The 57,671-nt window shown below is 45.2% G+C and carries 43 protein-coding genes (2 of these 43 only partly in view); 27 read left to right on the top strand and 16 right to left on the bottom strand.

The features are described from left to right. From serS to UL82_RS09790, 4 genes are all read left to right on the top strand, one after another. Positions 1-280, top strand: partial view of a serine--tRNA ligase gene (gene serS, locus UL82_RS09805; protein ID WP_046440742.1) — the final stretch only. The gene continues 980 nt to the left of window position 1, outside the view; only the last 280 of its 1,260 coding nucleotides appear in the window; the start codon falls outside the window, past its left edge; its stop codon occupies positions 278-280. Positions 281-438: 158 nt separating this feature from the next. Continuing rightward, positions 439-1,353 (top strand): lysophospholipid acyltransferase family protein, encoded by a 915-nt coding sequence (locus UL82_RS09800; protein WP_046440741.1) that lies wholly within the window; start codon positions 439-441, stop codon positions 1,351-1,353. Between the two features lie 24 nt (positions 1,354-1,377). Beyond that, positions 1,378-2,895 carry a glycerol kinase GlpK gene (gene glpK / locus UL82_RS09795; protein WP_046440737.1) on the top strand — a complete coding sequence of 506 codons (1,518 nt, stop codon included), beginning with the start codon at positions 1,378-1,380 and terminating at the stop codon, positions 2,893-2,895. Beyond that, positions 2,895-3,725, top strand: a complete 831-nt coding sequence (locus UL82_RS09790; protein WP_046440736.1) for a Cof-type HAD-IIB family hydrolase — start codon at positions 2,895-2,897, stop codon at positions 3,723-3,725. Before glpK ends, UL82_RS09790 begins: the two co-directional genes overlap by 1 nt. An 87-nt stretch (positions 3,726-3,812) precedes the next feature. On the opposite strand, the gene UL82_RS09785 is transcribed toward UL82_RS09790, so the two are convergent. Next, positions 3,813-5,906, bottom strand: a complete 2,094-nt coding sequence (locus UL82_RS09785) for an N-acetylmuramoyl-L-alanine amidase (RefSeq protein WP_046440735.1) — start codon at positions 5,904-5,906, stop codon at positions 3,813-3,815. Positions 5,907-6,305: 399 nt separating this feature from the next. Here UL82_RS09785 and glf point away from each other — a divergent pair, with 399 nt between their 5' ends. The 10 genes from glf (at position 6,306) to UL82_RS09735 (ending at position 15,760) form a co-directional block, all read left to right on the top strand. Beyond that, positions 6,306-7,469 carry a UDP-galactopyranose mutase gene (glf, locus tag UL82_RS09780; protein ID WP_046440734.1) on the top strand — a complete coding sequence of 388 codons (1,164 nt, stop codon included), beginning with the start codon at positions 6,306-6,308 and terminating at the stop codon, positions 7,467-7,469. Between the two features lie 186 nt (positions 7,470-7,655). Beyond that, a complete protein-coding gene (locus tag UL82_RS09775; RefSeq protein ID WP_158407837.1) occupies positions 7,656-8,060 on the top strand; it encodes a phosphatase PAP2 family protein in 405 nt (134 codons plus the stop codon). A gap of 150 nt (positions 8,061-8,210) precedes the next feature. Then, the gene (locus UL82_RS09770; protein WP_046440733.1) at positions 8,211-9,239 is read left to right on the top strand and encodes a metal ABC transporter substrate-binding protein; all 1,029 of its coding nucleotides are present in this window, start codon (positions 8,211-8,213) and stop codon (positions 9,237-9,239) included. Next, the gene (locus UL82_RS09765; RefSeq protein ID WP_046440731.1) at positions 9,239-9,853 is read left to right on the top strand and encodes a metal ABC transporter ATP-binding protein; all 615 of its coding nucleotides are present in this window, start codon (positions 9,239-9,241) and stop codon (positions 9,851-9,853) included. Before UL82_RS09770 ends, UL82_RS09765 begins: the two co-directional genes overlap by 1 nt. Beyond that, positions 9,840-10,661 carry a metal ABC transporter permease gene (locus UL82_RS09760; protein ID WP_046440729.1) on the top strand — a complete coding sequence of 274 codons (822 nt, stop codon included), beginning with the start codon at positions 9,840-9,842 and terminating at the stop codon, positions 10,659-10,661. Before UL82_RS09765 ends, UL82_RS09760 begins: the two co-directional genes overlap by 14 nt. Next, positions 10,658-11,455 (top strand): metal ABC transporter permease, encoded by a 798-nt coding sequence (locus tag UL82_RS09755; RefSeq protein WP_046440728.1) that lies wholly within the window; start codon positions 10,658-10,660, stop codon positions 11,453-11,455. Before UL82_RS09760 ends, UL82_RS09755 begins: the two co-directional genes overlap by 4 nt. Further along, a complete protein-coding gene (locus UL82_RS09750) occupies positions 11,442-12,113 on the top strand; it encodes a metal-dependent transcriptional regulator (RefSeq protein WP_046440725.1) in 672 nt (223 codons plus the stop codon). The genes UL82_RS09755 and UL82_RS09750 overlap by 14 nt, the downstream gene beginning before the upstream one ends. A 185-nt stretch (positions 12,114-12,298) precedes the next feature. Beyond that, entirely contained in the window at positions 12,299-14,278 is a 1,980-nt protein-coding gene (locus UL82_RS09745) for a glycosyltransferase (protein WP_046440723.1), read from the top strand. After that, complete coding sequence (locus tag UL82_RS09740) at positions 14,271-14,792, top strand: phosphatase PAP2 family protein (protein WP_046440721.1); 522 nt, start codon at positions 14,271-14,273, stop codon at positions 14,790-14,792. The genes UL82_RS09745 and UL82_RS09740 overlap by 8 nt, the downstream gene beginning before the upstream one ends. Further along, entirely contained in the window at positions 14,789-15,760 is a 972-nt protein-coding gene (locus UL82_RS09735) for a decaprenyl-phosphate phosphoribosyltransferase (RefSeq protein WP_046440719.1), read from the top strand. The genes UL82_RS09740 and UL82_RS09735 overlap by 4 nt, the downstream gene beginning before the upstream one ends. A 59-nt stretch (positions 15,761-15,819) precedes the next feature. Here the strand turns inward: UL82_RS09735 and UL82_RS09730 are convergent, their stop codons facing one another. Beyond that, on the bottom strand, positions 15,820-16,620 hold the full coding sequence (locus UL82_RS09730; protein ID WP_046440716.1) for a hypothetical protein: 801 nt from the start codon (positions 16,618-16,620) through the stop codon (positions 15,820-15,822). A gap of 244 nt (positions 16,621-16,864) precedes the next feature. Between UL82_RS09730 and zomB the strand changes: the two genes are divergently transcribed. The 9 genes from zomB (at position 16,865) to UL82_RS09685 (ending at position 33,247) form a co-directional block, all read left to right on the top strand. Further along, a complete protein-coding gene (zomB, locus tag UL82_RS09725) occupies positions 16,865-18,754 on the top strand; it encodes a flagellar motor control protein ZomB (RefSeq protein WP_046440714.1) in 1,890 nt (629 codons plus the stop codon). Positions 18,755-18,992: 238 nt separating this feature from the next. Next, entirely contained in the window at positions 18,993-20,018 is a 1,026-nt protein-coding gene (locus UL82_RS09720) for an alpha/beta hydrolase (protein ID WP_046440713.1), read from the top strand. 356 nt (positions 20,019-20,374) lie between these two features. Then, positions 20,375-22,306 carry an alpha/beta hydrolase-fold protein gene (locus UL82_RS09715; protein WP_046440711.1) on the top strand — a complete coding sequence of 644 codons (1,932 nt, stop codon included), beginning with the start codon at positions 20,375-20,377 and terminating at the stop codon, positions 22,304-22,306. Continuing rightward, positions 22,303-22,818: a DUF732 domain-containing protein gene (locus UL82_RS09710; protein ID WP_126316572.1), complete on the top strand. Its 516-nt coding sequence runs from the start codon at positions 22,303-22,305 to the stop codon at positions 22,816-22,818. Before UL82_RS09715 ends, UL82_RS09710 begins: the two co-directional genes overlap by 4 nt. 5 nt (positions 22,819-22,823) lie before the next feature. Beyond that, positions 22,824-23,738: a cutinase family protein gene (locus tag UL82_RS09705; RefSeq protein WP_046440707.1), complete on the top strand. Its 915-nt coding sequence runs from the start codon at positions 22,824-22,826 to the stop codon at positions 23,736-23,738. A 226-nt stretch (positions 23,739-23,964) separates the two neighbouring features. Continuing rightward, positions 23,965-25,809 carry a FadD32-like long-chain-fatty-acid--AMP ligase gene (locus tag UL82_RS09700; RefSeq protein ID WP_046440705.1) on the top strand — a complete coding sequence of 615 codons (1,845 nt, stop codon included), beginning with the start codon at positions 23,965-23,967 and terminating at the stop codon, positions 25,807-25,809. A gap of 297 nt (positions 25,810-26,106) precedes the next feature. Next, positions 26,107-30,951 carry a polyketide synthase Pks13 gene (gene pks13, locus UL82_RS09695; RefSeq protein ID WP_046440704.1) on the top strand — a complete coding sequence of 1,615 codons (4,845 nt, stop codon included), beginning with the start codon at positions 26,107-26,109 and terminating at the stop codon, positions 30,949-30,951. 29 nt (positions 30,952-30,980) lie between these two features. Further along, positions 30,981-32,534, top strand: a complete 1,554-nt coding sequence (locus UL82_RS09690; protein ID WP_046440702.1) for an acyl-CoA carboxylase subunit beta — start codon at positions 30,981-30,983, stop codon at positions 32,532-32,534. A gap of 80 nt (positions 32,535-32,614) precedes the next feature. Then, entirely contained in the window at positions 32,615-33,247 is a 633-nt protein-coding gene (locus UL82_RS09685; protein ID WP_046440700.1) for a pyroglutamyl-peptidase I, read from the top strand. A 21-nt stretch (positions 33,248-33,268) separates the two neighbouring features. On the opposite strand, the gene pepN is transcribed toward UL82_RS09685, so the two are convergent. The 6 genes from pepN to trmB are packed head-to-tail and all read right to left on the bottom strand — an operon-like array spanning position 33,269 to position 41,429. Further along, positions 33,269-35,782: an aminopeptidase N gene (gene pepN, locus UL82_RS09680; protein WP_046440698.1), complete on the bottom strand. Its 2,514-nt coding sequence runs from the start codon at positions 35,780-35,782 to the stop codon at positions 33,269-33,271. A gap of 60 nt (positions 35,783-35,842) precedes the next feature. After that, the gene (locus UL82_RS09675) at positions 35,843-36,169 is read right to left on the bottom strand and encodes a DUF3054 domain-containing protein (RefSeq protein WP_046440696.1); all 327 of its coding nucleotides are present in this window, start codon (positions 36,167-36,169) and stop codon (positions 35,843-35,845) included. 37 nt (positions 36,170-36,206) lie between these two features. Next, positions 36,207-37,283, bottom strand: a complete 1,077-nt coding sequence (locus UL82_RS09670; protein ID WP_046440695.1) for a lysylphosphatidylglycerol synthase transmembrane domain-containing protein — start codon at positions 37,281-37,283, stop codon at positions 36,207-36,209. A gap of 6 nt (positions 37,284-37,289) precedes the next feature. Further along, the gene (locus UL82_RS09665; RefSeq protein ID WP_046440693.1) at positions 37,290-39,881 is read right to left on the bottom strand and encodes an MMPL family transporter; all 2,592 of its coding nucleotides are present in this window, start codon (positions 39,879-39,881) and stop codon (positions 37,290-37,292) included. Between the two features lie 3 nt (positions 39,882-39,884). Next, a complete protein-coding gene (locus UL82_RS09660; protein ID WP_046440691.1) occupies positions 39,885-40,550 on the bottom strand; it encodes an NYN domain-containing protein in 666 nt (221 codons plus the stop codon). After that, complete coding sequence (trmB, locus tag UL82_RS09655; RefSeq protein ID WP_083966472.1) at positions 40,551-41,429, bottom strand: tRNA (guanosine(46)-N7)-methyltransferase TrmB; 879 nt, start codon at positions 41,427-41,429, stop codon at positions 40,551-40,553. Between the two features lie 803 nt (positions 41,430-42,232). On the opposite strand from trmB, the gene UL82_RS09650 reads away from it, so the two are divergent. Further along, positions 42,233-44,056, top strand: coding sequence for a phosphoenolpyruvate carboxykinase (GTP) (locus UL82_RS09650; RefSeq protein WP_046440689.1), 1,824 nt, complete (start codon positions 42,233-42,235; stop codon positions 44,054-44,056). A gap of 160 nt (positions 44,057-44,216) precedes the next feature. Here UL82_RS09650 and UL82_RS09645 read toward each other — a convergent pair whose 3' ends face one another. Further along, positions 44,217-44,966 carry a class I SAM-dependent methyltransferase gene (locus tag UL82_RS09645; RefSeq protein WP_046441519.1) on the bottom strand — a complete coding sequence of 250 codons (750 nt, stop codon included), beginning with the start codon at positions 44,964-44,966 and terminating at the stop codon, positions 44,217-44,219. Positions 44,967-45,273: 307 nt separating this feature from the next. On the opposite strand from UL82_RS09645, the gene UL82_RS09640 reads away from it, so the two are divergent. Next, the gene (locus UL82_RS09640) at positions 45,274-46,392 is read left to right on the top strand and encodes a glycosyltransferase family 4 protein (RefSeq protein WP_046440687.1); all 1,119 of its coding nucleotides are present in this window, start codon (positions 45,274-45,276) and stop codon (positions 46,390-46,392) included. Here the strand turns inward: UL82_RS09640 and UL82_RS09635 are convergent. Beyond that, positions 46,360-47,844, bottom strand: coding sequence for a hypothetical protein (locus UL82_RS09635; protein WP_046441516.1), 1,485 nt, complete (start codon positions 47,842-47,844; stop codon positions 46,360-46,362). The genes UL82_RS09640 and UL82_RS09635 overlap by 33 nt on opposite strands. A gap of 48 nt (positions 47,845-47,892) precedes the next feature. Further along, positions 47,893-49,008, bottom strand: coding sequence for a DUF3068 domain-containing protein (locus tag UL82_RS09630; RefSeq protein ID WP_052735959.1), 1,116 nt, complete (start codon positions 49,006-49,008; stop codon positions 47,893-47,895). A 106-nt stretch (positions 49,009-49,114) separates the two neighbouring features. Here UL82_RS09630 and UL82_RS09625 point away from each other — a divergent pair, with 106 nt between their 5' ends. After that, on the top strand, positions 49,115-50,176 hold the full coding sequence (locus UL82_RS09625) for an acyltransferase family protein (protein WP_046440685.1): 1,062 nt from the start codon (positions 49,115-49,117) through the stop codon (positions 50,174-50,176). A 174-nt stretch (positions 50,177-50,350) separates the two neighbouring features. Here the strand turns inward: UL82_RS09625 and UL82_RS09620 are convergent, their stop codons facing one another. The 4 genes from UL82_RS09620 to UL82_RS09605 all read right to left on the bottom strand — a co-directional run bounded on the left by UL82_RS09620 (position 50,351) and on the right by UL82_RS09605 (position 54,081). Then, positions 50,351-51,217, bottom strand: coding sequence for a hypothetical protein (locus UL82_RS09620; protein ID WP_052735958.1), 867 nt, complete (start codon positions 51,215-51,217; stop codon positions 50,351-50,353). Between the two features lie 165 nt (positions 51,218-51,382). Beyond that, positions 51,383-51,793, bottom strand: coding sequence for a hypothetical protein (locus tag UL82_RS10710; RefSeq protein WP_052735957.1), 411 nt, complete (start codon positions 51,791-51,793; stop codon positions 51,383-51,385). A 3-nt stretch (positions 51,794-51,796) separates the two neighbouring features. Beyond that, the gene (feoB, locus tag UL82_RS09610) at positions 51,797-53,761 is read right to left on the bottom strand and encodes a ferrous iron transport protein B (RefSeq protein ID WP_046440684.1); all 1,965 of its coding nucleotides are present in this window, start codon (positions 53,759-53,761) and stop codon (positions 51,797-51,799) included. Then, a complete protein-coding gene (locus tag UL82_RS09605) occupies positions 53,758-54,081 on the bottom strand; it encodes a FeoA family protein (RefSeq protein ID WP_052735956.1) in 324 nt (107 codons plus the stop codon). Before UL82_RS09605 ends, feoB begins: the two co-directional genes overlap by 4 nt. A gap of 643 nt (positions 54,082-54,724) precedes the next feature. On the opposite strand from UL82_RS09605, the gene UL82_RS09595 reads away from it, so the two are divergent. Then, positions 54,725-56,035 (top strand): alpha/beta hydrolase, encoded by a 1,311-nt coding sequence (locus UL82_RS09595; protein WP_052735955.1) that lies wholly within the window; start codon positions 54,725-54,727, stop codon positions 56,033-56,035. Positions 56,036-56,066: 31 nt separating this feature from the next. Here the strand turns inward: UL82_RS09595 and UL82_RS09590 are convergent, their stop codons facing one another. Beyond that, positions 56,067-57,671: the end of an alpha-(1->3)-arabinofuranosyltransferase domain-containing protein gene (locus UL82_RS09590; protein WP_158407836.1), read on the bottom strand. 1,773 nt of this gene lie beyond the right edge of the window; the window shows 1,605 of its 3,378 coding nt (coding positions 1,774-3,378); the start codon falls outside the window, past its right edge — the gene reads right to left on this strand; its stop codon occupies positions 56,067-56,069.

Genomic DNA, 57,671 nt, shown 5'->3' with positions numbered 1-57,671 from the left:
TCGTAAGTTTGATACCGAAGCATGGGTACCAACCCAAAACACTTTCCGTGAGCTGACCTCCACCTCGAACTGCACGACATTCCAAGCTCGACGTTTGCAGACTCGTTACCGCGATGAACAAGGTAAACCACAAATTGCTGCTACCTTGAACGGCACCTTGGCAACAACTCGTTGGTTGGTTGCTATTTTAGAAAACAACCAACAAGCCGATGGGTCAGTTGTTGTACCAGAGGCATTGCGTCCTTTCGTCGGTAAGGAAGTTCTAGAACCTAAGAAATAGGTTTTAATAGATTCCCCCAGGTAGCGCTTTAATCAAGTTTTACCTGGGATCACAAGATGATGGGATTGTCTTACGTAGTCAGTAAAACGCGCGCTACAACGCATATAAAGACAAGACAAAAAATAGCGCGCGTAGATAGAAGGAAGTAAGACAAATATATGTCCTCGCCTCGTCCCGGTTGGGAAAAAAGATCAATTTTCTATGTGCCGACAACCCTAGACCGCGTTCCAGATCATAGCGTTGAATCCACAGAATGGTTTTATAACTCTTTTGTGATTGGTCTCGTCAAACTTATGATGCGTGGGCAAGGTTTAAAAATTAACCTTGAAGGCGCAGAAAACATTCCACTCGACGGTCCAGCATTACTTGCAGCTAACCACACTGGTTATTTTGATTTCATTTACGCTGGTGCGATGCCTCATGTGCGTGGTCGACGTCTAGTGCGGTTTATGGCTAAAAAAGAAATTTTTGATATTCCCATTGTCGGAAAACTAGTACGAATGATGAACCATATTGCAGTGGATCGTTCAGCGGGGGCAAGTTCTTTAGTCGAAGCAGTGAAAAGCTTAACTGACGGTAACCTAGTGGGTATTTTTCCCGAAGGAACTATCAGTATGAGTTTTGAAGTGAAAGAACTAAAAACTGGTGCCGCTCGGATTGCCCAAGAAGCACAAGTTCCCTTGATACCTATTGCAATTTGGGGCTCGCAGCGCGTATGGACAAAAGCGCTGCCCAAACACATTGGCCGTAATCATTATCCGTTATGGATTCGCGTCGGTAAGCCAGTATCTACTGAAGGAACTCCAGAAGAAGTAACCAAGCGTCTACGTGAAACTATGGTTAATTTGCTTGATGAAGTACGTATTACCTATGACCAAGAATATGGACCTTTTGAAGATGGCCTTTTTTGGCGTCCTGTGTCCATGGGCGGTAGTGCACCTACTCCAGAAGAAGCTTCATTAATAGAGCAAGAAATTCGACAACGTAGTAATGCGCGTAAAGCCGAAAAGAAACAAAAAAGCTTAAAAACTAAAGTAAGTGCTTTATTTACTCGCTTTTTACCTCGTCGTTAAAAGTTAAAGGAAACCGATCCTGCTATGAGATTTGTTGCAGCCATTGATCAGGGAACTACTAGTACCCGGTGCATCATTTACGACCAGCAGGGTAAACGTATAGGCATAGGCCAGTGTGAACATCGACAAATATTTCCACAAAAAGGCTGGGTGGAACATGATCCAGAAGAAATTTGGCGTAACACTCGGCGCGCGGTAAGCGAGGCACTGGCCAATGCTGATTTATCTCCGCTAGATATTGCGGCATTAGGAATTACTAACCAGCGAGAAACCACCGTTGTGTGGGATAAGAAAACTGGCATCCCGGTATATAACGCGATTGTTTGGCAAGATACGCGAACAACAGATATTTGCACAGAACTCATTGGTGACCAAGGCGCTGATCAGTGGCTTAATAAAACTGGTTTACTTATTAATTCTTATCCAGCCGGCCCAAAAGTAACATGGATTTTAGACAACGTTGCTGGTGCACGACAGCGTGCAGAAAACGGTGAACTACTTTTTGGAACCATTGATACCTGGTTGTTATGGAATTTCACTGGCGGAGCACACGGTAATAATGGTGTTCCAGCTGTGCATGCAACGGATGGTACAAATGCCTCTCGTACTTTACTCATGGATTTGCGCACCTTGCAGTGGGATCCAGAATTATGCGCGGCGATGCGGATTCCTATGTCCATGCTGCCGGAAATAAAACCGTCGGTGGGACTTTTTGGCAAGGTTCGTAGTCATAGTTATTTAAGTGACGTCGAGATTCACGCTATCCTAGGAGATCAACAATCGGCACTTTTTGGTCAAGGATGTTTTACACCCGGTGATGCAAAAAATACCTATGGCACTGGATTATTTCTATTACTCAATACCGGCACTGAAATTCGAGTGAGCACTCACGGCTTGCTTACTACTGTGGCCTACCAAATTGGTAATGAAAAACCAGTGTATGCATTGGAAGGCTCTGTCGCTGTCGGTGGTTCCCTGGTTCATTGGCTAAGAGATAACCTTGGCATGATTTCTTCTTCTGCCGAGATCGAAGAACTCGCAGAACAAGTACCAGATAATGGTGGAGTTTATATTGTGCCAGCGTTTTCAGGACTTTTCGCCCCCTATTGGATACCCGAGGCGCGCGGAGCTATCGTGGGGCTTACCCGATTTGCTAATAAAAACCATTTTGCACGTGCCGTTCTAGAAGCTACAGCGTTTCAAACCAGAGAGCTTGTCGACGCAATGGTGGCAGATTCCCAGATGCCACTGACTGCATTACGCGTCGATGGTGGCATGACAAAAAATAATTTACTCATGCAATTTCAAGCTGACATTTTAGGAGTACCCGTTCAGCGCAGTGCCGATGTGGAAACCACTGCTTTAGGTGCAGCTTTTGCAGCGGGGTTATCTGCTGGAATCTATTACGACTTATCTTTAACCCATTTCGATAGCCAAGGTGCAACCACATGGCTGCCAACTATGAAAGACGAGGAGATTGCCGCAGCCATGAAAGAATGGAAATGGGCGGTTCAGCGCACACTTGATGGGGAGAAAGAATAATGTTCACACCAAACTTTATTGTGAGCGATATTGATGGCACATTTATTAACTCCGCAGAACGTGTTGACCCTAGAGTCCGCCAAGCTGTGATCAATGCCGTCGATGCCGGAGCTTATTTTTCCTTTGCGACGGGGCGACCCTATCGGTGGATCTATCCGATTCTTGAGCAGCTTCCCTTACGACCACTATGTGTGAGCGCAAATGGTGCAGTGATTTATGATTCCGAGACAGATACGGTGATAAAAACATATGAACTTGTCACCGAGACAATGGCAGAAGTTATTGATCGTGCTCGAAGTGCACTTGCGGGTACAGCTAGTATGGCCATTGCGGTTGAACGCGCCGGGCATTCTGCATATCAGGATGAGACAGAGCTTTTTATAATGTCGCCAGATTTTCTACGTACCTGGAGTAATCAGGAATTTTCGATTGCTACTGAGGATGAGTTTATTCAGCAGCCGGCGGCGAAAATGCTATTGCGCTGTGAAAGTATGACTGCGTCTGAAATGTATAAGCTAATTGCACCAGTGATTCCGGAAGAACTTGCTATGGTGACCTATTCAATGGATGAAGGTCTATTAGAAATTAGTGCACCAGGGGTAAGCAAACTACGCGGATTGGAATTTTTATGCTCTCTATATGGCGTAGATGCAAACCATACGATTTGTTTTGGTGATATGCCAAACGACATTGAAATGCTGCGTTGGGCTGGTTATGGCGTAGCAATGGGCAATGCGCATCCAGCGGTTAAAGCAATAAGCGATGAGGTGACACTAAGCAATGATGAAGCTGGCGTGGCTTATGTTTTAGAGCGTTGGTTTAGTCAGTAGAAGTGCCCAGCTAAAAAAGTGGGTCTGCACTAGTTAAGAGTGCAGACCCACTTTATGTACAAAGGGGAGTCTTTTAAAACGAGACTTTTAAGAAGTAGTACGTATATCTACTGCGCCAGTAGCTGGATCAAAAGTGATGTATCCACCTTGGAAATCTACTCGAATAAGCTCATCGTTAGTGGTGTATTCTTCATTAATCGGTAGCCCAAGTGGCCCAGCATCAAAGCCTTGTGCAGCCCACGTATCGGCAATAACTCCCCAGAGCGCGTGAGCGCCTGTCGATGGAGAATGTAAAGCAATGCCATTGTCAAAAATGGTATAAGTAATTTCTTCACCATTTGCAGCGGTGTATGCGGCAGCATTTGTTCCACCAGCACCGAGTACTGACGATAAGCTATTAGCTACTTTGGCAAGCTCTGGGCTAGAAATTAAAGTAAGTAATGGTTTGATATAAGGCGTTAAGGCAGAAATGGTCAGACCATCAACGATTTCTACATCACCGATTTTACTTACCGTTCCTGGTAGTAGCCCTTGTTTGGAAGCAATACCTAGTGCAAGAGCTACCAGGGAGACCACTCCAGTAATGGTGGTGGTGGTATTGCCATTAGAGCTGCCATTACCACCAAGCAGCGTGGTGAGTAATTTTATTGCGCTTTGTGTACTGCTGGTAGCGCCTGGGTTAGTTTGGCCATTGCCTTGGTTATCAAGATTAAGATTGCCGCCACCAGGAGCAGAACCTGCAATTGAGTTGTACTTGGTTTTGGCAATATTTCGGATGTTTCCTAGTTGTGCATATGCATGCTGTCCTGGGCAGGCAGTATTGCCCACATCTTTGTGGCCAAAGATATTAGGAAGCAACACAGGGGTTCCTTGTGGATAAGAAGTATAAGAACCGCCCTCGGAATAGTGGGTATTTGTCGCACTAGGATCCATGCCAGCGACCTTGGAACGCCAACCAGCAAGGTTGCCAACAGAGTTAATTATTGCGGAGCTAGGGTGTTCGGTCTCGTAGTTGCCGAGCATAGCAATTGCCCAGGTGTTGCGATTAAAACCACCTGCGTGTGCGCCAATGACATTACGATTTAAGCCACCGTAGCGTCCTTCGTAGAGGTTTCCGTATTTATCAGCAAGTGAGTGATATCCAACATCACACCAACCTAAGGTCTGTGCGTGATATTGGTAAATTCCGCGGACAATACCTGGTGCTTGAGCTTCAGTGTAGTTATTCGAACCAGCAGTGTGGTGAATAGCAATACCAGTGACTTTATCGTCATATTGTGGGCTGCTGCATCGGATATTCTCATTTGCGCCCCAACCGGCACGAGAAATTACTCGTGGTATTCCATCGGAATCGGCAGCAAGCTCGATACCATTTTCTGGCAGCGTAGATTCGCCGCCTTCGATGAATACCGCATCGAAATCAGCCGCAGAATTACTGAGTGATTCTTCTTCTGCAACAGGACGAATATCGCCAAAGTTTGATGGAAGCGGTGCGACGCCAGAATTCTGCTGCGTTGTAGGTGGTGCAGGTTGAGTCAGATCAACATGAGGCGTAGCAACCTCAGCGGGAGGATTGTTTTCTACCTGATCTGCTGATACTTCTTGAGGTACTACTGGTACTTCAGCTGGTGGTTGTGCACCGACGTTATCTGTGGCTGTGCCAGTATCAGTATTAAGTTGCACATCTTGACCGGTATTGCCAAGGACATCAACACCATTGATCGAGACCTGGACGGTCTTAGTGGGTTCTACGTAAATAAGATCGGTGCCTCGAGTTGCATTGGGATCATCGGATCCATAGTCAAGTGGATCCGCATCGTACCAGTCGGTCCAGCTTCCGTCTTCTTTCAAACCGCGGATAAATACTGCGACGTCTTTTTCACCTTTCCAAGTGATTGCAAACTGAGAAAATTCTTCGTCACGAGTGAATTGTTTGACGGTACGAGGACCAGTACCTTCACCTTGGCTAACAATGGCTGGGTCGTTGACCAACACATTTTCGCCATCGGCGAAGCTAGTTGTTTGGATGCTGGCGTCAATAGGGGCGATGGAATCACCCTGTGTGTAGTTAATTCGGTAGGTACCGATGCCAACGGCTGCGGACGCAATGAGCGAAACCGCAAGAACGGTAGCAATCGATGACTTACGCACAGTCGGCGTTAAACGACGTCGTTGCTGCACTGTATTTCTCCCTTTGTACTGTGGTGCGGCTATGACTCTTCAATATGACACTTGAGGTCACAGTAAACCCTAACTCTATGGTGAGTTAATTGGTGTCATTGTAGGCGGGTGTTTTACAAGTTATTTTTGTGAAACATGTGATTAGTGGCGTTATTTACTGACACAATGATGCTTGAACTGTGTAAATGAAGTTTTCTGTGAGTTTTAGATTTTTTTATTTCCTGGTAATGAAAAGAGTGATTTTTGATTAGTTTTTAAAATTTGTTTACCTAACTTTATGCGGTTCTTTTAGTAAAGACATAGTGTGCATGATGTGTATAAGCACTGAACGTGGGGGTTGGCGGCGTGTCGTTGTGTTAAGCGTATGTAGTTCGCTGAAATTTGGATACGCTTAGAGTCATGAGTGAATTTGATCTGATTGTTGTGGGCTCTGGACTTTTCGGTTTGACTATTGCTGAGCGAGCAGCCAGCCAACTCAACAAGAAAGTACTTATTGTGGAGCGCCGTAGCCATTTAGGTGGTAATGCGTACTCTGAAGCAGAGCCGCAAACAGGCATCGAAATCCATAAATATGGTGCGCATCTTTTCCACACTTCGAATGAGCGAGTATGGGATTACGTTAATCAGTTCACTAAATTCACTAATTATCAGCACCGTGTATTTGCTATGCATAAGGGAACGGCATACCAATTCCCTATGGGATTGGGGTTGATTAATCAGTTCTTTGGTCGTTACTACTCTCCTGATGAGGCGCGCAAACTTATTGCGGAACAAGCGTCAGAGATCGATTCTGCTGAGGCAACAAATTTAGAGGAGAAAGCGGTATCGCTGATTGGTCGCCCACTTTATGAAGCTTTTATCCGTGATTACACGGCTAAGCAGTGGCAGACTGATCCGAAAGAATTGCCAGCTGGAAATATTACTCGCTTACCGGTGCGATATAACTTCGATAACCGCTATTTTAACGATACGTTTGAAGGGCTTCCTGTCGATGGATATGCGGCATGGCTTAACAATATGGCGGCACATGAAAATATTGAGGTGCAATTAGATACCGACTGGTTTGATGTACGTGATGATCTACGAGCAAAAAATCCAGAAGCTCCTATTGTGTATACTGGCCCACTTGATCTTTACTTTAATTATTCTGAAGGACATTTAGGTTGGCGCACACTTGATTTTGAAACGGAAGTACTAGATACGGGCGATTTTCAGGGAACACCGGTTATGAACTATAACGATGCTGAGTTCCCATATACTCGCATCCATGAATTTAGACACTTCCACCCAGAGCGGGAAGATTCCTATCCTAAAGATAAGACTGTCATTATGAAAGAATATTCTCGTTTCGCGGAGCAGGAAGATGAGCCGTATTATCCGATTAATACTCCAGAAGATCGAGAAAAACTTCTTAAATATCGCGAGCTTGCTGAGCAAGAAACAGCTACAAATAAAGTATTTTTCGGCGGGCGTTTGGGAACATATCAGTATCTTGATATGCATATGGCTATCGCTAGTGCGTTAAGCATGTTTGATAATAAGCTTGTCGACGTCCTTCGCTAAGGCACTTGTTTGATCTAGTTATGATGCCGCTAGACTTTTGTAGTGATGGATTACGCGGTATATCACTTTTTTGTCGGTCATCGTTTAGAGGTGGTGACCGACTTTCTTGTACCTTTAACTAAAGCAAGCGCACCGGAATTTTTAATTATATATTCCCTGTTCATAGCTATGTTGGGTATGTTTCTTATGGCTTATGACCATAACTATGCACGACTTAATTGGTTATTGCTTCCCATTACGGTGATAACGGCTGCTGTAGTTTCTAGAACATTAAAGCACGTCATTGATCGACCACGACCGCCTTTAGCTGGGCAACTTATTTATGAGTTTAATCCATCAATGCCGTCGGGACATACGGTAGCTGCTTTTGCTTTTGTGGGTTCGATAAGTTTTATTTGGCGAAAATGGTGGCTTATCTTTTTATGGATACTGGCAGTAATTATCGCAGTGAGTAGGTTATACATTGGTGTTCACTGGTTAAGTGATGTTGTGGTGGGGGCGTTGGTTGGATTGGCAGTATCCTATTGTGTTTTCGTAATTTGGCAGCGTTATGTGTGCCATCGATTCTTGGTTTCTGACAGCAACAGATAAGTAGTTACTCCTAAAATAGGGGAGTATTTTCTCTTAAATAGGGATTATCTGCATAGGAAAGTTCATAAAGGCGAACTTTTTATTGCGATCAAAGTGAAGTAAGTGTAGCTTTAGGTTGAATCTGAGTGGACTCTCGTTAAGGAGAAAAGAGTGAAGAAACTAGCTATTCTCGCGGTTTCTTGTCTTGCATTGAGCGCCTGTAGCACACCTAATGCCCAGGCTGATGATCAAATCAATGTGGTGGCAAGTACAACCCAAATCTGTGATTACGTCAAGCAACTAAACCTTGACGACGTTGATCTCACTTGTTTGCTTGCCCCTAATGCATCGGCGCATGATCATGAAATGACTCATGAGCAGCTTACAAAACTTTCTAAAGCTGATCTTATGCTGGTTAATGGCGTTGATCTAGAACACTTCCTTGATGATGCAGTTGAATCTTCCGGTTTTAAAGGAACCATGGTTGTAACAACTGGTGTATTAACTGGAGAAGAAGTCGAAGGCACTGTTAACGATGGTGATCTTCCGTACACCATTGATCGTGGAATTGCTAAGGTTGCAGTAGAAAAATGGCCTTTTGCTCCTGAGCCAGGCGAAGTTGCGGAGTTTACCTATGATCCGCATGTATGGACGACTCCTCGTAACGCCAAGATTCAGGTCGGTAATATTGGCAATGCGCTAAAGAATGCTACCGATAATGAAGAAACGAAGAAGGACATTGACGCTGCAGTTGATTTGTACCAGAAGCAGCTACAAGAGTTAGACGATTGGGCTGCAGAGTCGATTGCTAGCGTAAAAGACCCAGTGCTGTTTACTAGCCACGATGCTTTTGGTTATTTCTCTGCTGCTTATGGGGTTAATTTCGTTGGCGCTGCCTTGAGCGATTTTAATGAGCAGCAGGATGCAACTGCGTCGCATATTGCTGAAGCTGCGGAAACCGTACGCGCATCGGGTGCAACTGCTTTGTTCGCAGAAAATTCTAATAATTCAAAGTCTATTGAAGCAATCGCTAAGGCTGCGGGCGTGAAAGCTATTGTTGGTGAAGACGCACTATACGGCGATTCACTAGGTCCTGCTGGTAGCGAAGGTGAAACTTACGTAGGCTCAATTATCCACAATATCGAAACCGTAGTTGATGCATGGGGTGGAACCCTTGCCCCACTACCTGCTTCTTTGTAATGATTTTAAGTGTAGAAAAAGCATCATATGGTTATGATGCGCCGGTAGTTTCTGACATTACAATGTCAGTAAATGGCGGTGAAGCTGTTGCTGTTTTAGGTCCTAACGGTAGTGGTAAAACTACCTTCCTCATGGGAATTTTGGGTCTAGCTCGTCGTTTTCAAGGCGAGATGACGCTGACAGCAAGCCGCCTTGCCTATGTACCGCAAGTAGCGGAATTAGATAGAACTTTCCCAGTAACCGCTGGTGATGTTGTTGGCATGGCTTTGAAACGACGCGATAAAGCAGCAGTTAATTCTGCGCTTGAGCGCGTTGGTTTAGCAGAACGGAAAAATGTCCGATTTGGAAATCTTTCTGGCGGACAACAGCAAAGAGTTCTAGTAGCGCGAGCAATTGTTACTAATCCAGAACTAGTGGTTTTTGATGAGCCTTTTAATGGCCTCGATGCTGCTAACCGTGAGATGCTACTGCGCCTTTTCGCAGATCTTAAGGCTAATAAAACTGCCATTATTAGTAGTACTCATGATCTTTCCTTAGCCACACAGGCATGTGAAAAGGCTCTGGTAGTAGGAGCGGAACCTCGTTTTGGAAAGGTAAGCGATGTCGTGGAGTGAACTTGCCCAACTAGTAGGGGTGAGTCCATTTATATTCCGACCGCTGATTTTGCTCACTGTATTAGCAGTTGTGTGCGGAATTGTCGGAGTGATTGTAAATCTGCGTGGTCTGGAATTTAATGCAGAAGCGATTGTGCACTCAATTTTCCCCGGTATTGTTGCTGGTGCTGTTTTTGGCGGCACTGACATGATTATTCCAGTTGCCAGTGCCTTCGCCATTATTTTGGCAATCGTATTAAGCCTAGTTACCCGTAAACGCCAAACTGAATCATCGGTGGCTATTGTGTTAACCACTTGTTTTTCTCTTGGCGCGGTGCTGAGTCTTAAAAAAGGTGACCAATCTGGCCAATTGGAAGCATTAATGTTTGGTCGGTTATTAGAAGTTACCGACCTGAGGCTAAACCAGGCACTTATTGTGTGTGCAGTATCAGCGATACTTATGCTATTTACCTGGAAAGATCAAGTATTTGTAGCATTCGATCGAGTAGGCGCACATACTGCTGGTGTGAAGCTGTTACGTAATGACATCATTATTAATGCAGCTATTGCAGCGGTAGTGGTTGCGTCTTCTACGGCTGTAGGCGTACTGCTTGTTATTGGATATATTGTCATTCCTGGCGCAGCGGCACGTTTGGTCGCTCCAAGAATTTCCCGGATGGTACCCATCGCTATTGGCACCGGACTACTTGGTGGATATATCGGGCTTACTTTAGTTCCATTAGGGCCAGTATCGCCCCAGGCTGTTGTGGCTATGAGCATGGTAACGGTTTATCTCGTATTGCTCGCCGGAAGGAAAGCTCTTACATGACCGAGATTCTTATCGTGCCTACTATCGAGCTAGTTCTTTTAGGATTACTTGCTGGGATCGTCGGTAGTTTTGTAGTACTGAGCGAAAAAGTTTTTATGACAGAGGCAATAACCCACGCAACTTTCCCTGGTGCAGTAATTGGTGTTGTTGTTGGGGCAAGTTTGGGATGGAACCTGTCAATACTTCTTTTTGTTGGTGCCTTTTTATGTAGCATCCTGGTTGCTACTATCGCTAATTCTTGGGGCGGGACTTCGCAATCAAATGCCGGATTAACATTGACGTTTGCTTTCGCACTGGGATTCTTTTTAGCAAAATGGTTTGCTCCACTTCCCATTAAAGTCGAAAGCTTTTTAATTGGTTCGGTTCTTTCAGTTAATCGTCTCGATGTTATAAGCGCTGGCATAGTACTTATTATTTCGCTTATTACGTGTATTTTTTATGGTCGGCAACTAATTTATGGAGCATTTGATCCGGTAGGTGCTTCCTTAGAATCAAGTGCGCGAACTCGAACACTTATCCTGATGATTTTGATGGTTCTAACGGTTGTGGTTTTGTTGCCTGCCGTAGGAAATATTGTCGCTATTGCTTTATTAGTAGCGCCAGCCGCTAGTGCAAAAGAGCATGTCAATCGACCTTACACGCTCATGTGGGTGGCTGCTGTTGTAGGTGTATTCATCGCCTTATCTGGGCTAGCAACAGCTGTGTACCTTGATCTTTCGGTCGGCGGTTGTATTGGTATTGTGGCCGGTATTGTCTTTATATCAAGTAAGCTTTTAGCTTATGCACGTCAATGAGCTTCCAGAGAAAACCCAAGATTATCTTAAGGTGATTTGGGATATGCAAGAACGAGGTGCTGAACTCGTTGGGCTTATGGATATTGCGGAGAAAATGGGGGAAAAGAAATCCACCGCAAGCGAAGCAATTAAAAAGCTCAGTCTGCAGGGTTTTGTTGAGCATGTACCATACTCTGGGGTCTCATTAACTAAAAAAGGCTCTCAGCTTGCTGTACAGATGATACGACGGCACCGATTGCTTGAAACGTTCCTGAGTGAAAATCTGCACTATAGCTGGGATGAAGTACATGCGGAAGCTGAACAGTTAGAACATGCAGTTTCTGATATGTTTCTTGAACGCATTGAAAAATTAATGGGTTTCCCTGTTGCTGACCCGCATGGAGACCCGATTCCTACCGCAGAAGGTAAAGTAGAAGCGATTTCTGTTTATCACTTAGGACAAGCAGCTAAAGGTGAAAACGTAAAGATAGTCAGAATTAGTGATTCTGACCCTGAATTACTACGTTATCTTGCAAAATCTGGCATAACTCCTGGGACGGTAGTTCAAGTTCAAGCAGCCCCTTTCTCTGGTATGGCCGCGGTTACTGTTGCAGGCGGATCTGAACAAATTATGCTTGCAGAGTCTGCTCTTGACATGATTAATGTTGAACAGCAATAAAAAGCTATTTATGAATTAAATAGTAAGAAATTAGGCGCATCAGAATGTTTATGGTGCGCTATTTTCATAGGTGTTCATGGTGGCATGTGCGTCGCTTATGAAGCAGATTAAGAATTCGCGCTACGCTAAGAGACGATGTCTGCCTTAAAACCATAGGGCAAAAATGAGTAGAAAGGCGTGCGTGAATGAGCGCTCAACAGAGCAAATCAGTCGAGCGGTTACAGCGATTGTTACTGCCCAAAGCCGGTGAACCCTACGACGTTAGGATGCTGTATCTGATCGAATCGGAGCACAATAGCTCTCGCGCAAGCTGGGATAACCGCACAAGTATTGCTATTAACGCCGGTAATGAGCTGAGCTTTTTAACCTACTTTAATGCTTTTCCTGCGAGCTACTGGCGTCGTTGGTCACAGCTTGATTCTGTTATTCTTAAAGTTGCTGTTCAAGGTACAGCACGTATTGATGTGTATAGATCAAAAATTGATGGCGCACGCATTGCGGTTGAAGGTGAAGTTGTATCAGATACGGTAGTTGAATTTGAGTTATCGCTTCAACCCTTTGAAGATGGCGGCTGGCTGTGGTTTGACGTTACAGCCGAAACCGATTCAATCATTACTGAAGCAGGTTGGTATTCACCTGTTGCTGCTGGACCTCAAATTCTTCCAGATGGTAGTGAGATTGGTCCTTTTGAACCGCGGGTAACCGTGGGTATTCCCACTTTTAACCGTCCCACAGATGCTGTAGCAGCCTTAGAAGCATTAGCACTTGACCCAGAAGTAGACGCAGTTATTGATACTGTGATATTGCCAGATCAAGGTACAAAACATCCGGCAGATGAACAAGGCTATGATGCTGCTGTTAAGCATTTTGGGGATCGGTTCTTTGAATTCCGCCAAGGAAATCTTGGCGGTTCCGGAGGCTATTCACGAATTATGTTTGAGGCTCTAGGTGGAGTTGATGGCACCGGAAAAGCTGGTGCTAAAAAGAGTCCATATATTTTGTACATGGATGATGATATTGTCATCGAGCCTGATTCAATTTTGCGTGCGCTACAAGTAGCTCGCTTTGCTAAAACCCCAATTCTAGTGGGTGGACAGATGTTAAATCTCCAAGAGCGCAGTCATTTGCACTCCATGGGGGAGGTTGTTGGCCGTCATGATTTTATGTGGACATCAGCACCACATGTGCACTATGACCATGATTTTGCTGCCTTGCCACTAGGTAAAAGAGGCATTCCTGGGGCGATTGTTGCTCCAGGAGCTATCACAGATTCAGTGGATCTACATCGACGAATTGATGTCGATTTCAACGGTTGGTGGATGTGTATGATTCCGCGTGTTGTTGCAGAGACTATCGGACAGCCGTTGCCGTTATTCATTAAGTGGGATGATGCTGAATATGGTTTGCGTGCCGGAGAGAATGGATTCCCAACCGCGACCTGGCCGGGTATCGCAATTTGGCATATGGCATGGTCTGACAAAGATGATGCCATTGACTGGCAGGCATATTTCCATTTGCGAAATCGATTGATTGTGGCCGCTATTCATCATGATGGTTCAGTTGATGGAATCATCCGGAGCATGCAAAAAGCTACGTTTAAGCACTTGTTATGTTTAGAATATTCCACTGTGGCAATTCAAAATGAGGCAATGAAAGATTTCCTTGCTGGCCCGGATCATCTTTTTGAGATCCTAGAAAGTTCGTTACCACGAATAGCTGAAATTCGAAAGAACTATCCAGATGCGGTGGTTCTTCCTTCGGCAAGTGGGCTACCAAAACCTACTGGTATACCAGGCGTTCCGATTCGTGATATCGGTGGGCGTTTAGCACCGATTAAAAAAGCTATGTGGTTGGCAAAAGGTTTAAAACATTCCTTAGCTAAGGAAGATAAGAAGCACCATGAGACACCACAGGCTAATTTAGCGCCCATTGAAGCACGATGGTTTAGTCTTTCTCGCCTCGATGGCGCAACTGTTACTACCGCCGATGGCCGAGGTGTTGTTTATCGTAAACGCGATGTGGAAAAAGCAAAGGCCTTATTTAGTGAGTCGCGTGAGCTTCAAAAACAAGTGAAAGAGCGTTTTGACGATTTGCGTTCTGCTTATCGTGCGGCACAACCTAAATTGGTCAGCCGTGAAGAATGGAGCAAGATTTACAATGCCTAATTTCCCTACAGATGCACGGGAAGCGGATGCTTTGGTCCAGATTCAAAAATTCATTGGAACTAATAAAAACATTTTTGCTATAGCTCGTGGCCTAAGTCATTTTGGTGAACATGCGCTGGGATGGTTTGGGATGAGCACATTAGGAATTCTGCTGGATAAAAAAAGACGCGTATCCTGGCTGCGATTGGGGATAGCTGCATTAATTAGCCATGCGGCCAGTGTAGTAATTAAACGCATTGTTCGTCGGAATCGACCATCGGATTCACGAATTCATGTAGGGGTAGCTACTCCGAGTAAATTGAGTTTTCCTAGTTCACATTCGACGTCTACTGCAGCAAGCCTTGTATATTTGGCAAAGCTTACTCGTAGTCCCTTACCACTAGTGGGCATACCTGTCATGATGATCTCGCGTATGATTCTCGGAGTGCACTACCCCACGGATGTACTTGTCGGTGCATTGGTAGGCACGGTTACAACTGAGGCCGTGGCTCGTATTGGAAAGGAAAACGTGTGAGCGAATCTCCGAAAGGTTTCATTGGATCGGAGCCGCATACTCAAGGCATCGAAGATACGAAGAAGCATCATCCACCAGCAAATATTGCTGATGCGATGATCAAAGCATTACGGCCAAAGCAATGGGTCAAAAATGTTTTAGTACTGGCAGCTCCATTGGCGGCTGGTGCTGATGTGCTCTTTGACCCACGGACGTTATTCGATATTTTTGTGGCATTCGTGGTTTTCTGTTTGGCAGCATCTGCGATTTATCTCATCAATGATGCACAAGATGTTGAGGCGGATCGACTTCACCCAACAAAGCGGTACCGTCCGATTGCATCGGGAATCTTGCCAGCGAAAATTGCGTACGTTATGGCAGTAGTTCTCATTGTTGCATCCGTGGCGTTGAGCTACATTGCAACAGCTGGTCATGGACTTGCAATTGTCATGGTTGTTTACATTGTGTTGCAATTAGGATATTGCTTTGGTTGGAAGCATCAACCAGTTATTGATATTGCTCTTGTGAGTTCTGGTTTTATGCTGCGTACCATGGCTGGTGGTGTTGCAGCTGGAATTGAGTTGTCACAGTGGTTCTTAATGACAGCTGCATTTGGTTCGCTTTTTATGGCTTCTGGAAAACGATATGCCGAGATCCTATTGGCTACAGAATCGGGTGCAAAGATTAGAAAATCTCTTGAGGGCTATACCGCTACCTATTTGCGTTTTGTATGGACACTTTCTGCTACTGCTGTTGTTATTGTTTACTCCTTATGGGGCTTTGAAATGGCTGGTGGCATGATGGGTGCAGCTGCTATGTGGTATCAAATATCGATTATTCCTTTCACCGTGGCGATACTTCGCTTTGCTGCAGATATTGATCGAGGTAATGGTGGAGCTCCAGACGAACTGGCACTATCGGATCGTACATTGCAAATTCTTGCATTGGCATGGATTGCGTGTGTTGTTATGGCGGCCTATATCAATTAGCTTCTAGTCTCATTGTGTGAGAGGTTTTAGCGTCCGTTTTGTTAATACGGACGCTTTTTTTATTTCCTTTTGGCTCGTCGAGAATGATTTTTTGTTCGTCGATGAGATAACTTCGATGAATTATTTTTAGGCTGCGTGACTTGGGTATAGATCTTTTTGATTCTTTCTTTCATTTCAGCTTCTTGTTGGATTATGGCTAGGCCTTTATTAAAGATTCGAAAGAAAGCTTCTGTATCGTTGTAATCGGCTCGGTATTGTTTTGCTGCAGAATACATAGTAGATACAGTTGCACGTGATCCAACAAACACAATAGCTGCTTGTCCAATATGTAGTGGAATGATATGCACTCCCGGCGAAGGAGTAAAAGATACTTTTTCCGGTTCTGGATTTTGTGGCTTAGTCAGTGGTTGTGCTGGTGCAGATGTTTCTTTTCGTATATTTTCTCGGATATGGCGGTAATTAGGAAGAATTTCGCGCTGCGTTTTTGGGGTATATTTTTCGATCAACACTTCATCAAGAGCAGTGATTTGTTCGGGTGAAAGGTGACGAGTGGCTTCTTCCATGCTGCTCAAACGAGCAAAGTCGAAAAAACCTGATTTGAGAGCATACTCTTTAAAATTAGGCACTTGGTCAAGAAATGCAACGGTACGTATTGCTTTGCGGCATTGCGTAGGAGTTGCGCCAGATTGTTCAATGAGAAGACAAACCTGTTTGTTTGTAGATAATGAATTGGTTTGATGAACAATCCAGATCCAAAAATCTAGGTCAGATTTATTACGTTTTACTTGTCGTTCATAAATATCTGGTTCAGAAGGGTCACAGTGAGCGAAGCAAGTCTGTTGTGTGATGAGTGTACTCATGGTTTTTCCTTGTCTAAGGGAGCTGATAATTCGTGAAGTAAAAGTTGGCTTCACTAGAGTTAGACGGAAAAAAGGGGTAAATAGTGACAAGAAAGCATAAAAATTATTTGTAGGGGTGAAATTATGGGGGTAAATGTTTTTATTGAGAGGGTAATCGTTGTGCCGATGATTTTTCATTAATTAATCCATTGTTGCTGGTGTGACTTTTAACCTGTGGGCACTAGCGGTGATAGCATGCAAAGACATGGAGTATCGCCCACGTATGACCGCCGGAACCGCCTTTTTCTCTGCGGTTATAGTGGCGATCCTTGGTTTTTATGGAGCATGGCAGCGACAATGGATGAGTGATGATGGGCTCATCGTTTTACGAACTGTAAGAAATCTTTTAGCTGGTAATGGGCCAGTATTTAATGCAGGTGAACGTGTTGAAGCGAATACATCGACGTTGTGGCAGTATCTCATTTATGTGGTGGCATTATTTAGCGATGCAAAATTAGAATATATTGCATTTTGGTTGGCAATTATTTTTTCCACTGCAGCTTTATTTATCGCGGCATGGGCGACTGCGTTGCTTTATCGTGAGAAAACTGTTTTTTTGGTTCCTTTAGGCGGTTTGGTTTATATTGCCTTGCCACCGGCTAGAGATTTCATGACTTCTGGTTTGGAATGGGGATTAGCGATGCTGTGGATCGCTATCCAATGGTTATTGCTTATTCGATGGGCGTATGGGAAACCCCAAGCAAATAGAAGACATCGTCAGCTTCCCATTGATTGGCCGCTTTATTTGTTGGCGTTTTGGTCTGGCCTTTCTTGGTTAGTACGCCCAGAACTTGCACTTTATGGTGGTTTAGTAGGAATTATTTTGCTACTTACTGCTGTGAGTTGGCGAGCTATGATAACTGTTCTTATAGTTGCGCTTCCGCTACCACTTGGTTATGAAATTTTCCGGATGGGCTATTACGGTTTATTAGTGCCGCATACAGCAGTTGCTAAAACAGCTGCTGGATCACAGTGGTCTAGCGGTTGGAAATATGTTGAAGATTTTACTTCACCTTATTCGTTGTACTGGGCTTTAGCACTTACTCTTATTGTTGGTGCGCTTATGCTATGCACTGTTACCAATAAACGCGGGGCAATAAAAAATCGTTGTGCATTACGACGTCCCAGCATCGCAATCATTTTCATGGTGTTATGCGCGATCCTACATTTGTTATATGTGATTAGGGTTGGCGGCGATTTCATGCATGGTCGGATGCTGCTTTTGCCATTATTTACGCTTTTGCTTCCGGTGTCAGTGGTTGGAATCGTTAGTGGTGATCAAGAAGGTTTTAAATGGCCTTTTTGGGGTGCATCAGTGGTGTTTGTAGGTACTGTATGGTGGTCAGTGACTACGGTTTTGGGTGGGCATCCGTATCATCTGCCACAAGATTTATCTGCTGATGAGCTTAATATTGTAGATGAACGAGAATTTTGGACACAGCTATCTAAACGTGACACACCTCCAATGACTGCAGAAGACTTTTTGACTGCTCCTACCATGGGAGACTGGCAAGAAGTTATGGAAGAAAGTCTTGGGCAAAATGCTGGTGAAATGCTTAATATTTTAGTGGGGATAGATCCATTGAAATATTCGTGGGAGCCTGCTCAGCGAACTCCGGAGGCAACAGATTTGGCAATAATGCCAATGACAGTGACCATGCTTAATCTTGGTATGACAAGCATGAATGCGCCACTTGATGTGCGGGTAGTCGATTCTGTGGGCTTAGCGAATCCGTTAGCGGCTAGACAACCAAGAATTGAAGACGGACGTATTGGGCACGATAAGTTGCTTCCGATGGAATGGCAGGTAGCTGATTCAGCAGTAGATTTGAATACGATCCCGATTTGGATTGATCGTCGTGACGCCCAAGTAGCGCGTTGGGTGCTATATACCGATGAATTCCGAAGTCTTTTTGAGGTGTATCGATCCCCGATGTTGCCTGGCCGTTTTTGGAATAATATGAAATATGCATTAGGCGACGGTCGAACCCTGGAATTCAGTGATGATCCATGGGATTATTATGATCTTCTGCCAGTGGATCCGGTGAAACCTATTTATTGGCGACCGGATATTCAAACGGACCTACCCCGTTAAAAATACCTTTTAAGTGCGAAAACGCATGGACATGGGCATGTGAAAATTATTTCAGTTGTTATTTATTCGTTATCTCTGCTGGAATATGGGTACAATAAGACAGATTTTGAACTGATAATTGGTTTGGAAGCTTCTCATATTACGGTGTGTAACGCTGAAGTTTATCTAACCGATATAAATTAGTGACCGATGTTGGGTGCAAAAATCTGCTGCCCGTGAAAGATCACCAAGGAGAATTATGACCTTCGTTTCTCGGTGTAAGACTGCGACGAAGAAAGTGGCCGCGACAGTCACTGCTTTTGCGTGTGCTACTGGCTTGATGGTTGCAGGCGGCGGAATAGCTCAGGCCGCTAATCGCGATTGGTTACGGGCGGACTCCACTGGCGCATGCGAATGGGATGGAGTTGGTTTTTGGGTTCAGCGTTGTGATGTTTATTCATCAGCGATGAATCGAAACATTACCGTCCAGATTCAACCGGCACAGCGCGGTGGCAATGCTGCTTTGTACCTTCTTGATGGCGCGCGCGCAACTGAGCATGCTAATGCGTGGACAGTTGATACTAATGCGCCGGCTAAGTTCGTGGATAATAACCTCACCTTAGTTATGCCGGTCGGTGGTGCAGGCTCTTTCTATGCCGATTGGATTGCACCGGCAACATATTCTTCTGACAGTGTGAATTATAAGTGGGAGACATTCCTTACCGCAGAACTTCCAGCTTATTTGGAGTCTAACTTTGGTGTCGCACGCAATAATAATTCTATTGCGGGATTGTCTATGGGGGGTACTGCAGCTCTTAATTTGGCTGCTCGCCACACAGATCAGTTCCGCCAAGCATTGAGTTATTCCGGTTATTTAACTATGACTCACCCTGGTATGCAGACGTTGCTTCGCATAGCTTTATGGGAAATCGGGGGCTTTAACGTCAATTCGATGTATGGCAGTATTTTTAATCCGGTTCGTTACCAGAATGACCCTTTCTTAAATATGGCTGCTTTGCGTAATACGGACGTTTATATCTCGGCCGGTAATGGCTTGCCAGCTGGTCCTGACATAGCTTCCTATCGTCCACAGGATATTATTACTGGTTCAATTCTTGAATGGATTTCTAGGTACACCACTGTTTTATGGGAAGTTAAGGCACGTGCGACTGGTGTTCACCCAACTGTGAATTATCCAATCACCGGTATTCATAATTGGCTGCAATTTAACTACCAGCTAGATATGTCGCGTGGTCGAATCCTTGACGTGATGAACGCTTGGTAAAAAACGATATAATTTGATTCTTGAAAGGCCTAACCTTCATGTAGAAGGTTAGGCCTTTTGTTATTTAGTGATAAATAGAGTGACTAAAGATAGATTTGAGTCATATTGTTGCGGTGTGTCTCTTCCAAAAGTCTCAAGTTGTACTTAAACTTGAGGGAGCTATGCATTGACTCACGAGGAGATCGATACCCACATATGGATTTCTATCGTGCTTTTATTGCAGTGCCATAATCTAAAATTGACATATTTAAGCAAATAGCACTCTTTCCGGGGGAGGGGAACCTTCGGAAACGCAGTGTTGGTCGATGCTGTTTGGATATTCTTTTACACTTAACATTTTTATGAAGGACTGAAGTATGCGCGACACCGCACCTCGTTCTAAAAAGCGTGGTTCCCTCTGGCTTGCTGCCGCTGCTGTACCGACCGCAATCGCACTCGGTGCCGTAGTTATCCCAGCCACCTCTACCGCTCAGGGCTCTTCTGGCTCAAGCATTTTAAGCGGTATGACTGATTATCTTGATAACGAGGCTATTCAACGTAGCCCGGTACGTACCGAGTATCCAACTATTGCTGGTTTGCCAGCGGGAGTTTCGCTGAACCGTGTTGAGTGGCTCTCTGACCGTCGTATTGCGCTCTTTATTAATTCTGCGGCAATGCCAGGTGAGCCAATTCAAGTACAGATGTTACTAGCGCGTGATTGGCATTCATCGCCACAACGTAATTTCCCAGCCGTATGGGCTTTGGATGGTCTTCGTGCCATTGACAAAGAAAGCGGTTGGACTATTAACACAAATATCGAGCAGCAATTTGCCGATAAGAATGTTAATGTCATCCTTCCTATCGGCGGTGAATCTTCTTTTTACGCCGATTGGCAACGCCCTGATAATGGTAAGAATTACAAATGGGAAACTTTCCTTATCGACGAACTCATTCCAGTTCTGCGCAACGGCTATCGGACAAATGATGATCGAGCAATATTTGGCTTATCGATGGGTGGAACAGCTGCAATCAACCTTGCAGAACACCATCCGAGTTTGTTTAAATTCGTTGGTTCTTTCTCTGGATATTTGGATACTACGAGCATAGGCATGCCGCAGGCTATTGCTGCTGCTCAATCTGATGCAGGTGGTTATAATGCCAATGCCATGTGGGGCGATTTTGGTTCGCAGTCATGGATTGATCACGATCCTAAACTAGGGATCGAGGCATTGAAGAATATGTCTGTGTATGTTTCTGCTGGATCAGGCCGTGATGACTATGGTGAGGCAAACTCTGTTGCTCGTGGAGCTGCTAACGCAGCAGGCATAGGACTCGAAGTACTTTCGCGTATGACTACGCAAACTTTTGTTAACTCAGCAAGAAATGCTGGCGTTGAGGTGAAATCAGTATTTCGTCCGTCCGGCGTGCATGATTGGCCTTATTGGCAGTATGAGCTTAGCCAGGCATGGCCAGATATGGCTAACGCATTAGGATTATCACGAGAAGATCGTGGTGCTGACTGCTCCGTGGGCGGTGCAATCGCTAGTGCTCCAGGCATTGATAAGTTAAGTTCCTGTACCACTAATGAATACGATATGAATGGTGGCCGTGCGCAAGACTTCCAGGGAGGCCGTGCATACTGGTCACATGCAACTGGCGCCTATGGCCTTTATGGACGCATTGGCGCACGATACTCAGAAATGGGTTCGGCAAATTCGTGGTTAGGGTTCCCAACCTCAACTGAGATTCCGTTGGCTAAGGGCGGCTTCTTCGTATCATTCCAAAACGGTAATATTTATTGGACCCCAGCAACCGGTGCTATTGCGGTTCCAGCAGACATTCTTCATGCGTGGGGTGACCTGAAGTGGGAAAATGGCGATTTAGGTTATCCTATTGCTGAGGCTAAAGAGATCAACGGTGGGTTAGTGCAGCAATTCCAAAATGGTTATGTTGTGCGAACTGCTGATAAGAAGAATTTCTGGGTTCGCGGTGAGATTGCAAAGAAGTACGGTTCAGTAGATACTGCTAATTCTCGGTTAGGTTATCCGACATCAAATGAAATTATTATTGATGGAGGGGCTTTCCAGCAGTTCGAGCACGGGAATGTTTATTGGTCTGCAAAGACTGGTGCGCACATCATTTACTACGGTGCTATTTTTGATGCCTGGGGCGAAAAGTCTTGGGAACGTGGTGAATATGGTTGGCCAACCACTGATCAATCCGTAATTCCTGCTGGCGGCGAGACCATTGATTTTGAGCATGGAAAGATTTCACAGCTTAATGGTCATATCGTCGAGGAGAAAAAGTGATGATGCCGAAAAGCGTGGTCGCGCTAGTTCTTTTTAGCACGTTAACGCTTACTGCTTGTGGTGGAGCAACTGTTGACGATTCCACTGACACCACTATTGCTCCGCTAAGCAGAGAACCGAAAAATCAGACCAGCCAGTCTGCTACTGCATCGGCAAGTGCTAGTGCTTCAGCAATGGAGACTGCGCGCTCTCATTCAAATGAGTCAGATAACTCTCAGCCTAAAGATCGCGCGGCTCAAGAGATTACCGCGATTCCTAGCCAACAAGTTCAATTGAGTAAGCAAGATCAAGTTTTTCTTGATGAACTTTCTGGTAAGGGCGTTGATATTTCGGATGTGGAAAATCAGTTGATTGGTACTGCAAATATTGTGTGTACCAATACTGATAATCCACTAGCACCGGCGACCGTGAAAGCAGTAGCTGGGCAACTTATTGAGCAAGGAAAAACTACCCTTGAGCACGCGGAATTAGTTTCTCTCATTGAAACCTCTGCAAAGAAAGCGTACTGCTAGAAGATATGAAAAAAATTCTCCTGATCATTTCCACGGTGGCAGTATTAGTACTTATTGTTACCGGTGTTGCTCGTTGGTTAAATTCGGATACCCCTTTGATACCTGAGCAAACAGAAGAAAATCATGCTCAGGAGGAACCAGTACAGCCTGAGTGGTGCCCGGATGTGGAATTTATTTCTGCCCCAGGAACATGGGAATCTTCTGCGACAGATGATCCTATTAACCCAAGTGCAAATCCGGCATCATTTATGTTGAGTATTACCAGACCGCTACAAGAGCAATACTCAGCAGATGATGTAAAGGTATGGACACTGCCGTATACTGCGCAGTTTCGAAACATTAATGCCTTACATGAGATGACTTATGACGCTTCTCGTGAAGAAGGCCGAACCACTATGGAAACAGAAATGGTTACGGTTCATGCTGAATGTCCGTTGACCGATTTTATTATTGCTGGTTTTTCACAGGGGGCAGTTATTGCTGGAGATGTTGCAAACTCGATTGGTACCGGGGCAGGAGTTATTCCAGCCGAGCGTATTAGAGGTGTCGCTCTAATAGCTGATGGTCGAAAACTGAATGGTGTGGGCCAGACAGTTGGAAACCCTACTGTAGGTGTCGGCGCTGAGATTGCGCTACAACCATTAAACGGTATTGTTCAAGCCGTTGTGCCTGGTGCCACTATGCGTGGTGAACGCCCTGGCGGATTTGGTACTTTAAATGATCGAGTGTTTGAAATTTGTGCACCGGATGACTCTGTCTGTGATGCTCCAGTAGCAGTAACAGATGCTTTCGCTAGAGCACAAGCTCTTGTCGGAGCCAATGGTGTGCATGCAATGTATGCAACTAATCCCAATGTTATTCCTGGAACAACGACAAACCTATGGGTTGTTGATTGGGCGAAAGATCTTATTAATCGCTAAAAGTATCGTTTCCCCAAGAATCGGTACGCCGTGCATCAAAAAGTGAAATGATAGTGTGGCTTAGCCAAGCGCGGCAAGTATGTTTTAATAAACGTTCATTTTGTTTACGAAAAAGTAATAAAAAGAATGCGAAAAGCGATGTAGTTACTAGATGAGTGCAATGAATTCTAGTGCCGGAAAAGTTTAGTTTCACCTGTGCTCAGTGGTTACCGTTTAAGGAGAATAGATGGACATCAATAAGGCAATTGGTCAGTTTTTTAATGAAAAAGGCCAGATCGCTATTCCACCGATGTTGACACTTGCTGGTATGGGTGAGCTTTTGTATCAAGCAGACCTTGGCAGCGGAGAAGCTGATCGACATGCTTTACGTTTTTGGGACTATTCTTCGTCACGCGATGGTGAAGCGAAAGACTTTACTCGTCAAGAAATCAACACTCGTATTAAAGTAATTGCTGCCAGATTACAACAGATTGGCAATGTTTCTGATCGCGTTTTAATTTTGGCTAACAATTCACCAGAGTACATTTTTGGTTTTATTGGCGCACTGTATGCCGGCATGGTACCCATTCCGCTCTATGATCCGACTGAGCCAGGTCACGCAGATCATCTCACTGCCGTTATTGGTGATTCTCGACCTAAGGTCGTACTAACTAATTCGGCCTCAGCTGGTGCTGTACGTAAATTCTTTGCTGAGGTTCCTGCTGCAGATCGACCACGTATTTTAAGTGTTGATTCTTTGCCAGATAGTCTTGCTACAAGTTACGAGAATCCATTGGCTACTGAAGCAGGACGCCGTATTGTGGCTCAAGCAAACGCGGTTCCTGCTGATATGACAGCTTTCTTGCAATACACCTCTGGTTCGACTCGTGTCCCAGCGGGTGTAATTCTTACGAATCGTTCAATTGTGACTAACGTTTTGCAGATTTTTACTGCGGCTCAACTTCAAGCACCCTTGCGTTTGGTTACTTGGCTGCCACTTCACCATGATATGGGCATAATTTTGGCAACTTTTGTTACCTTATTAGGACTTGAGTGGGAACTTATGGCACCACGTGATTTTATCCAGCAGCCTAGTCGTTGGATTAAGCAATTGAGCCGTCGTGAAACAGATACAAATATTTATGCTGTTGTCCCTAACTTTGCTTTAGAACTAGCAGCTCGTTATGCAAAGCCAGAAAAAGATGAAGAGCTTGATCTATCTGCGTTAGCAGGGTTGATTGTAGGTTCAGAACCAGTAACTGAAAAAGCTGTGAACTTTTTTATTGGGGTATTTGAACCGTATGGTTTGCCAGTTAATGCAATCAGACCATCCTATGGTTTGGCAGAAGCTTCATTGTTAGTTACTACTTCGCAGACTGAGAATCGACCGTTGATTACTCACTTTGACCGTGATGCTCTCGCTGAGGGACGTGCTGTAGTGGTGGAGAAGAATGAAAATTCGGTGGCGATTGCTTCGTGCGGCCAGGTTGTTCAGCCACAAAATCTTGTGATCGTTGATGCTGAAACACGTTCTGAGCTTGCCGACGGTTTTGTTGGTGAGCTGTGGACGCATGGTGAAAACACTGCAGCTGGTTATTTAGATCGTCCTGAAGATACTTTTGAGACTTTCCGAAACACTCTAGTAAACCGATTGCCAGAAAATTCTCGTGCAGAAGGTGCGCCAGAAGATAATCGTTGGATGGCATCTGGAGACCTTGCTGTCATTGTAGATAACGAAGTGTATATTACGGGTCGTCTCAAAGATCTCATCATTATTGCTGGCCGCAACCACTATCCGCAGGATATTGAATTCACTGTAGATAATGCCAGTGCGCATATTCGTGATGCAGCTGTAGCAGCGTTTGCTATTGAAGGCGATGATGTTGAAAAGCTTGTTATCCTTGCTGAACGTTCTTTGGAAGCAGATGAATCAGGTGACGCCGCAGCAATTGAGGCAATTCGTGCTGCGGTAAGTGAAGCACACGGTGTTGTGCCAGTTGATATTCGTATCTCTGCACCAGATACTATTGCACGTTCATCTTCTGGCAAGATTGCTCGTCGGGTGAACAAGAAGCGCTACCTTGGTGAGTAATTTATTATAGTTCTAAGGTGAAAGAGCCGTTCACTTAATGTGAGCGGCTTTTACTATGTGGTGACTTTGCAGAAAAAACGGTGTTATGTGCGATAGAAATTAGAAAACTTTGTCTCAGAACAGCGAAATTGTATGCGCGAGTGAAACAAATTAGCTGTGCTCTGCGATATAAAATAGAACAAATTCTATAAATTTTATGAAGACTACCCCGATGGCTGTTGATTACTGGCACGGTGTTTGTATTTTTACGAGCAAGTGAAACAGAATCAATAGTCCAAGATTGAGAGCGCAACCGGAATGGATTCCTCCCAGAACACTACGGATAAGACCATGACTGTCGATGAACTACGTGAGTGGCTACGTACGTGGATCATTCAGACAACGGGTCTTCCAGAAGAGGAGATTGCAGACGATAAACCAATGCAATCTTTCGGTCTTTCTTCCCGAGATGTTGTGCTTCTATCAGGTGAGTTAGAAAACCTTTTAGATACTCAACTTGATGCAACCATTGCATATGAGTACCCAACTATTGCTTCGATGGCGAAGCGTCTTATCGATGGCGAGCCACAGCGATCAACTGAAGCAGTAACCCAATCATTTGTTTCACATAGTTCAGCAATGACACTAGGGACACATGATATTGCCATCGTTGGTATGGCCGCGAAATATCCTGGAGCAGACAACATCGATGAGATGTGGTCAATGTTAGTGGAAAGCAGAGATGGTATAACGCCACTTCCGCTAGGACGCTGGAGTGAATATTCTGCAGATGAAATAACTACACAGCGCATGGCAGCGCTTGATTTTACTGGTGGCTATTTTAAAGATATTTCTTCTTTCGACGCTGAGTTTTTTGGACTTAGCCCACTAGAAACTGTCAATATCGATCCACAGCAGCGCCTTGTTATGGAGCTAACCTGGGAGGCATTAGAACATGCTCATATCCCGGCGAATACGTTACGTGGAAAACCAGTTGGCGTTTTCATGGGACTATCAAATAATGATTATGGCTCTTTAATCACTGGGGATCCCGCAGAATCGCACCCGTATGCTCTTACTGGTAATGCAAGTTCAATTGTGGCTAACCGTATTTCATATGCATTTGATTTTCGTGGACCTTCTGTCGCTGTTGATACAGCGTGTTCATCCTCGATAGTTAGTGTGCACCAGGCAGTGCGAGCATTGCGTGCAGGTGATGCCGATCTTGCAGTAGCTGGTGGCGTTAATATTATGGCAGCACCATTTGTTTCTACTGCTTTTGGTGAGTTAGGGGTTTTTAGTCCTACCGGAAAGATCCATGCATTCTCTGATGACGCGGATGGTTTTGTTCGCTCTGATGGAGCGGGTGTGCTTATCTTAAAACGCGTTGATGATGCTTTGCATGATGGCGATAATATTTTGGCGGTAATCAAAGGTTCAGCGGTAAATTCCGATGGGCATTCTAATGGTCTTACGGCGCCGAACCCTGATGCACAGGTTGACGTTTTACAACGTGCGTATGCTGATGCTGGAGTCGACCCACGCACAGTCGATTACATTGAAGCTCATGGTACAGGCACTATTTTAGGTGATCCCATTGAAGCAACTGCTTTAGGCACGGTACTCGGCGCAGGACGTGAAGCGTATGAACCAATTCTTCTTGGTTCTGCTAAGACGAATTTCGGGCATACAGAATCTGCTGCCGGTGCTGCCGGTTTGATTAAAACTGTGCTGGCAATGCAAAACAATATTCTGCCGGCATCATTAAACTTCACCAGCCCTAACCGTTATGTTGACTTTGATACACAGCGTTTAGAAGTAATTGAAGACCCACGGGAATGGCCAGAATATTCGGGTAAGAAAATTGCTGGTGTGTCAGGTTTTGGTTTCGGCGGAACAAATGCACACATGGTGCTAAGTTCTTTCGACGAAGCTGAGTACGGTGCAGCAACAGCTGTACTGCCACAACTTGCTGATGCTAACGCGGTAGCATTGCCAGTTTCTGGTTTATTGCCCTCGCGTCGTCGAGATGCTGCCGCTGCTTTGGCTGACTTTTTAGAAGGTCGTGTAGATAAAGATCTTGTTCCGATTGCACGTAGCTTAGCTAGACGTAATCATGGTCGTTCTCGTGCAGTTGTTCAGGCAGATACTGTGGTAGATGCTATCAAGCGTTTGCGTCAGGTTTCTGAAGGAAAAGTATCGGTTGGTATTTCTTCAGCAGATGCTCCATCAACTCAAGGGCCGGTTTTTGTATATTCAGGTTTTGGTTCACAACATCGCAAAATGGTGAAAGAACTTGTAAGTACCTCTGAGTTCTTTAGACGACGCTTAGAAGAACTTGATCAGATAGTTGAATTTGAATCTGACTGGTCAATTCTTAATCTGGTGCTTGATGACGAACAAACCTATGGCACTGAGACTGCACAGGTAGCAATTACAGCTATTCAAATTGCACTGACGGATTTGCTAGCCCAATGTGGGGCAAAACCTGCTGCTGTGATGGGCATGTCTATGGGGGAGATTGCGGCTGCATATGCTGCCGGTGGCCTCAGCGATAAAGACGCAATGCTTATTGCTTGCCATCGTTCTCGGCTCATGGGTGAAGGAGAGAATTCTTTAACCGAAGACCAGTTAGGTGCTATGGCCGTAGTCGAATTCTCAGTCACAGATCTTGATGATTTTATTGCTGAGAATCCAGATTTCGCTGGTATCGAGCCAGCAGTTTACGCTGGGCCTGGTATGACCACAGTTGGTGGCCCGCGTGAGGCAGTGGTACGGCTTGTTGAAAAATTAGAAAGCGAAGAAAAATTTGCTCGCTTACTTAATGTGAAAGGCGCTGGGCATACAAGTGCAGTTGAACCTTTATTAGGAGAATTGGCTGCAGAAACCGCTGGTATTGAGCCAAAACCATTGCAGATACCGTTGTTTAGCTCCGTTGATCGTGGCGTCGTTTATCCAATAGGATCAGTAGTGCATGATAGTGACTATTGGTTGCGGTGTACCCGTCAAGCAGTGTGGTTCCAAGATGCTACTGAGCAGGCATTTGCTGCAGGGCACACCATGCTAGTAGAAATCTCACCTAATCCAGTATCGCTGATGGGCATGATGAGTACTGCATTTAGTGTTGGTAAATCAGATGCGCAGTTGTTGTATGCACTCAAGCGTAAAGAATCTGAAACGGCCACAATTCGTGATCTGTTAGCAAAAATGTATGTTTCTGGTGCGGACATTGATTTCATGCAGATATATGGCAGTGGTGAGGTCATTAATGCTCCAGGGATTCAGTGGCGTAAACAGCGTTATTGGACTAACGCTCGTCCTGCTTCTGGACAGGCTCCGTCGTTACCAGGAACAAAGGTTACTTTGCCAGGTGGTAGTACTGCTTTTACCACTCAAGCAGAAGTGGCACCATCATCTGTTGCCCTTATTGAGGCTGCAGTAGAAGCACTTTCTCCCGGTGCATCTTTAGTTGCGATTGAAGAACCGGGGACTTTGCCGCCTTCGGGTGAGGTGACTACAGTTGCACAACGCAATGTGGGTGGTCTTAGTGTTTCTGTTTACTCAGTTATTGGTGATAAAACCATTCTGGTTGCAGAAGGTTTTGCAGCTTCGGCTCAGTTAAATTTATCTGTGCCAGAGAAGACAATAGTGGAAGCGCCTTTAGTAGAAGCACCACTAGATATTGTTGGTGAATCTCTGCAATGGGATCCAGCAAGTGGCGAAACTGTTGAAGCTCGTATGCGTGCGATTGTTTCTGAGGCCATGGGCTACGACGTTGAGGATCTTCCTCGTGAATTGCCATTGATCGATCTTGGTTTGGATTCATTGATGGGAATGCGGATTAAAAATCGTATTGAGCATGACTTCCAGATTCCGCCCTTGCAGGTACAAGCGTTACGTGATGCTTCGGTAGCTGATGTTGTAGTTCTTGTCGAAGAATTAGTCAGCGACCGTAGCAGTAATCCTAAGGCCAATAACAGTGCTATAAGTGAGCAAGATTTGGATGTACGCACTGATAGTGAGCATAAACAGGATGGTCAATTCTTATCGACGAAAGAAAAATCTTCTGAGACACAAGGCGTAGGCGTAGCACCACGGGATGCTTCAGAGCGGCTTGTGTTTGCTACCTGGGCAGGAATTACTGGTGCAGCAGCTGCTGGGGTAACAAGTCAGCTTCCTAATATTGATGAAGTAACTGCCGAGCAGATTGCCCAGCGATTAAGTGAGCGATCGAACGTAGAAATTAGCCTTGCACAGGTTCTTGAGGCTGAGACTTTGGAGCCATTGGCTACTTTGGTGCGTGCAGGTTTAGAAACCGAAGTAGAGGGCAATATTCGTGTTTTACGTGCCCGCCCTGAAGGTTCTACTGCACCTGCCGTTTTTATGTTCCATCCAGCTGGTGGTTCTTCGGTGGTCTATCAGCCGTTGATGCGCCGTTTACCAGCTGAGGTGCCGGTGTATGGCGTTGAACGGCTCGAAGGTGATTTATCTGATCGTGCAAGCCAGTACATTGATGAAATAAAACAGTATTCTGATGGTTTACCAGTGATTTTAGGTGGTTGGAGTTTTGGTGGTGCCTTGGCATATGAGGTCGCCTACCAGCTTCAGGATACCGATGTAGAGGTTGCAACAATCGCATTGTTGGACACAGTGCAACCAAAGAATCCAATTCCAAACACTATGGAAGAGACAAAAAAGCGTTGGCAACGTTATTCTGCTTTCGCAAAGAAGACCTATGGTTTGGATTTGCCGGTTCCATTTGAACTCCTTGAGACCGCAGGCGAAGAAGCGTTATTGACTATGATGAGTGAGTTCTTAGCAAATACCGATGCTTCAGAGCATGGTTTGGCGGCAGGAGTTCTTGAGCACCAGCGCGCATCATTTGTTGATAATCGAATTCTCGATTCACTAGATATGCAACGGTGGGCAGATGTGAAAGTTCCGGTTATCTTATTCCGCGCAGAACGTATGCACGATGGCGCGATTGAATTGGAACCAGCCTATGCAGAAATTGCCGAAGATGGTGGTTGGTCGAGTATCGTTGAAGAGCTGGATATTGTTCATCTTTCCGGTGATCATCTTGCTGTCCCGGATGAGCCGGAAATCGGTAAAGTAGGTATGGCGCTAACTAAGCGAATTAACGAACTACAAGACAAGAAATAGGAAACCAAGTCCAATAAAAGGTGGATCTAGTGAGCTTGAATACCACAGCAGAAAAGCTGGCAGATCTTCGCGCGCGTCTTGAGAAAGCACAAGACCCCGGCAGCGAAAGAGCACGTCAGCGTCGTGATGAGGCAGGTAGAACAACCCCTCGTCAGCGCATTAATAGATTGCTTGATCCAGGTTCTTTTGTTGAGATTGGCGCGCTAGGACGTATGCCTGATAACCCGGATGCACCATATACTGATGGTGTTGTAACTGGTTATGGACGTATCGATGGGCGTCCGGTGGCTATCTATGCACACGATAAAACGGTTTTTGGTGGCTCAGTTGGGTTAACCTTTGGTCGTAAAGTCTGTGAAATTATGGATATGGCTATCAAAATCGGTTGTCCGGTTATTGGTATTCAAGATTCTGGTGGCGCACGTATTCAAGATGCTGTGACATCGTTGGCAATGTATTCAGAGATTGCTCGTCGGCAGTTGCCTTTATCTGGTCGTAGTCCACAGATTTCTATCATGATGGGTAAATCTGCTGGTGGTGCTGTGTATGCTCCGGTAACTACTGACTTTGTGGTGGCTGTTGATGGCGAGGCTGAAATGTATGTCACCGGCCCGGCAGTGATTAAGGAAGTTACTGGTGAGGTTATTACTTCCGCGGAACTCGGTAGTGCGCGTCAACAGGAGCTTAACGGTAACGTATCTTATGTTGCTAGTGATGAGGAAGATGCTTTTAACTGGGTACACGATTTACTTGATCGACTACCATTAACATGCAACGATCCGTTGCCAGTTTTTGCTGCTCCAACAGATGAAGAAGTAGCTCATGCTGCAGAACTGGATACATTTATGCCAGATGATTCTAATGCTGGCTATGACATGCATGATCTGTTAAGCAAAATCTTTGACGACGATGATCTGCAAGAAATTCAGCCTAATTACGCGCCTAATATTATTACCACTTTGGCGCGTATCGACGGCCGCAGTGTTGGTGTTATTGCCAGCCAACCATTGGAATTTGCCGGCTGTATTGATGCAGACGCTGCAGATAAAGCAGCGCGTTTTATTCGTATTTGCGATGCCTACAATATTCCACTGCTTTTTGTCGTAGATACGCCAGGTTATTTACCTGGCGTGGATCAAGAAAAAGTTGGCTTGATTCACCGCGGAGCTAAACTTGCCTTTGCACTTGTTGAAGCCACTGTTCCGAAAATATCGCTGATTGTTCGCAAAGCTTATGGTGGCGCTTATGCGGTTATGGGATCAAAAAACTTAACTGGTGATATTAACTTGGCTTGGCCAACCGCACAGATTGCTGTGATGGGTGCCGCCGCAGCGTCTGTGATGATTCAAGGTAAAGCACTTGAAGCAATTGATGATCCTGAGCAGCGTGCTGCCGCTAAGAAGCTATTTATGGATTTCTATGATCAGAATATGACTAGCCCATATACAGCAGCTGAACAAGGTTATCTCGATGCTGTTATTGAGCCAAACCAAACCCGGATTATTTTGCGACGAGCATTGCGTCAACTAGAAGGAAAACACGAACACGATATAGATAAGAAGCACACTATTTCGCCAATGTAGTCTAAGCAAGTAATACAAAGAAAATAAAAACAGGTGTTATACGTGTATAGATACGTACAGCACCTGCTAATTTTTAGACTATGACGGTTACTGTTTTATTAACAGGATTTGAACCTTTCGCTGGAGCGACTATCAATGAATCGTGGTTGGCAGTACAAGCCGCTAAACAGATTATTGAGTCGCAGCGAGATTCTAAGGTTTATAGTGAGGAACTTCCGGTGGAATTTCATACTGCCGGCAGTATTCTTACTAAACGTGTTGCAGAGCTGAAACCACAGATCGTGGTCGCCTGCGGTCTAGCTAATGGGCGAAAAACCGTCAGCATTGAAAGAGTTGCTATCAATATTCGTGATGCAGCTATTGCTGATAACACTGGAAATCAACCTATCGACGAAGCGATAGTTACCGGTGGCGACGTAGGTTACTTTACGACGCTGCCGATAAAACGATGCATGCAGGTATTAAAAGAACATGATCTTCCGGTAAACATTTCTCAGACTGCGGGAACCTATGTGTGTAATGAGGTCTTTTATACTCTGATGCGTACTATAAACGCACAAAAACATCCAGCTCGTGCTGGGTTTGTACATATACCTGCCCAAAAAGATCTTATTATCAGCGAATGCGCCACAGCGCTTGCACTGATTGTAATAACTACGCTTGACTCGCTTAACAGTGAAGATGCTTGCTTAGCGGGTGGCGCCATTTACTGATAATAAGTAATGCTTGTAGGTCTAGTGATTAGCCACTTGAACCATAACAGCTCGGCGAACAGTATCTTGGCATTCGAGTAAAATCCGTCGCAAAGCAGTGGGAAGCTCTTGAGCAAGGAGCACATCGGTTTCTGCAATAGATTGCTGAACCTGTGGATATAAACCACGAATAAGTTTATTAGCGATCTCGATAGGGTGTTGGCTCCATATAGTAGGAATCATGGTGAAGAAACGAGAAAATAGTGGTGCGCGTAGCTCATCATGGCCGGGGGAATTATAGGCGGCAATAAGCGCATCTAATTCTGCATTAGACCATGAGTTAGGCCTAATTATCTCATTAAAAATGGTTTCTTTTAGTTCTGCTCGTGGGAAACTATGTTGCGCCCGTAAGAAAGATACCTGGCCACTGAGTGTGTTATCGTGACGCAATTCTTGTTCAAGTTCAATATCGGTTATATCATCGCGGGCAGCAAGCGCTGCCAAAATAGACCACCGGATATCTGGTGATAAGTCTAATCCTTCGATTTCTGCGCGAAGAATAGCACGTAACTCAAGTGAACCTGGTGTTGGTTTAGCAGCAAGCGCACTGATAGCAGATCGTGCGAGGACAAGTTGAGCATCAGAACCTGGTAACGCATCTTTAAGCTGTGACCAGAGTTTTTCCGAGAATCGTTCTTGTTCCTGAACACGTGTTTTTTCGCTTGTGAACATTTGTGATGCATAGTCTGCATGGTTGAGTATGCGTGCAGAAATACTTGGATTTGTTTCTTTTCCGCAATGCTTAAGCACTGCAGTGATGAAATCAGAAACAGATAATTGTCCATCACGGGTCAGATTCCACAGTGCAGTCCAGATAACAGCTCTAGAAAGTCCGTCATCGATTTTACTGAGATGCTCAAGTGCAGTCGATAGTGAGTGTTGATCGAAAGCAATTTTGGCGTAGGTATGATCACCATCGTTAAGCAAAACAAGATCTGGGGCATCAAGACCAATAGCATCAGCGACAGAAGTCATACTATCTTCTACAAATACGTCAAGAAGATGAGTACGGGTTAGTTGTGAATCGTTGAGCTTATACAATCCGATATCAATTCGATGTGGGCGTTGCATTGCTTCGGAAGTTAGGTGCACCTTTAGCGAGGCAATCTTTCCGTCAACGATTTCTAGTTGTGGGGTTAATTTATCAATTCCGGTGCTCAGCAACCATTTATTACTCCATATATCAAGGTTGCGATCAGTATGATTTTTTAGCACTGCGAGTAAGTCGGTAAAAGTTGCAGAAGAAAAAGGGTAAGTAGCAAAGTATTCTTTTGCTGCGTCGTAGAATTGTTCTCTACCAACAAAATGGACTAATTGTTTTAGCACAGAAGCACCTTTGGCATAGGTGATGCCATCAAAGTTTTGACGTGCTGCATCGACATCATTAATGGTTGCCTTAATTGGGTGTGTGCTAGGAAGTTGGTCTTGTTCGTACGCCCAATTTTTACGATTGCCAGCGAAATCAACCCAGGCATTAGTAAAACGAGTTGCTTCTACTGAAGCATCGGCTCCCATAAACTCAGCGAAAGATTCTTTTAACCACAGGTCATCCCACCATTGAGGTGTTACCAAATCACCAAACCACATATGGCTCATCTCATGCAAAATAGTATTTGCACGTGCTGCGTGTTGGGCATCGGTTGCTTGAGATCGAAAAACGTAAGTCTCAGTAAAAGTAACGAGGCCTGGGTTTTCCATGGCACCAATATTATATTCTGGTACAAAAATAGAATCGTATTTACCCCAAGGATAGGCAAAGCCAAAGGCAGCATCGAAATAGCTGAGACCTTGTTGAGTAATCTCAAGTATTTTATCATCAAGATATTCAAACATGGATTGTCTGGTCCAGGCGCCTAGCTCGATGCGCTGACCTTGTGGTGATACCCAGCTACTTGTTTTTGCCTTATAGCAGCCTGCTGCAAAACAGGTGAGATAAGTAGATAGCGGAGGCGTTTCAGCAAAATGATATGTGGTGGTATCTGCATGGGTAGTAGAGGAGACAACTGGTTGGTTACTTAGTGCTATCCATTCTGAGGGAACAGTCATTGAAACTTGGATATGAGCTTTAAGATCTGGTTGATCGAAACATGGGTAAATCCGACGAGCATCACTAGGTTCTAGGTGGCTGTAGAGATATGTTTCATTATCTGCACTATCGACGAAACGATGTAGCCCTTGGCCAGTCCGGCTATAAAAACTTGTACTGTGGATTTTTATTTCAAATTTTGTATTTGTCGGTAGCGTCGTGAGTTTTATCCGTGAGCCATCGAAGACTATTTCTTGTTCTTGACCATTGATACTAATGAAATCAACTTGTTCGCCCAGGTAATCGAGGAAAGTTGTGTCGGTTGTACTGTCTAATGTGATGGTAGTAGTAACTGGAAAAGTTACTGCGGTACGAGCTTTACTGAGATCTAAATTAATGTGATAGCGATTGATGTTGAGAGTAGCGCTACGGTGTGTAGCATCGCTGAATTTTAAACTTTTTTCAGTCATGGGTGTTAACTTAGTCTTCGGTTCAGCGATATGGCATTTGTAACTGGAAAGAAGTGGGTGTTATTGCGCACGTCGATGTACTAGAAGAGCAACACCACGCCAACCTAGAAGTAAAAATCCTGACATAGTGGTAGCAACAATAATAAAAGACCAATGGGGAAATGCACTATGTCGGATACCCCAAATAATGAGACCAGTAATAGCGGTGCACAACCAAATGAGAACACCGTTTTTGCCACGGTTGCTTATAAGCCATCCAAGAAGCGTGCCAAGTGCGAATGGCCAAAACGTATTGAATATTGCGGTTATATCAACTCCACCATGAGCAGCTCGGGCAAGAAAAGCGAAGAAAAATATGGCAATTAAATCCATACCAAGTATTTTCATATTCATTCCTTTTGAGTAGAGCTAATCTTTAGCAGTTTTAAGACGAGGAAGCGGATGCTGTTGTATCTGTTGTTGCTTCGGTATTAACAATGACACGAACACCACCACGAGTAACTGTATAAAAATATATTGCCCAGCCTAGTGCTGTGATGAGAGCAAAAGAGATAATCCGGTAAATAAAAACAGCACCGAATGCATTTGTAGCAGTCATACCTACGGCGACCAGACTAGCTGTCATAGCAGCTTCAACAGGGCCAAGACCTGCTGGAGTAACGTTTGCCGTGCCCACAATTTTTGCAGTGACAAATGCTAATGTTATGCCCAAAATACTAGGTATTTCATGGGTTCTTTCTAATCCCGGAGCAACTCCAGTGATCGCCCAGATGCATAACCAAACGGAGATAATATCAAAAAGCCAGTTCAATAAGGAAAGTAGTGAAATAATGCGAAACTTGCTGGCTGGAAGTGTTACCTTTCCTATTTGTTGCAGGTGGGTGTGCAGAGTTTTTTCTGCAGCGGCGGTATCCCGACGAAAAAATTTACTAACAGTGCGTACCACTGGTGATAAATATTTTTCTAATTTAGTGGGGTTTTTTGATGCCCAGAGCAATAGAAGAGCTAGTCCAATAAGAATAATAGCTGAGCCTAAAAGCGGTAGAATTGAAAATTTTGCGCCTAGAAAAATAATTGCAATAAGGCCGAGTGCAATAAGCCAGACAGTAGATATGCTTCCCGAGACAACAATAAACCAGGAAGAGATAACGGCATTAACACCCCAGGTACGTAATGTATGAAATTGGTACACCGTAGAGATTGCGGCACCGCCAGGAAAAGTAGTTGACCAAGCATTTGCAATAAAGGTTAGCTTCATCGTTTTTTTAAGCGATATTGGTGAACCACCTGCCAACAGTAGTAGACGCATTACTTCCGCCATACATACTAAAGAGGCAATGATTGATAGAAAAGCAACCAAAAGCAGCCATGGGTTTGCCTGCGTAACTTGCTGGTAGCCATCACTTAGGAAGGGCATTTTATCTCGCAACAGAAAAGCTGCTACGACAATGACTACCAGTGGGCTAAGGAAACGAACCCATTTGTTTTGCAAAAATTTCATCAATGTCTAAGTATTGTTCTCTCGTTTCTGCATTTGCTTGAGCAACTCGCTAAATGGGATGAGTTCATTATCTTGACTAGCAACGCGTCCACCACGAGTGGCCTGATTTGGAACAATCGGTTGGGCAGTAAAAATACTATTTTCGTCGCTGTGTGTTTCGGTAACGGGTTCTTCTGATGAGGAGGTTTCTTTAGAAATTGTAGGTTGAACAGCAGATGCTGCTGATGGCTTAGTATCTGCTGGCGGATTATCATCGCCGAAGACTACCTCATCGGAAAGGAAAATATCATCATCCGGTTCAGATATCGTTGATCGAGTTTCCATTGCTGCAGCGCGTGTCAGCTGAGTGGTAGTAGTTCGCTCTTTATACGTACTAGGCAGCGGTAACGATACTTCGGTTGTATCTTCCATGGATGGAGTCAGAACCGGTTGCGTATTGTGTGCTGGAAGAAATTCTGCTGATTGATGTGTCTGATGTAGTTGCACATTATTATGGCCAAGCTTATCGGCAGCTACTTTTACACAACGCGGTGCCCACCAGTTATCTTCTTTGAGAAGATGCATTACAGCGGGAACAAGCAGCATACGAATAATGGTGGCGTCGAAAAGCAAAGCGAAAATCATGCCAAAAGCAATGTATTTCATCATGACGATTTCCGAGAAACCGAAGGCTCCGCACACTACGATCATAATGAGCGCAGCAGCTGTAATAATGCCACCGGTATGAGCAGTACCATATTTAATTGCTTCATCGGTACTTTCGTCATTTTCTCGTGCCTCAACCATTCGTGATACCAGAAAGACTTCATAGTCAGTGCTTAAACCGTAAACGATGGACATAATGAGTACGAGAACGGGGCTCATAAGCGGGCCTGCCGTGAAATTAAAGATATTGGTTCCAACACCATCAACGAACATCAGCGTTAACAGACCAAGGGTTGCCCCCATACCTAATACGGTCATAATGATTGCTTTTGCCGGTAGGATCAACGAGCCAAATACCAGTGCCATGAGGACAAAAGTGGCAACGATAATATAAGTTGCCATCCAAGGGAGCTTTTCAAATAGAGCTTCGATGGATTCAACTTCCATAGCCGGTGTGCCACCAATATAAACGCTCACCCCATTGGGAACATCTAAGGTACGTAGTTGTTCAACAACGGAAGCATTATTTTCCCGGTTTTCAATGCCAGCAGAAAGTACTGTTGTACCATCGACAGTGGCAGAACTTGCCGAGAAGCGACCAGTTAATCCGGTAACTTGGTTTGCTTGTTGAAAAATATCTACTAACTGTTCGTTGCTGGCATTAGTGATTACCAGTTTGATGGGGTCAGTGCGGAATTCTGGGAATTCTTGATCGAATTTTTGTTGGGCAACACGCACATCATTTGTTGGTGGCAAGTAGGTTTCGTTGATGCCACCGAATTTTACGCCGACCAATGGTACCGATAGTGCAATAAGCAAGATAATAAGTCCACTGGTGACTAATATCGACCGCTTCATTGCCCATTGTGGCAGTCGGTACCACCAGGTGTCTTCTAAGCGTCGTGCTGTGCGTGAGCCGCGTCGAATAGACCATAAATCAATTCGATGGCCTAGAAGGCCGAAAAGGGAAGGTAACACTGTAATAGATAACAGTGCGGCAAGCCCGACTGCACTAATTGCTCCATAAGCAACAGATTTTAGGAAGGCTTGTGGGAAGATGAGTAAACCAGAAAGTGCTACTGCAACCATAGCTGCAGAAAAGACTACGGTTTTACCTGCAGTTACTGTAGTAATTCTGACCGCATCAGGTACATTGTGCCCGTTATCTAGTTCCTCGCGGAAACGCGAAACCATAAAAAGACCGTAGTCGATGGCAAGACCAAGACCTAAAAGCGTGACGACGGATTGTGCAAACACATTGACTTGGGTAAAACCAGCTAATAATGAGAGCATTCCGAGTGAACCCAAAATGGATAAGCCACCGACAATGAGCGGCATACCTGTGGCAACAACTGATCCAAAAACAAGAAGTAATAGTAGTGCGACTGCAGGAAGGGCATAGATTTCTGCGCGTTGAATATCACGAGCCATGCCGGCATCTAAAGCATCTGCAACAGCAGTAGCACCTGCTACTTGTACATTGATGCCTTCAAATTGTGGTGAAAGGTCTTCTTGAATGATGCGAAAATCTTTTAGTGTTTGTTCATCGTCACCATGAAGAGCAACGGCAGCAAATGCTGTTGTTCCATCATCAGATTTGAGTCGCGGATTGCGATTATCAAAATAGCTGGTGATGGATTCAATTTGTTGAGGATGATCTTCTTTTAATGTGGTGAGATAATTTTTAATGGCCTCCGATTGTCCACTGTCATCAATATCTGTGGTGGCGCTGAAAAGAAGAATGATATCACCAGAGTTATCGCGTCCAAAAGTCTTCTTTTCAATGGCAGCTGCCATGGTAGAAGAAGAATGAGGATCATCCCATCCTTCCTGGCTCATACGATCTGCTAGCTGCACACCTAAGATGCCGTAGAGCGCAAGAATTGTTGCGATGATAATAGTTGGTACGATTTTTCGGTGCCGGTAGGCAAAGTCGCCCCAAATGGAAAACATGGGCTACTCCTCGTTGCGATTTTTCAGTAGTGCACTTAGTGGGCGAATCGGTTGTAGCCAAGCACCTTCGTCTGGAAGTGAATCGAGACTAATACGAGGCAGAGGTTCTCGGAAAACACCAGGAATATCTTCGAGATCAATGAATTCTAACTCTTCTGAATTAATTGCCCAGGTGGCATGTTCACGGAAACCAATAACCGTAACCGGAATGCCTTGGGCACTTAGTTCTTCGAGACGATCTTTAAAATTTTGCCCGTCGGCACTTGCGACGATAATTCCAGAGAGAACTCCCTCTTCAACACGCTGGTTGATGTGGGCAAGCATATCGGGGTCAACATCGGAATCTTCGGTAAGTTTTGGTTTAGCAAAAACAGCGAAACCGACATTTCGTAATGCTTCTACCCAAGGTCGGATAGGCTCGGTGTTTCCCGGTGTAATGTTGGCAAATACAGTACCTTCGGCAACAACTTTAGAACCCTGTGAGTGGCTAAGTTCTCCGGCTTTAGCTAGCAACCAACGACCAATCGCGTCGAAACGCGGGCGATGTGCTGTTTGTGGGCGACCACCGACAATAGCTCCTAAGCCCATGTCGAGGTTTGGTGCATCCCAAACAAGTAGTGCGATGTGATCGCTGAGGGGCTTATATGAAATATTTTGTTCGTCGCTCATTTAATTGTTGACCTTTCGCCATAGGAATTCGGTGATGGTGTGGTCTTTTTCGAGTCCTTTTCCTTCAAATTTTGTTATTACTTGGCGGTCAACTAATTGCGGGCACTCATTCCAAGGCCAGCCCATATATTCCAAAAGCGGTTCAATTTTGACTAGCTCTGAAATCCATTCGGCATAGTCAGCGTGATCAGTTGCCACATGAAGTACTCCGCCTGGTTTGAGCCGGGAAGCAATCAGATTGAGAACACCGGATTGGATAATGCGACGCTTGTGGTGACGTGCTTTAGGCCATGGATCAGGGAAGAAAATACGTACCCCGTCAAGGCTTTCTGGATTAAACATGCGAGTGAGTACTTCAACGCCATCACCGCGGATCATTCGAATATTGTCGATATCATTGCGCACTATTGAGCCAAGTAATTTGGCAAGACCTGGTTTGTAAAGTTCAACAGCGATGATGTTGGTATCTGATTCAAGTGGTGCCATTGCGGCAGTTGAGGTTCCGGTTCCAGAGCCAATTTCTACAATGGTTCTTTTTGCTTGACGATTAAACCATTGATCAATGTCGATATGTTCATCGGATAGTTCTTTACCAAGGATTGGCCAGTGTTTATCCCATAGTGCTTCCTGGTTATCGGTGAGTGTTCCACGCCTAAAGCTCACCGTGCCCAGGCGTGGATAGTCAAGAGTATTGCCAAATTCGGAATTGAAGTCGGTTTGGAAGCGGCGATTGCTATTGGTTTGGGTATCGTTCACTGGTGTTACCTGCACAGTATTCGTAGGTGTTGGGGCTTTTTGGTGCTTAGATTGTGTGGGCACATGGGTGTGGCCGAGATTGGTAGGGAAATCAGAATTATTAGTATTATCGGAACAAGACATCCCTAATATTCTGCCTTTTTGCAGGATAATGTTCAATATGAACACTCCTGTGATCTATGAGAATTAATTTGGTTTTATTGATTGACTGCTACCAATCGACGGTTTTCTGGTTGCGGATGCACAGCTAGAGATGGTGTATAAAAGGTGAGAATGAAAAAACTTTAACAGTAGGTAAATAAAAAACTGTGTAAATAAATGTTCTTGACTTGTGGGGATCTTGGATCTGCTGATCGAGTATTTTTTAATTAAGTGGTTCATTCAACATTTATTGTGACTGGCACTGCTTACTACGCGTTTTACTGTGCTGCTTAGCGTCATGTATTTGGCACCACTTCTTTTGTGGTGTTTGGTATGGATAATTTTTTATAAGTTTCTCAGAAAGCACTGGTTTTATACGCATTCCATACGCAGATATGTTGCGCGGAAGACGTTGTCGAGTAAGAAGAGTCGACATAGGGAAATGCTATTGCGTGGAAGTAGTGGGTGGGAAAAGTTTTATGTGGATATTGCGGCACATTCGGGTGTGGGAATGTGGCACAGTGATCCGCGATAGTTTCCGTGCTGTGTGGGTATCGGCACAAATGCGACGACATTAAGGTGGTGCAAAACCCCAATATAGGGGTGACATTCTCCCCCGAGATGGTGATAGTTCGGTGGATTGAACTTGTTTGAACTGGGGGTAAGCGCAGGTAATGAAAGTTTGTGATGCGAGCAACATAATCGGTATTTCTTTTGCTATCAGTAGTCGATACCCTGAGTGGTGGAAAAGCCGTATAAGCAAAACCCTATGACAGGAGAATAGGATGTCCACTGTGGCGATCAAGGGGCTAGTAGGAGAAGCCCCAACGGAAAATGAAGCGCTGCTTTCTTGGATTGCAGAAAATGTAGAACTATTCCAGCCTGATCGCGTCGTTTTTGCTGATGGCTCGCAGGAGGAATGGGATAGGCTCACACAGGAACTCGTAGAGGGTGGAACGCTTATTCGTTTGAATGAACAAAAGCGTCCAAATAGCTTCCTGGCTCGATCAAATCCCAACGATGTTGCTCGTGTTGAATCCCGTACATTTATTTGTTCAGAGTTGGAAGAGGATGCCGGCCCGACGAATAACTGGGTGCAGCCACAGACTATGAAGGCTGAAATGCGGGAGCATTTCGCCGGTTCCATGAAAGGGCGCACCATGTATGTGGTTCCTTTTTCCATGGGGCCGATTGATTCGGATGATCCAAAAATCGGTGTGCAGCTCACCGATTCGGCTTATGTAGTGCTTTCCATGCGCATCATGACCCGTATGGGCAGTGTGGCGCTTAATCGTTTAGGCAATGGTGATTTCGTTCGGTGTCTGCATACGGTTGGTATGCCTTTGGCACCTGGTCAGCAAGATGTTCCTTGGCCATGCAATGAAACCAAGTACATCACGCATTTTCCTGAGACCAAGGAAATTTGGTCGTATGGTTCTGGATATGGCGGAAATGCAATCTTGGCCAAGAAATGCTTTGCATTGCGTATTGCTTCGGTTATGGCTAAAGAGGAAGAGTGGATGGCTGAGCACATGCTCATCTTGAAGCTAACAAGCCCAGAAAACAAGGTTTATCACATTGCTGCTGCGTTCCCATCTGCATGCGGAAAAACAAACCTGGCTCTTATCCGACCAACCTTAGATAATTGGAAGGCTGAGGTTATCGGCGATGATATTGCGTGGTTGCGTTTTGGCGATGACGGTTACCTGTATGCAATTAATCCTGAGAATGGTTTCTTTGGTGTCGCACCGGGTACCAATTATGCATCGAACCCAATGGCAATGCAGACGATGGAACCAGGAAATACCTTGTTTACAAACGTTGCTCTCACAGACGACGGTGATGTTTGGTGGGAGGGGCTCGAAGGTGAGCATGAGCATCTCATTGACTGGTTAGGTAATGATTGGACTCCAGAAAGTGGCACCGATGCTGCTCATCCGAATTCACGTTATGCGGTGGCAATAGATCAGTGCCCGATTGCGGCTAAAGAGTTTAATGATCCGCATGGGGTTAAAATTGATGCCATCTTGTTTGGTGGCCGTCGCCCAGATACGGTTCCTCTGGTTACTCAGAGTTTCGATTGGGAACATGGCACAATGATAGGCGCCTTGTTGGCTTCCGGACAGACGGCTGCTGCTGAGGGCGTGGTTGGCGCTTTGCGTCATGATCCAATGGCCATGTTGCCGTTTATTGGTTACAACGTTGGTGATTATTTCCAGCATTGGATTAACATGGGCAAGAAGGGTGGTAATAAGATGCCATCAATCTTCTTGGTTAACTGGTTTAGGCGTGGCGACGATGGACGTTTCTTGTGGCCAGGTTTCGGTGAGAATACTCGAGTGCTCAAGTGGATTGTGGATCGCATTGAAGGACGTGTTGGCGCTGACGAAACAGTGGCAGGTTATACCGCGCGTGCTGAAGATCTTGATTTAAGTGGTTTAGCTACCCCGATTGAAGATGTTCGTGAAGCCTTGAGCGCACCGGCAGAACAGTGGGTTTCCGATGTCGCTGATGGCGAGGCCTACCTGCATTCTTTGGGTGAAAAAATCCCTGCTGAAGTGCTCGGTCAGCTTGATCGGTTGAAGGAACGCGTTCAGACGGCACAGTAAGAACAATAAAATGATATGAAAATATGCTTAATTAAAGCTGAGCGTAGTAATATGCTTTAAAGATGACTGGAGAGTCATTAGGCATCTATGTGGGTGGTAAGAGTAGTCTTGCCACCCACATAGTATTTCTGGAATAAATGCTGCTAAAAGAAGAAAATGTTTAGGCTTTCGATGAGTGTTTGCGCAAAACAATAACAAGATTGCTGACAAGAAATTCACGCACGAGCGGAACCCGAACTAACCACCATGCCCATGACGGGTGATAGCGTGGAAAAAACAATTCCACTTCTGCCCCTGGTACTTGTTGAGCCCAGTGAATTCCAGCAGCGCAGGAAACGTCGAAAAGCGAGGTACCAAAAACATTTTTCGGGCTATGTCCATGGATGCGGGTGTAGCGATTACGTGCATATTCGCCACCAATATAGTGTGCGAGCAGGCCAGTTTCATGCCCGCCAAAAGGACCAAGCCATACTGTGTAGCTGATAACACATAACCCGCCGGGAGCAGTGACCCGCAGCATTTCTTCGCCCATTTTCCATGGGTTAGCAATATGTTCTGCTACGTTCGAGGAATAAACGGTATTGAAACTATTATCGTGAAAAGGCAATGCGGTTCCGTCGCCACGCACACTATTTGCAACGGTAATTCCAGCAGCAGACATTTCACCTGCGTCTGGTTCTAAGGCGATATATGTTGCCCCGGCTTTTTCAAATGATGCTGCAAAATAACCTGGTCCGCCGCCAACATCGAGCACTCGATGCCCGGTGATATCGGTGTTATTAATATCGTGTTGCAATGCTTTAATCATTGCTGCAGTATCGCTAGCTAGGTGAGAGTAAAAAACATCGGGTTCTTTTTGTTCTACACGTACATCACGAAGCAGCCCATAAGAGCGTCTTAGCGTGGCCATAGAACGCAGTCGTGCAAAAGTGGGCGAAGATGGGGCACCTTTTTTAAATCGCACGCGAGGTATTCCTAGAAAGAAATTCCGGAATGATTCTTTATACTGCACCCATGTCATGAGTTACTAGCGTACAAAGTGCTGATGAGAAAAACGAAAATACTTAAAAACACTTAAATGAGCACGAAGGTTGCTAAAAACGATGAGTCTTTGCTGCCAGTTACCAAGAAATATCTAACGCCTAAGTTGTAGTCATCATAATTAAATTATTCGTTCTTCGTTATTATTTGGGCAAGTTGTTAGAGTGGTAGTTCTTATGAAAATCCTTCTTTTGTGCTGGCGAGATTCTACCCACCCGCAAGGTGGTGGAAGTGAGCGGTACTTAGAAAGGGTTGCGTCGTATTTAGTTAAAAGTGGTCATGAGGTTATTTATCGCACCTCATCGTTTACTGATTCACCGTATCGTAGCTATCGGGATGGTATTTGGTTTTCGCGTCGTGGTGGAAAATTCGGTGTGTATATGCATGCTGCTTTAGCTATGTTAGCTGGCCGGGTTGGCTTAGGTATTGCTCGTAACGTGGATGTCGTTGTGGATACTCAAAATGGAATTCCATTTTTTGCTCGTTTTTTTTCTGGCCGGCCAACTATTTTATTAACACATCACTGCCACCGAGAACAATGGCCAGTTGCTGGTCCATTTTTATCTCGGCTGGGGTGGTTTCTAGAATCGGTTGTTTCCCCGTTCGTTCATCGCGGTATGTCATATGTGACTGTGAGCGCACCAAGTAAAGAGGAATTAGTTGAGCTTGGGGTTAGGGAAGCGGATATTTCAATTATTCGCAATGGAGTAGATCCAATTCCTAGTTTTGTTCCTATTTTGCCTAATGACCAGCGAATACACCTTGTTACTTTGTCGCGTTTGGTGCCGCATAAGCATATTGAAGATGCTATCGATGTGATTGAAGATCTTGATGTTGTGCTCGATGTAATTGGTTCTGGCTGGTGGGAAGATGAATTACGAGCATACGCGCAGCGTAAAGGAGTAAGCGGGAAAGTTATTTTCCATGGTCAGGTCACTGAAGACTATAAGCATGCGCTTCTTGATCAAGCAGCGTTGCACCTTATGCCATCAAGAAAAGAAGGCTGGGGGCTTGCGGTTATTGAAGCAGCTCAACACGGGGTACCTACAATCGGTTATACCCAATCTGGTGGATTACGAGATTCCATCGAAGATAACGAAACCGGAGTACTTGTTGATACTCCGCAAGAATTATCGCAAGCAGTAAAAACTTTGCTTGACGACGCTTCCTATCGCAAAAAACTAGGCGAACGTGCCAAATTAAAAGCGCATAGTTACTCCTGGGAAGAAACCGGAAAGCAATTTGAAGCCTTACTCAAAGAACTATTGACGAATACGCATAGTGCGTCTTCGTGATAGCCACCATAGGATAAAAATAACAAGAGGATTAAACGTCCACGCGATAACCAAAGCTAGTCCCAGTAGATAGAACTGATCATGCTTAACTGGCGCATTGCCAGTCGCATACGGTTGGTCGTCGATAATAATCCACGAAATTCCTTCCATATCGCCTTTGATAGCTTGTTGGTAACGCTGACTGGGAGGATCAATAATTTTATTATCAATGCTGAGTTGACCAGATTCAACGGTATCAGTTGCTTTTGACCACGGGTTTACGATGACGCGTTCGTCGTATTGACGGAGCGTATGGGTATCTATAACTAGCGCGGTGCCAGGAAGCTCATACCATGATCCAGTTTCAATAGGCTTTAATGCCGATACTGCTAGTGGGGCATCAGGTATTTGGAGGATAGCAAGACACAATACAAGAGGAGCCAAGAATTTTTGCTGGTTGTTCTGGGTATTTTGTGCAGTTTTATAAGCTATGGTTACCTGTCCAGCAGCAGCAACTAGTCCAGGGATAAGTAGTAAACATAGTTTCTGGGAATCACGAAATAATGCCATCCCTGGAATAGAGAGTAACTGGGGGAAAAGCCATAATGCGGTCATCTCCCCAAGACCAAAGATAGCTAATATCCGTAGTCGAGAAGGCATAAAAATAAAAAGTATCGAAAAAAGTATTACGCCACAGAGCGCGAACCCATATGAACGAGATGCTGGTACTACAGAGGCATTCCATATCCCGCCAAGACCAAGTATGCTGCCAAACCAACCAACATAGGTTTCTGCCCGAGCGAAAAATATTGTGCTGGTAGCAGAAGCTGCTGGCCTAGCTATGATGCTAGGAATAAGCCACGGTAAAAAGATAATAATTCCATAGCCAAACAGAATCCACCGTCGGATTTTTAAATCATGCACAATCCAATAACGAGGCGCACAAACTAACGCAACTACTAAGGCAATAACCGCTCCAGTAGGTGTAAGCGAACAAAGCCACATAATGAGCAGCACAGGATAAAACTGAAAACGCAACACATAAAGTGCTGGTAAAAGAAAAGCGACGATTACTAAAGACCAATGTCCTTGGAGTAAACGTTCAATAACAAAAGGGTTCCACAAACACACAGTTATTGCTGCGGCTTTTGTCCACCTGGAGTTACCTAAGCGTGCTGCTGCCCAAGCTCCTAGTGCCGCTGAGCCAAAGAGCATAATGCGCACAATCCAACTAGCTGGAAAAATAATACTTACTAATGCGAGAAAACCATCTTGTGGGGTGTTACGTGCCGCAAGATCACCAGCGCCTACCGATGCGCGGGTAAGCGCCATATCATCAAGGACCACCATATCGCGCAACAGAAGCACCCCAGGAAAAAACAGTGGCCACAAAAGTGCCACGATAAGTGCTGTGGCATAGACGATTAATGGGTTGAGCGAGGAGCAATATTTTTTAAAAAGTTGAAACCGCATACTGGCTACCTCAATCCACTGCACATCTTTTGTATCGTTTTTTAAAAGTCAGCGATTTTTGAGGTACTGACGCAGCGCAACCAGAATAAAGAAGCCAGCAATAAGTTGGGCAATGAAGGCAAAAATTTGTAGATTACGTAGCGTTTGTACCACTGGTTGTGCCTGTGCCCAGGCTTCTTGTTGTGTTTGTGCATCCCATTGTGAGGTCGTCGCTAAGATTGTGCGGTACTCGTCTTGGCCCACTCGAGCTGTTTCTAGAGCTTCGGCAGGATTGCGAGCATAGAAAATAAAAATCTTTTCCTGCTGGTTAACAATAACGCCGCTTTTAGGCTCCACCCATATTCTGCGATCGACAGTGTAATAAGGTTTGAGTATGACATTTTCTGATCCGCCTTCGGGATAAAAACGTGCGGCAGTACCACTTATATGCATTGCGTCAACGACCGCGCGTTGGCTTTCGGTGAGATCATTAATGGTGGGGGTATTGCTGGGGTCGTCACTAATGTCTTCTGGGTGGGTAAAAGATCGTGTGGCTGCTTTGGTGAGATCTACCGGGGCAACAGTTTGGCTAAATTCATACACCCCATCAATATTTTCTACATAATCTAGCGGAGTGCTGGTTTGTGCAAGAACATCGAAAAAGTCGAAGCTGCGACGCTCAGTATTAAACGGGAAAAAGTATTGTAATCCGCCACGAGTGAAATCACCGGTACTAAAACTTACTCCCATGCTTGGGGCATGAACCTCAATGGAACTAATTTGATCGATAACCGGATAGGTTGAATGCCGGATTAACCGTAGGTAATCGGATACTTGAATGAGTTCGATGGGTTTAGCATTCCTATCGATTGCATCAGCAATGAAGCGTTCCTCAACGTGTAGATCCACTTCTTTTTTATTATCTGTCGACGAAGTACGAAGGGTACGTTCAAGATGGGTGGTGGTCTGTTGGATAAAACACGATAATGCTGCATCAGTTGAACAGTCGGCGCCAAAATTAAGCACTGTTGACGCTGCTGGAACAGTAGTGACATGACGTGTTGTATTAGTTGCCAATGATTTAAGCTGTGTGGTGACAACATTGGGAACGATAATGGAAAGCAAGAAAAAAAGTACGGCAATTATTAACGCAACGATGACTTGCCGGCTTGGTATTTTTCGCACGAAGAAACAGTTTCCTTTCACAGCCCAATGTTCGTTAGCTTACTTGTTACTTGTATTCTTGATCCATAAAAGATCCAGATTTTAACTTCCAACGTGAAAGCACACAGTGAGTCAATCGTACCCGCAATTCAAGCCTCAACTTGAGGGGTTACGCGCCGTCGCCGCATTTGGGGTGCTGCTCACCCACACAGCTTTTCAAACCGGGGTGAATCCGGGCACGATATTCGGTGCCGTGCTGGCACGTTTTGATTACTTTGTTGCAGTATTTTTTGCCTTATCAGCTTTTTTATTGTGGCGTAATTTTCATCGACAGGGTTATTATCTTCGCAGAGCAGCTCGTATTATCCCAGCGTGTTGGGTATGCGTACTCTTGGTAGTAGCTTTTCTTCCGGAAGCATTTGATATAAATCTAGGTACCATTTTTGCAACGCTGAGTTTTACCCAGATTTATTTTCCCAATTCCCTTGCTGGGGGATTAACACATCTTTGGTCTCTTGCGGTTGAAGTAGCTTTTTACCTGGTCTTACCACTTCTTTTCCGCTTGCTTAGCCCATATCGACGCACCACTCGAATCAGCTTATTTTTAATTTTGGCATGCTTAAGTTTTATCTGGTCAGGTACACCGTGGCCGGAAAGTGGTGTGAATTTTCAGATATTTCCACCGAGTTATATTCCATGGTTTGTGGTGGGACTTGTTTTAGCAGAATTAGAAACTGTTGTGTATTTACCGGCGATACTACGGTGGCTAAGTTGGCCATTAGCAGTGTTCGTAGCATGGATTGCTGGCCAAGAATGGTTTGGCCCCTTGGGGTTGGTTCATCCTAACCCAGGAGAATTTGTGCTGCGGATTATGGCGGGAACACTGTTTTGTGCTTTGGTTATTACCCCTTATGCACTTGCTGATACTTCGAAAAGTGTATTGAGCACTCCGGTAGCGTTATGGCTAGGAAAAATTTCTTATTCAATCTTTTTATGGCATGTACCACTGTTATCGTTGGTGTTTCCTCTTTTAGGGATCAATATTTTTAGTGGAAATTTTTTCTTAGTTACCAGCATGACTAGTGCATTAAGCGTGGCAGTAGCGTTTATTAGTTATGAATTAGTAGAAGAACCAGCACGGATATGGGCAAAGAAACAGTACGTTAATGAAGACCAAAGTGCCTTATAACTTTGAAATAATTCACAAAAATCTAAGCCAACATAGCGAAAAGCCATAGCTTAAAAAGACGTGCATGAAAAACATGAAAATATGAATACCCTAAAACATATGTGGCGGTGAACTACGTTAAGTTCACCGCCACATATTTTTTTTATGCACGTCGTTTTCACGCGCTATGAAAAGTTAAGACTTTTTAAGGGAGGGTTTGCGGTTGGCAACAAACATTGTCCAGCCTAATAGCGCGAGCGTGATCCATAGTAAATATCGGTCAACAACTTGCAATCCGTCAATGACAGTTTGGTCAAATGTAGCACCGAGCCAGGCATAGAAGATTTTTAGTATCAGGATATAAACAAAGGTATATGCGGTAACAACCTGCCAACGTACCTGTTTAATGGCAGCGATAATAATGACAATCGTTGGTGGGATAGGTACGAAGGGGATATAAGAAATAAACAGTGACAAACCAGTGTGCTGACGGATAAAGTTTTGGGTTTTACGCCACCAGAGTGGTTGGCGTTTGCCAAATGAAAGCGTAATGAACTCTTCACCCCACCACTTACCCGCTAAGTAGAAAACTGGTAGAAATTTCATTCCGCTAATGGTTGATACCAATGCCATTGCCGCCAAAAAACCATAATTGGTGGGGTTATTTGCACCATGCGCGGTCATAGTTAATGAGCTACCGGTGAGAAAAGAGTAAAGCACTGGTTGGTTAACAATGAGTGCCGCCCGGAAAGGCATGATCGCAAAGCCATAGATGGTTAGTGCCGTGAATGCTATATAAAGACCGACATCGCGTTTGGTGGGGTTCTGGACAAATGAAGGCAGCTGAGGTAGTTCTTCATTGTCAGTTTTTTGTGTACGTGTAGCATCAGCCACTGCATTGTCACGATCTAAAGTAGTGAAATCAGCATCGGTAGTTTCCCAGCTATCATTGTTGCTTGGCGTTTCCGATGATGTATCGGATGCATCACTTGTTGTCTCACTAGGTGCAGCAAGCTTGTTACGTGATTCGTGTTCATCGTGATTACTGGGAAGAGATTCCATAACGTCCAAGGTTATCGTATCTTGGTAAGGCTTTGCTGCGAAGAACTTATTGTGTACTAAAAATATGCAGTTTTAGTGAGCAGAAAAACGGTGACAGCAGGTCATAACATAGGTCATAGTAGCTGTCACCGTTTTATGGATCAGTAGTTAATTAGTACTAGTTAACTACTGTGGTCGTTCGATAAGCGTGAGCGTGGTTAATCCAGGACGACGCTTACGATTGCGGTCGTGAGCACCAGTTTCATTACATCCTTGTGGTGAGGTGGAACAAGTGCTTTTTAGACCGCACTCAGTGCATGCGCTTGATTCTGTTGATGAGCGCATCATCCCGATTCGAGTGAGGTGGGCTAGTGCTGCATCAACAGTTGATTCTGAAAGCTGGGTTATTTTTGTGATTTCACTGGTAGTGGTGGCTCCCTGTTGGATAGCATTAGCTATTGCCGACAGCGGGCGCTGAGTAGTCGCGCTATTATCCTGACGCTTATTGTCATACTGATTGCGTTTCTGAGTATGCCCATAAGCACCACGATCAGCATTGTGAGTATCGGATACACTACGTGAGCGAAATATAGCCATGTTTTACCACCAAATTTTGAGCAGGTTAAAGATACCTACTGCCAGCAACCACGCGGTAGCTAGCTGGATGACAACACCGTAAAGCATCCATTTAGTTCCGATTTCTCGCTTTTGCGCTGCAAGTGTCGCTACACATGGGGTGTAAGCGAGTAGGAAGACCATAAATGCCCAGACTGCTGCAATAGCATGTCCACCGGAGGCTTGATTGAAGTCAGCACGGACCGCTTGGGCAAGTTCTGATTGGCCTTGTTCTTCTGGATCTTCATCGGTGACATCGGCCAAACTATATGTTTGCGCCCAGGTAGAGATAACTGCTTCTTTAGCTACGAAGCCAGTAACAAGGGTGCCAGCGATTTCACCGGAGCCAAAGCCAGCAGGAGCAAATACTGGAGCAACAGCTTCAGACATACGTCCATAGGCGGTGTCTTCGAAGGCAAGGTCTTCATCGGCAAAGCCATATCCGCTTACTACTGGGGTGGATTGGAGTACAAACACAACAACTACGGTGGCAACAATAATACCGCCAGCAGTTTGTAAAAAGCCGCGTAGTCGAATCCACATTACTGAGAGTGCTAACCGCAAACCAGGAAGTTGGTATATGGGTAGGTCGATAACTAGTGGTTCTGCGCCCATTCGTCGCCAAAGAGTGTGCTTCATGAGCAAACCAACGAGCACGACCAGTCCAATTGAAATCATGTACATGGCAAACAAAACAGTGCCAGCGTTATCAGGGAAGAAGGTAGCTGCAAGCATGAGATAGACAGTGAGTCGTGCAGAGCAGGAAGTAAACGGAATAAGCAGGGCAGTCAGGAGTCGTTGACGTTTTTGCCCTAGGACGCGAGTAGCAGAAATTGCTGGAACATTGCATCCGAATCCCACAATCAGTGGGATAAAAGCCTTTCCGGGAAGGCCAATGGCTTTCATCACTCGGTCAGTAACTACAGCAGCGCGTGCCATATAGCCAGAATCTTCTAGCACCGCGAGACATAAAAACATCAACGCCATAAGTGGAGCAAAGGTTAGCACCATGCCTACGCCGTTAATGAAACCGTCGATAAGTAATCCAGAGAAAACCGGATGGGTAAGCCCTAGTGCTTCAAGAGCTACGGTAGTCCAATCAGTGAGTGGTCCGGTAAAAAATCCTTCGAGTCCGTCTTGGAGTGGGGCAGCGACTGTGGTGGTGATCTGGAAGACGAGCCACATTACCGCCAAAAACAACAGTGGGCCAAAGAATGGGTGCAGGGCGACGGTGTCGATACGCTCAGTGAGGGTAGTGGTAGCCTGGCGTTTGCTGGTAGTGGTGTGTTTGACACCTTCCTCGATCCATTGGAAGCGCTTATCGGCTAGTTCAAATTCATCGGTGCTGTGTACTGTGCGACGAATAATCTGTGGCTGAGTAAGTTCTTTACTTATTATCTCGGCTAAACCGGTGAGGTTCTCCCGGTGGCGCGGATCAATGGCGATGACTGGTGCTTGAATATATTCCGATAATGCTTTGGTATCAAAAGTTTCACCATTAAGTGCAGCGATATCGGTTTTCGTCAGTACTAAAACCAAGCGGTGAGCTTGTTCGGCAAGCTGTGCAACCAGGTATAAGCTGCGTGAAATACTTGATGCATCGACGGCGATCATCACCAGGTCGGGGCGGTCTTTTTCTTCGCAGTCAATGATTAGTTGTCGGGTGAGTTCTTCATCGGGGCTTAATGGGTCAAGTGAATACGCGCCGGGGAAATCAATGACGTCAAAAATGGTTTCAGTTTTACTATCACGCCATGCACCGCGGCTGACTTCCACAGTTGTGCCTGGCCAGTTGCCCATTCGAGCCTTTGCCCCGGTAAGAGCATTAAAAAGAGTAGATTTTCCCGCATTAGGAGCACCAATTAAAGCAATAACGGGCGTTCCTTGAGGTGCTACGGCACCGCCATGGGATTCACAGTGGCAGGAAGTTGTTGGAATTTTAGTGGTCATAGGAAAACACCAGGAGTAACGATGATATGGGTGGATGTGTTTTTGTCGATGGCGTAGCGAGTATTGCTAATCTTGATCACTCGTCCGCCGCCAGCAGTTTTTTGACATACGGTTAACTCTGCGCCGGCTCGTAAACCAAGCTCAGCCATACGACGGCGCATATCGTGCGACAATTCGGCGTCTTCAACCTCGGTGAGTACACATTTTTTTCCAACCGGGATAGCCGATAGTGGTGATGTTTCCACAATATCTATAGCGCTGGTGTCGGCGCTGTTCTGTGAAGAATTGGGATCAGCAGTGAGCATAGCTGCTCCAATCATTAAGCTAGTGGTGATAAAAATAGTGCTAGTAATATTTGCCTGCCGGCTATTAACTAGTTTTGCCTTATATAAGTAAGGAATATATTCCCTAAGTTACCGTGACTTATTTGCAGTTAAGATGCATTTTTTTCAAAAGAAATGTGTCATCTAGGGCTTTTCAATAGTGGGAGTGAGAATATTCACCTATAAAACCCATTAAGGTCGGGTTTTTTTCATTTTAAAACCACCAAAAATAGGGTAAAAATGCATTACTGATTGCGAATTACCTTCAGGTTCTCTGTGGCAAAGGGGGAGGTGTTTGCTGCATATTTTTATGCTGATCTATTTCATTCGGACACCAGTAGCTAATTTTTATGACCTGTTTCACATAGTATATTTGCTTTTGTAGGACACCTTTGCACGGTGGCTAATCGGTAACTAAACGGTAGTTAAGTTGAGCAAATAAGTTGTTTATTAGTATCTGGCCTACCATGGCAAACTGCCCCACCAGGGGGGATCTGGTTTTTAAGCACTGTGGGATAAGCGTTTGAATAATTAAAATTTTTAGAAGAGCAGCATCTATTCTTAGACTGAAAAAGTTATTTCCCGCCCCCTGGGAAGCCATTCCCCTGGGAAGTCCTCACACTAGGAAGTCATTTTGTCCATGCCTTGTTTTTTGCCTGGTTTTAGATCTCGTCGGATTATCGCTGTACTAAGTAGCTGTGTGCTCATTACGAGTTTGTCCCCGGTTGGCCAGGCTCATGTGCAGGCTCAAACTTTAGCTGCGCCGCCAGCTGCACCAGGTTCGATAGTGCCAGGTTCAGCAGCTTCAGATGCGTCTCTACTAGGCTCGGTCAATCCAGGTTCGCTTTCTAGTGATATCAGTGCGCTTATTCGTGATGGTGCTGAACAAGCTGTAGGCGCAGCCTCTAATCTTCCGGTTCTAGAATTAGATTCTCTACAAGCTAATCTTGACTTGCTGTACCGGTTAAATGCGGATCATTTATTACCAAAGAATCTTTTTGGTACCCGGGATCTAGATTTTCCTTTGCCAACAGATCCATCAATTAAGCAGGTGTCGATAGTTGCTAAAGAGGATGAACCGCAGTATCAGCGGATGCAGCGGTGGTCGATTGCGTCGCCTTCGATGCAAAGAAATGTTTCTGTGCAGGTAATGCTGCCACCGGATCCTTCTAAACCAGCACCGATTTTGTACATGCTCGATGGAATGTCCGCGCCAAAGATTTCTGGGTGGATCCGCTTGGGGCGCATCCAGGAATATTTTGCGGATAAGAATGTCATTGTGGTGATGCCTACGCAAGCTGGTGGTTCTTTGTACACTAACTGGCAAAATGTCGATCCAGTACAAGGTGTTGCCCAGTGGGAAACCTTCCTGGGTCAGGAATTACCACAGGTAATGGAGTCCTCGGCGGCAGGTTTGCATACCAATGGAAAGCGGGCAATTGGTGGCTTATCGATGGGTGCAGGTGGTGCTGTGCGTACTTCTGCGTTGAATCCAGGGGTTTTTGATGCCACGTTTGGGCTTTCTGGTTGCTATACCACCCTTGATTCTATGAGTCGGAAGTTCACCGAGATTGCAGTGGAATGGACTGGTGCGGAACTAGATAATGTGTGGGGGCCATATGGTTCGCCTGAATGGCATCGGCATGATCTCAGTGTGGATCCGAGTGGATTGAAAAAAACGAAGTTGTATCTTTTTAATGCCACTGGTTCGGTGCGTCCACTAGATCTGGAGCGTTTTGCAGATAGCCGTGAGCTCTACGAAATCCCTGGCATGGTAGTAATGGAGCGCGCTACATTGAATTCCACTCGTCGCTTGGAAGCATCATTAAAACAGCATGGCATTACCGATAATGTCACCGTTGTGTATCAAGATGGCGGTATTCACGACTGGCCAATGTTTGCCGATGCGCTTCCTGGTGCGTGGGAAAACGTGCGCTCGGCGTTGTATTAAAACTCCGATAGTACCTTTGTCTAAGTCTTGCTTATCGACGCAATACCACTGCGGTTACTGCGCCCACACAAGCAAGACTTGCTAGGTAAATAGCATTATCGTAACCGCTGTGCGGCCAGGGGGCGCGCATAACCCAGAGTGCGGCTAAAGCCATAAGTACTCCGATAATCCAGGAAGCACGGAAGAAAGTCCAGCGTCTGACTGCCCAGGTGATAGCCATAATCGGTAGTGCTAACCAGCCAGTGCTCACCCCTAAACCAAGTGTAACTGTTAACCATGCCAGATATCCGCTATAAGACGTGGAAGTAGAAGCAGTAGTACTAGCCGCGTTATTAACACTGGGGCTACTCATTCGGCTGCGTTGACGGATGAGCAGCAGGCAGCTAAGCATTGTGCCGAGCCACAATATGCCACCAATAAATAAACCGAGCCGGTAGATATGATCGCCAGCGAAGCTCATACGAAACTCTCCGGAAATTCCCGCTGGAACAATAAAGCCTTGCACACCAGAATTAATAGTGGTGGCTTGAAGCTGCGTTTCGCCAATAAAACCACGCAACCCAGGGTTAACAGCGCGATTAGTAATGATCGTTTGTTTTTTATCTAAAGCAGTAACATAGCCAGTAAATGGCATGGTTTCTGCGCCACTGGCCGAGTAGTCATTTTCGGTAAGCGAAACCCAGCGGCTATCGGTACGCAATTCGTGTACGCCTGACGTAAGTGTCACTTGGTCACCACATCGGTAGGAGGTGCCGTCGATAAGCACTTCTTGTGAACACGCCGAGGTCTCGATGTTAACTCTCATCTCACGAGGCGCAGTAAAGCGGCGAATAATTGTGTCGGTAGTGCTATAAAGACGCTGGAAGAGAAACTGACGCACATCCGCAGAAGTATTGGCAACAGTAACTATCCGTGAAATGTCAGCGCCTTCGATGTGTGCTTCGGCAATGCCAACTCGATTATGGGTTCCTACAATAATGCGTACGCTCTTTCCTTGACCCGGTAACCGAATGCGTGTTTCTTCTCCGGCGGTGATATGGCGAGTAATCCGTGCGTCATCGACTTCAAAAGTGAATTCGGCATCGGATCCTTCGGTCAGCAGATTGAGATACCGCGCCTGATTATCTTGATGCGCCTGCTGCAGCTCAGCTTCGCTGGTACTGTCACTCATACTGCTTATATCTGTCCCCGCCGCATTTTCAATTGTTAGCGATAACCATTCACCTTGGCTACGGCCTAATTGGGGATACCAAGCAGTGGTCTTATCACCATCGACGCTGGCAGTTAGAGAATGTTCTGCCTGCGCACCACCAAAGTTGGTCGCATCGGCAGCCGAAGAACTCGCTTGTACCTGCCCAAAAGTAGAAACCACAGTTAATGGCCCGGCTGATTGATAGTCGAGCACCGGATTAAGCACATCTGCGCCCTCCGCAGGAGTAGCCAACGGAGCAGAAACAGAATCAATTGCACCGTAGTTACGCGCAGTAAGCATTGGGGTATCAGTAACAATCTGCGCATGTGCATCCACAAGCTGGTACATGCCCGGACCAAGTAAGCTAAGCACTTCGCCACCACCAGCTACCGGCACTGGGTCTTCTGCACTAATAAGCATCCCACGTTCGGTATCAAGTACTAC

Source organism: Corynebacterium kutscheri (genome assembly GCF_000980835.1).
GTDB classification, from domain to species: domain Bacteria; phylum Actinomycetota; class Actinomycetes; order Mycobacteriales; family Mycobacteriaceae; genus Corynebacterium; species Corynebacterium kutscheri.
The sequence above is the reverse complement of the archived record's forward strand: the minus strand, read 5'-3'. Positions and strand labels throughout refer to the sequence as shown.

Bases quoted from the DNA above. Each gene is read 5' to 3' on its own strand.
- UL82_RS09760 (WP_046440729.1), top strand. From the start codon at position 9,840: ATGTCGTGGAGTGAACTTGCCCAACTAGTAGGGGTGAGTCCATTTATA.
- pks13 (WP_046440704.1), top strand. From the start codon at position 26,107: ATGGATTCCTCCCAGAACACTACGGATAAGACCATGACTGTCGATGAA.
- UL82_RS09705 (WP_046440707.1), top strand. From the start codon at position 22,824: ATGAAAAAAATTCTCCTGATCATTTCCACGGTGGCAGTATTAGTACTT.
- UL82_RS09755 (WP_046440728.1), top strand. From the start codon at position 10,658: ATGACCGAGATTCTTATCGTGCCTACTATCGAGCTAGTTCTTTTAGGA.
- UL82_RS09670 (WP_046440695.1), bottom strand. From the start codon at position 37,283: ATGAAATTTTTGCAAAACAAATGGGTTCGTTTCCTTAGCCCACTGGTA.
- trmB (WP_083966472.1), bottom strand. From the start codon at position 41,429: ATGTCTTGTTCCGATAATACTAATAATTCTGATTTCCCTACCAATCTC.
- UL82_RS09775 (WP_158407837.1), top strand. From the start codon at position 7,656: ATGGCTTATGACCATAACTATGCACGACTTAATTGGTTATTGCTTCCC.
- UL82_RS09675 (WP_046440696.1), bottom strand. From the start codon at position 36,169: ATGAAAATACTTGGTATGGATTTAATTGCCATATTTTTCTTCGCTTTT.
- UL82_RS09730 (WP_046440716.1), bottom strand. From the start codon at position 16,620: ATGAGTACACTCATCACACAACAGACTTGCTTCGCTCACTGTGACCCT.
- UL82_RS09790 (WP_046440736.1), top strand. From the start codon at position 2,895: ATGTTCACACCAAACTTTATTGTGAGCGATATTGATGGCACATTTATT.
- UL82_RS09685 (WP_046440700.1), top strand. From the start codon at position 32,615: ATGACGGTTACTGTTTTATTAACAGGATTTGAACCTTTCGCTGGAGCG.
- UL82_RS09660 (WP_046440691.1), bottom strand. From the start codon at position 40,550: ATGAGCGACGAACAAAATATTTCATATAAGCCCCTCAGCGATCACATC.
- UL82_RS09620 (WP_052735958.1), bottom strand. From the start codon at position 51,217: ATGGAATCTCTTCCCAGTAATCACGATGAACACGAATCACGTAACAAG.
- UL82_RS09645 (WP_046441519.1), bottom strand. From the start codon at position 44,966: ATGGCCACGCTAAGACGCTCTTATGGGCTGCTTCGTGATGTACGTGTA.
- UL82_RS09720 (WP_046440713.1), top strand. From the start codon at position 18,993: ATGACCTTCGTTTCTCGGTGTAAGACTGCGACGAAGAAAGTGGCCGCG.
- UL82_RS09640 (WP_046440687.1), top strand. From the start codon at position 45,274: ATGAAAATCCTTCTTTTGTGCTGGCGAGATTCTACCCACCCGCAAGGT.
- UL82_RS09750 (WP_046440725.1), top strand. From the start codon at position 11,442: ATGCACGTCAATGAGCTTCCAGAGAAAACCCAAGATTATCTTAAGGTG.
- glf (WP_046440734.1), top strand. From the start codon at position 6,306: ATGAGTGAATTTGATCTGATTGTTGTGGGCTCTGGACTTTTCGGTTTG.
- UL82_RS09635 (WP_046441516.1), bottom strand. From the start codon at position 47,844: ATGCGGTTTCAACTTTTTAAAAAATATTGCTCCTCGCTCAACCCATTA.
- UL82_RS09665 (WP_046440693.1), bottom strand. From the start codon at position 39,881: ATGTTTTCCATTTGGGGCGACTTTGCCTACCGGCACCGAAAAATCGTA.
- zomB (WP_046440714.1), top strand. From the start codon at position 16,865: ATGGAGTATCGCCCACGTATGACCGCCGGAACCGCCTTTTTCTCTGCG.
- UL82_RS09745 (WP_046440723.1), top strand. From the start codon at position 12,299: ATGAGCGCTCAACAGAGCAAATCAGTCGAGCGGTTACAGCGATTGTTA.
- UL82_RS09595 (WP_052735955.1), top strand. From the start codon at position 54,725: ATGCCTTGTTTTTTGCCTGGTTTTAGATCTCGTCGGATTATCGCTGTA.
- glpK (WP_046440737.1), top strand. From the start codon at position 1,378: ATGAGATTTGTTGCAGCCATTGATCAGGGAACTACTAGTACCCGGTGC.
- UL82_RS09715 (WP_046440711.1), top strand. From the start codon at position 20,375: ATGCGCGACACCGCACCTCGTTCTAAAAAGCGTGGTTCCCTCTGGCTT.
- feoB (WP_046440684.1), bottom strand. From the start codon at position 53,761: ATGACCACTAAAATTCCAACAACTTCCTGCCACTGTGAATCCCATGGC.
- pepN (WP_046440698.1), bottom strand. From the start codon at position 35,782: ATGACTGAAAAAAGTTTAAAATTCAGCGATGCTACACACCGTAGCGCT.
- UL82_RS09650 (WP_046440689.1), top strand. From the start codon at position 42,233: ATGTCCACTGTGGCGATCAAGGGGCTAGTAGGAGAAGCCCCAACGGAA.
- UL82_RS09700 (WP_046440705.1), top strand. From the start codon at position 23,965: ATGGACATCAATAAGGCAATTGGTCAGTTTTTTAATGAAAAAGGCCAG.
- UL82_RS10710 (WP_052735957.1), bottom strand. From the start codon at position 51,793: ATGGCTATATTTCGCTCACGTAGTGTATCCGATACTCACAATGCTGAT.
- UL82_RS09765 (WP_046440731.1), top strand. From the start codon at position 9,239: ATGATTTTAAGTGTAGAAAAAGCATCATATGGTTATGATGCGCCGGTA.
- UL82_RS09800 (WP_046440741.1), top strand. From the start codon at position 439: ATGTCCTCGCCTCGTCCCGGTTGGGAAAAAAGATCAATTTTCTATGTG.
- UL82_RS09605 (WP_052735956.1), bottom strand. From the start codon at position 54,081: ATGATTGGAGCAGCTATGCTCACTGCTGATCCCAATTCTTCACAGAAC.
- UL82_RS09740 (WP_046440721.1), top strand. From the start codon at position 14,271: ATGCCTAATTTCCCTACAGATGCACGGGAAGCGGATGCTTTGGTCCAG.